The 55,634-nt window shown below is 63.6% G+C and carries 55 protein-coding genes (2 of these 55 only partly in view); 26 read left to right on the top strand and 29 right to left on the bottom strand.

Annotated elements, in window-relative coordinates; genetic code table 11:
* The 4 genes in view from ACE3PH_RS01455 to ACE3PH_RS01440 are tightly spaced (at most 55 nt apart) and all read right to left on the bottom strand, a layout consistent with a single transcriptional unit that may run on beyond the window.
* Nucleotides 1-523, bottom strand: the 5' portion of a protein-coding gene (locus ACE3PH_RS01455) for an N-methyl-D-aspartate receptor NMDAR2C subunit (protein ID WP_374315763.1). The gene continues 110 nt to the left of window position 1, outside the view; only the first 523 of its 633 coding nucleotides appear in the window; its start codon is at nt 521-523; its stop codon lies off the left edge, out of view.
* 42 nt (nt 524-565) lie between these two features.
* Nucleotides 566-910: a multidrug efflux SMR transporter gene (locus ACE3PH_RS01450; RefSeq protein WP_374315761.1), complete on the bottom strand. Its 345-nt coding sequence runs from the start codon at nt 908-910 to the stop codon at nt 566-568.
* Between the two features lie 55 nt (nt 911-965).
* Entirely contained in the window at nt 966-1,436 is a 471-nt protein-coding gene (locus ACE3PH_RS01445) for an N-acetyltransferase family protein (RefSeq protein ID WP_374315759.1), read from the bottom strand.
* Between the two features lie 31 nt (nt 1,437-1,467).
* Nucleotides 1,468-2,589, bottom strand: coding sequence for an NADH:flavin oxidoreductase/NADH oxidase (locus ACE3PH_RS01440; protein WP_374315757.1), 1,122 nt, complete (start codon nt 2,587-2,589; stop codon nt 1,468-1,470).
* Nucleotides 2,590-2,765: 176 nt separating this feature from the next.
* On the opposite strand from ACE3PH_RS01440, the gene ACE3PH_RS01435 reads away from it, so the two are divergent.
* A complete protein-coding gene (locus tag ACE3PH_RS01435) occupies nt 2,766-3,395 on the top strand; it encodes an MBL fold metallo-hydrolase (RefSeq protein ID WP_374315755.1) in 630 nt (209 codons plus the stop codon).
* Nucleotides 3,396-3,419: 24 nt separating this feature from the next.
* Nucleotides 3,420-3,890 (top strand): acyl-CoA thioesterase, encoded by a 471-nt coding sequence (locus ACE3PH_RS01430; RefSeq protein WP_374315751.1) that lies wholly within the window; start codon nt 3,420-3,422, stop codon nt 3,888-3,890.
* Here the strand turns inward: ACE3PH_RS01430 and ACE3PH_RS01425 are convergent.
* Entirely contained in the window at nt 3,839-4,780 is a 942-nt protein-coding gene (locus ACE3PH_RS01425; RefSeq protein ID WP_374315749.1) for a M48 family metallopeptidase, read from the bottom strand. The two genes, ACE3PH_RS01430 and ACE3PH_RS01425, sit on opposite strands and share 52 nt — an antisense overlap.
* 18 nt (nt 4,781-4,798) lie before the next feature.
* Nucleotides 4,799-6,322: an MFS transporter gene (locus tag ACE3PH_RS01420; RefSeq protein ID WP_374315747.1), complete on the bottom strand. Its 1,524-nt coding sequence runs from the start codon at nt 6,320-6,322 to the stop codon at nt 4,799-4,801.
* Between the two features lie 180 nt (nt 6,323-6,502).
* Here ACE3PH_RS01420 and ACE3PH_RS01415 point away from each other — a divergent pair, with 180 nt between their 5' ends.
* The 4 genes from ACE3PH_RS01415 to ACE3PH_RS01400 all read left to right on the top strand — a co-directional run bounded on the left by ACE3PH_RS01415 (nt 6,503) and on the right by ACE3PH_RS01400 (nt 10,753).
* Nucleotides 6,503-8,356, top strand: a complete 1,854-nt coding sequence (locus tag ACE3PH_RS01415; RefSeq protein WP_374315745.1) for a methyl-accepting chemotaxis protein — start codon at nt 6,503-6,505, stop codon at nt 8,354-8,356.
* Between the two features lie 109 nt (nt 8,357-8,465).
* Nucleotides 8,466-9,287 (top strand): 2-oxo-tetronate isomerase, encoded by an 822-nt coding sequence (otnI, locus tag ACE3PH_RS01410; RefSeq protein ID WP_374315743.1) that lies wholly within the window; start codon nt 8,466-8,468, stop codon nt 9,285-9,287.
* A gap of 27 nt (nt 9,288-9,314) precedes the next feature.
* Nucleotides 9,315-10,181: a lysophospholipase gene (locus ACE3PH_RS01405; protein WP_374315741.1), complete on the top strand. Its 867-nt coding sequence runs from the start codon at nt 9,315-9,317 to the stop codon at nt 10,179-10,181.
* A 14-nt stretch (nt 10,182-10,195) separates the two neighbouring features.
* Nucleotides 10,196-10,753, top strand: a complete 558-nt coding sequence (locus ACE3PH_RS01400; RefSeq protein ID WP_374315739.1) for a YaeQ family protein — start codon at nt 10,196-10,198, stop codon at nt 10,751-10,753.
* 22 nt (nt 10,754-10,775) lie between these two features.
* Here ACE3PH_RS01400 and ACE3PH_RS01395 read toward each other — a convergent pair whose 3' ends face one another.
* Entirely contained in the window at nt 10,776-12,449 is a 1,674-nt protein-coding gene (locus tag ACE3PH_RS01395; protein ID WP_374315737.1) for a long-chain-fatty-acid--CoA ligase, read from the bottom strand.
* Nucleotides 12,450-12,647: 198 nt separating this feature from the next.
* Here ACE3PH_RS01395 and ACE3PH_RS01390 point away from each other — a divergent pair, with 198 nt between their 5' ends.
* Nucleotides 12,648-14,198 carry a methyl-accepting chemotaxis protein gene (locus ACE3PH_RS01390; RefSeq protein WP_374315735.1) on the top strand — a complete coding sequence of 517 codons (1,551 nt, stop codon included), beginning with the start codon at nt 12,648-12,650 and terminating at the stop codon, nt 14,196-14,198.
* Nucleotides 14,199-14,202: 4 nt separating this feature from the next.
* Here ACE3PH_RS01390 and ACE3PH_RS01385 read toward each other — a convergent pair whose 3' ends face one another.
* Nucleotides 14,203-15,399, bottom strand: coding sequence for an aromatic amino acid transaminase (locus ACE3PH_RS01385; RefSeq protein ID WP_374315733.1), 1,197 nt, complete (start codon nt 15,397-15,399; stop codon nt 14,203-14,205).
* Between the two features lie 279 nt (nt 15,400-15,678).
* Between ACE3PH_RS01385 and ACE3PH_RS01380 the strand changes: the two genes are divergently transcribed.
* Nucleotides 15,679-17,265, top strand: a complete 1,587-nt coding sequence (locus ACE3PH_RS01380; RefSeq protein ID WP_374315731.1) for a response regulator — start codon at nt 15,679-15,681, stop codon at nt 17,263-17,265.
* Nucleotides 17,266-17,295: 30 nt separating this feature from the next.
* Here the strand turns inward: ACE3PH_RS01380 and ACE3PH_RS01375 are convergent, their stop codons facing one another.
* Nucleotides 17,296-17,844, bottom strand: a complete 549-nt coding sequence (locus ACE3PH_RS01375) for a PadR family transcriptional regulator (protein ID WP_374315729.1) — start codon at nt 17,842-17,844, stop codon at nt 17,296-17,298.
* Nucleotides 17,845-17,990: 146 nt separating this feature from the next.
* Between ACE3PH_RS01375 and ACE3PH_RS01370 the strand changes: the two genes are divergently transcribed.
* The 7 genes from ACE3PH_RS01370 to ACE3PH_RS01340 all read left to right on the top strand — a co-directional run bounded on the left by ACE3PH_RS01370 (nt 17,991) and on the right by ACE3PH_RS01340 (nt 26,406).
* Nucleotides 17,991-20,012, top strand: coding sequence for an FAD-dependent oxidoreductase (locus tag ACE3PH_RS01370; RefSeq protein WP_374315727.1), 2,022 nt, complete (start codon nt 17,991-17,993; stop codon nt 20,010-20,012).
* A 20-nt stretch (nt 20,013-20,032) separates the two neighbouring features.
* A complete protein-coding gene (locus ACE3PH_RS01365; RefSeq protein WP_374315725.1) occupies nt 20,033-20,482 on the top strand; it encodes a nuclear transport factor 2 family protein in 450 nt (149 codons plus the stop codon).
* A 9-nt stretch (nt 20,483-20,491) separates the two neighbouring features.
* Nucleotides 20,492-21,304, top strand: a complete 813-nt coding sequence (locus tag ACE3PH_RS01360) for a crotonase/enoyl-CoA hydratase family protein (RefSeq protein ID WP_374315723.1) — start codon at nt 20,492-20,494, stop codon at nt 21,302-21,304.
* 107 nt (nt 21,305-21,411) lie between these two features.
* Nucleotides 21,412-21,798, top strand: coding sequence for a hypothetical protein (locus tag ACE3PH_RS01355; RefSeq protein ID WP_374315721.1), 387 nt, complete (start codon nt 21,412-21,414; stop codon nt 21,796-21,798).
* The gene (locus ACE3PH_RS01350; RefSeq protein ID WP_374315719.1) at nt 21,795-23,522 is read left to right on the top strand and encodes a S8 family peptidase; all 1,728 of its coding nucleotides are present in this window, start codon (nt 21,795-21,797) and stop codon (nt 23,520-23,522) included. The genes ACE3PH_RS01355 and ACE3PH_RS01350 overlap by 4 nt, the downstream gene beginning before the upstream one ends.
* A gap of 71 nt (nt 23,523-23,593) precedes the next feature.
* Complete coding sequence (gene pncA / locus ACE3PH_RS01345; protein WP_374315717.1) at nt 23,594-24,325, top strand: bifunctional nicotinamidase/pyrazinamidase; 732 nt, start codon at nt 23,594-23,596, stop codon at nt 24,323-24,325.
* Between the two features lie 65 nt (nt 24,326-24,390).
* Nucleotides 24,391-26,406 carry a putative bifunctional diguanylate cyclase/phosphodiesterase gene (locus tag ACE3PH_RS01340; protein ID WP_374315715.1) on the top strand — a complete coding sequence of 672 codons (2,016 nt, stop codon included), beginning with the start codon at nt 24,391-24,393 and terminating at the stop codon, nt 26,404-26,406.
* Here the strand turns inward: ACE3PH_RS01340 and ACE3PH_RS01335 are convergent.
* From ACE3PH_RS01335 to ACE3PH_RS01295, 9 genes are all read right to left on the bottom strand, one after another.
* Nucleotides 26,385-27,335: an ABC transporter permease gene (locus ACE3PH_RS01335; protein ID WP_374315713.1), complete on the bottom strand. Its 951-nt coding sequence runs from the start codon at nt 27,333-27,335 to the stop codon at nt 26,385-26,387. The genes ACE3PH_RS01340 and ACE3PH_RS01335 overlap by 22 nt on opposite strands.
* Complete coding sequence (locus tag ACE3PH_RS01330) at nt 27,332-28,432, bottom strand: ABC transporter permease (RefSeq protein WP_374315711.1); 1,101 nt, start codon at nt 28,430-28,432, stop codon at nt 27,332-27,334. Before ACE3PH_RS01330 ends, ACE3PH_RS01335 begins: the two co-directional genes overlap by 4 nt.
* Nucleotides 28,422-29,996, bottom strand: coding sequence for an ABC transporter ATP-binding protein (locus tag ACE3PH_RS01325; RefSeq protein WP_374315708.1), 1,575 nt, complete (start codon nt 29,994-29,996; stop codon nt 28,422-28,424). Before ACE3PH_RS01325 ends, ACE3PH_RS01330 begins: the two co-directional genes overlap by 11 nt.
* A gap of 32 nt (nt 29,997-30,028) precedes the next feature.
* Nucleotides 30,029-30,970, bottom strand: coding sequence for a BMP family protein (locus tag ACE3PH_RS01320; RefSeq protein WP_374316215.1), 942 nt, complete (start codon nt 30,968-30,970; stop codon nt 30,029-30,031).
* Between the two features lie 119 nt (nt 30,971-31,089).
* Complete coding sequence (locus tag ACE3PH_RS01315) at nt 31,090-32,037, bottom strand: bestrophin family protein (RefSeq protein WP_374315706.1); 948 nt, start codon at nt 32,035-32,037, stop codon at nt 31,090-31,092.
* Between the two features lie 2 nt (nt 32,038-32,039).
* Nucleotides 32,040-32,900, bottom strand: coding sequence for a M14 family murein peptide amidase A (locus ACE3PH_RS01310; protein WP_374315704.1), 861 nt, complete (start codon nt 32,898-32,900; stop codon nt 32,040-32,042).
* On the bottom strand, nt 32,897-33,472 hold the full coding sequence (gene ruvA / locus ACE3PH_RS01305; RefSeq protein WP_374315702.1) for a Holliday junction branch migration protein RuvA: 576 nt from the start codon (nt 33,470-33,472) through the stop codon (nt 32,897-32,899). The genes ACE3PH_RS01310 and ruvA overlap by 4 nt, the downstream gene beginning before the upstream one ends.
* A complete protein-coding gene (locus ACE3PH_RS01300; protein ID WP_374315700.1) occupies nt 33,469-34,131 on the bottom strand; it encodes a response regulator in 663 nt (220 codons plus the stop codon). Before ACE3PH_RS01300 ends, ruvA begins: the two co-directional genes overlap by 4 nt.
* A 77-nt stretch (nt 34,132-34,208) precedes the next feature.
* Nucleotides 34,209-36,266, bottom strand: a complete 2,058-nt coding sequence (locus ACE3PH_RS01295) for an ATP-binding protein (protein WP_374315698.1) — start codon at nt 36,264-36,266, stop codon at nt 34,209-34,211.
* 135 nt (nt 36,267-36,401) lie between these two features.
* On the opposite strand from ACE3PH_RS01295, the gene ACE3PH_RS01290 reads away from it, so the two are divergent.
* Complete coding sequence (locus ACE3PH_RS01290) at nt 36,402-37,442, top strand: PhoH family protein (protein ID WP_374315696.1); 1,041 nt, start codon at nt 36,402-36,404, stop codon at nt 37,440-37,442.
* Nucleotides 37,439-37,876, top strand: coding sequence for an rRNA maturation RNase YbeY (gene ybeY, locus ACE3PH_RS01285; RefSeq protein WP_374315694.1), 438 nt, complete (start codon nt 37,439-37,441; stop codon nt 37,874-37,876). The genes ACE3PH_RS01290 and ybeY overlap by 4 nt, the downstream gene beginning before the upstream one ends.
* Before the next feature lie 23 nt (nt 37,877-37,899).
* On the opposite strand, the gene ACE3PH_RS01280 is transcribed toward ybeY, so the two are convergent.
* From ACE3PH_RS01280 to ACE3PH_RS01270, 3 genes are all read right to left on the bottom strand, one after another.
* The gene (locus tag ACE3PH_RS01280; RefSeq protein ID WP_374315692.1) at nt 37,900-38,997 is read right to left on the bottom strand and encodes a homocysteine S-methyltransferase family protein; all 1,098 of its coding nucleotides are present in this window, start codon (nt 38,995-38,997) and stop codon (nt 37,900-37,902) included.
* A 19-nt stretch (nt 38,998-39,016) separates the two neighbouring features.
* Nucleotides 39,017-39,364: a DUF3567 domain-containing protein gene (locus tag ACE3PH_RS01275; protein WP_374315690.1), complete on the bottom strand. Its 348-nt coding sequence runs from the start codon at nt 39,362-39,364 to the stop codon at nt 39,017-39,019.
* A 211-nt stretch (nt 39,365-39,575) separates the two neighbouring features.
* Nucleotides 39,576-40,169 carry a glutathione peroxidase gene (locus ACE3PH_RS01270; RefSeq protein ID WP_374315689.1) on the bottom strand — a complete coding sequence of 198 codons (594 nt, stop codon included), beginning with the start codon at nt 40,167-40,169 and terminating at the stop codon, nt 39,576-39,578.
* A 186-nt stretch (nt 40,170-40,355) separates the two neighbouring features.
* Here ACE3PH_RS01270 and ACE3PH_RS01265 point away from each other — a divergent pair, with 186 nt between their 5' ends.
* Together ACE3PH_RS01265 and ACE3PH_RS01260 are read left to right on the top strand one after the other, a co-directional pair.
* The gene (locus tag ACE3PH_RS01265) at nt 40,356-41,645 is read left to right on the top strand and encodes a hypothetical protein (RefSeq protein WP_374315687.1); all 1,290 of its coding nucleotides are present in this window, start codon (nt 40,356-40,358) and stop codon (nt 41,643-41,645) included.
* Nucleotides 41,646-41,668: 23 nt separating this feature from the next.
* A complete protein-coding gene (locus tag ACE3PH_RS01260) occupies nt 41,669-42,760 on the top strand; it encodes a hypothetical protein (RefSeq protein ID WP_374315684.1) in 1,092 nt (363 codons plus the stop codon).
* A gap of 32 nt (nt 42,761-42,792) precedes the next feature.
* Here the strand turns inward: ACE3PH_RS01260 and ACE3PH_RS01255 are convergent, their stop codons facing one another.
* The 6 genes from ACE3PH_RS01255 to ACE3PH_RS01230 form a co-directional block, all read right to left on the bottom strand.
* Nucleotides 42,793-43,290, bottom strand: a complete 498-nt coding sequence (locus ACE3PH_RS01255; RefSeq protein ID WP_374315682.1) for a hypothetical protein — start codon at nt 43,288-43,290, stop codon at nt 42,793-42,795.
* 171 nt (nt 43,291-43,461) lie between these two features.
* Nucleotides 43,462-44,904, bottom strand: coding sequence for an NAD(P)(+) transhydrogenase (Re/Si-specific) subunit beta (locus tag ACE3PH_RS01250; RefSeq protein ID WP_374315680.1), 1,443 nt, complete (start codon nt 44,902-44,904; stop codon nt 43,462-43,464).
* The gene (locus tag ACE3PH_RS01245; RefSeq protein ID WP_374315678.1) at nt 44,905-45,213 is read right to left on the bottom strand and encodes an NAD(P) transhydrogenase subunit alpha; all 309 of its coding nucleotides are present in this window, start codon (nt 45,211-45,213) and stop codon (nt 44,905-44,907) included.
* 27 nt (nt 45,214-45,240) lie between these two features.
* A complete protein-coding gene (gene panD, locus ACE3PH_RS01240; protein WP_374315676.1) occupies nt 45,241-45,606 on the bottom strand; it encodes an aspartate 1-decarboxylase in 366 nt (121 codons plus the stop codon).
* 25 nt (nt 45,607-45,631) lie between these two features.
* A complete protein-coding gene (locus ACE3PH_RS01235; protein ID WP_374315674.1) occupies nt 45,632-46,747 on the bottom strand; it encodes a Re/Si-specific NAD(P)(+) transhydrogenase subunit alpha in 1,116 nt (371 codons plus the stop codon).
* A 133-nt stretch (nt 46,748-46,880) separates the two neighbouring features.
* The gene (locus tag ACE3PH_RS01230; RefSeq protein WP_374315672.1) at nt 46,881-48,173 is read right to left on the bottom strand and encodes an EAL domain-containing protein; all 1,293 of its coding nucleotides are present in this window, start codon (nt 48,171-48,173) and stop codon (nt 46,881-46,883) included.
* A gap of 283 nt (nt 48,174-48,456) precedes the next feature.
* Here ACE3PH_RS01230 and ACE3PH_RS01225 point away from each other — a divergent pair, with 283 nt between their 5' ends.
* The 4 genes from ACE3PH_RS01225 to ACE3PH_RS01210 all read left to right on the top strand — a co-directional run bounded on the left by ACE3PH_RS01225 (nt 48,457) and on the right by ACE3PH_RS01210 (nt 51,356).
* Nucleotides 48,457-49,110 carry a TetR/AcrR family transcriptional regulator gene (locus tag ACE3PH_RS01225; RefSeq protein WP_374315670.1) on the top strand — a complete coding sequence of 218 codons (654 nt, stop codon included), beginning with the start codon at nt 48,457-48,459 and terminating at the stop codon, nt 49,108-49,110.
* A gap of 88 nt (nt 49,111-49,198) precedes the next feature.
* The gene (locus tag ACE3PH_RS01220; RefSeq protein WP_374316213.1) at nt 49,199-49,735 is read left to right on the top strand and encodes an NUDIX hydrolase; all 537 of its coding nucleotides are present in this window, start codon (nt 49,199-49,201) and stop codon (nt 49,733-49,735) included.
* Nucleotides 49,736-49,758: 23 nt separating this feature from the next.
* A complete protein-coding gene (mnmA, locus tag ACE3PH_RS01215) occupies nt 49,759-50,892 on the top strand; it encodes a tRNA 2-thiouridine(34) synthase MnmA (protein WP_374315668.1) in 1,134 nt (377 codons plus the stop codon).
* Nucleotides 50,889-51,356: a putative toxin-antitoxin system toxin component, PIN family gene (locus ACE3PH_RS01210; RefSeq protein WP_374315666.1), complete on the top strand. Its 468-nt coding sequence runs from the start codon at nt 50,889-50,891 to the stop codon at nt 51,354-51,356. The genes mnmA and ACE3PH_RS01210 overlap by 4 nt, the downstream gene beginning before the upstream one ends.
* Here ACE3PH_RS01210 and ACE3PH_RS01205 read toward each other — a convergent pair.
* A complete protein-coding gene (locus tag ACE3PH_RS01205; RefSeq protein WP_374315664.1) occupies nt 51,308-51,715 on the bottom strand; it encodes an MAPEG family protein in 408 nt (135 codons plus the stop codon). The genes ACE3PH_RS01210 and ACE3PH_RS01205 overlap by 49 nt on opposite strands.
* Before the next feature lie 141 nt (nt 51,716-51,856).
* On the opposite strand from ACE3PH_RS01205, the gene ACE3PH_RS01200 reads away from it, so the two are divergent.
* A complete protein-coding gene (locus ACE3PH_RS01200) occupies nt 51,857-52,453 on the top strand; it encodes a hypothetical protein (protein WP_374315662.1) in 597 nt (198 codons plus the stop codon).
* A 118-nt stretch (nt 52,454-52,571) separates the two neighbouring features.
* Nucleotides 52,572-53,546 carry a PaaI family thioesterase gene (locus ACE3PH_RS01195; protein ID WP_374315660.1) on the top strand — a complete coding sequence of 325 codons (975 nt, stop codon included), beginning with the start codon at nt 52,572-52,574 and terminating at the stop codon, nt 53,544-53,546.
* A gap of 13 nt (nt 53,547-53,559) precedes the next feature.
* Here the strand turns inward: ACE3PH_RS01195 and glpD are convergent, their stop codons facing one another.
* Nucleotides 53,560-55,149 carry a glycerol-3-phosphate dehydrogenase gene (gene glpD / locus ACE3PH_RS01190; RefSeq protein ID WP_374315658.1) on the bottom strand — a complete coding sequence of 530 codons (1,590 nt, stop codon included), beginning with the start codon at nt 55,147-55,149 and terminating at the stop codon, nt 53,560-53,562.
* A 141-nt stretch (nt 55,150-55,290) separates the two neighbouring features.
* On the opposite strand from glpD, the gene ACE3PH_RS01185 reads away from it, so the two are divergent.
* Nucleotides 55,291-55,634: the 5' end (the start) of a DeoR/GlpR family DNA-binding transcription regulator gene (locus tag ACE3PH_RS01185; RefSeq protein ID WP_374315656.1), read on the top strand. It continues 442 nt past the right edge of the window; the window shows 344 of its 786 coding nt (coding positions 1-344); the start codon lies at nt 55,291-55,293; its stop codon lies beyond the right edge, outside the window.

The following is a 55,634-nucleotide window of genomic DNA, read 5'->3' as shown; positions in this document are numbered from 1 at the left end:
GCTTCATGTTGTACAGCAAGCCCGGCACCCAACTGTACTCGGCACGAACCTGCTGCTCATATTCCGCGAAACGCTGAGGCGAAGCACCCAGAATGGCCAGATCAATGTCTACCAGCAACTGCTGGTCTGCATCGTGTGGCACCGCATCGTGCCTCGTGACCATGATGAGTTGCCTGACACGCTCGCAACTTGCCGCCGGCACCTTGGCACTTGCCAGCGCGGCCACGGCCCAATCGGCACTGCGCTGCTCATTGGCCTTGCCATGCACGTCGTAAATGGCATCGTGAAACCAGAGGGCAATGGCCACCTCGCCGGGGTGGTTCGCGAGATCGTGCACTTCTTCGAAATGCGCCAGGCACTCACGGAGATGCTGCCATGAATGGTAATGGCGCTGTGGCTCTTCATACGCAGCCACAAGCTGCTCAAACAGCCCAGCTGGTGGCACCAGATTCAGATCAGACCACACCCGGGCCCACTGCCGACCCAAGTCTGACTGAACCCCTTCACGCTGGTGAGCAGTCACGCGCGCCCCCTCACTTGAGGTTTCTTTGAAGAGGCTGGCAGCTTATGTCGCACCGTTCAATTGCAGACCGGCCACGCCCGCCACGATGAGCCCGATGCACAGCAAGCGCATGATCGAAGCCGGTTCGCCGAAAAACGCCAGCCCGATCACCACCGTGCCAACGGCACCAATGCCACCCCAAACGGCATACGCCGTTCCAATGGGAATGACCTTCAGCGACAGGCTCATGAGATAGACGCTCAGCGCGCCAAAGACGAGTGCCGACGCCGCCGGAATGAATCGGGTAAAGCCATTCGACAGCTGCACTGACGTGGCAAACACAATTTCGAGTGCGCCGGAAAGAAAGATGAGGGCCCAGGCGACCTTGGGATTGGTGATTTCTTGCATGACACGGCCAATATAAAAGGCTAGCGGACAGTGTGCCAGAGTCAGCCGAGCGGGCTTATTCCCGCTGGGCATCAGGGTCGACACGGCGACTGTAGGCAAGAAACACCTCATCACGAACCCAGCCCATGGACTCATAGAGCCTTTGGGCCTGGTGGTTGGCTCTGGCCGTGGTGAGATCCATGCGCGTTTTGCCATCCGCTCTGGCGCGCTCTTCTGCTGCCTGCAAAAGCAGTTTCCCCACACCACTCCTGCGCGCCATAGGCAGCACGAAAAGGTCGTAGAGCACATAGATGGGTTGAGCCTCCACCGAGCAAAACGTCGGGTAGAGCTGGCAAAAGCCCACAGGGCCCACCTCTTCGCCGGTGGCCAGCAGAATGACAGATTCCTTCCTGTCGATTCGCTCAGCGATGAACGCGGTAGCGCGAAGAAGATCAGCGGGTTGTTCGTAGAACTGCCGGTAGAGGTCGAAGAGTTCGGCGACCGATTGGGTGTCGTCCGCCGTGGCCGCCCTGATGGTGATATTCATGTCGTTTGTGGGGCTGCGTCAACCGCCTGCGTCAGGTCGTGGCAGGCGGCTTGCTGGGGCCGTGATACCGGGCCAGCCAATGCGCATAAGGCGGGGGCAGTACCCAGTCCGGTTGCGCTACGCCCAGAGCATGGGCCAGTTCACGCGGGTAGTGCGGGTTGGCCAGGTGTGCACGGCCAATCATCACAAGGTCCATCTGGCCCTGCGCAATCACACGCTCGGCCAGTTGTGCGCCATCGAGCCCCCAGCTTGACGCCACCGGCAGCGCCGCCTCGCGGCGCACCCGCTCGGCAATCGGGGCCATGAAACCATAGCTGCCCCAGGGCACCTGGGCCTCAGGGATGACGAAGTTGATGCTGACGTTGAGCATGTCCAGCCCCGCGTCACGCATGCGACGGGTCTGTTCAATCGACTCCGACAAGGTGGCCTCGTCATGGCCATCAAACTCGATCACCCCGAAGCGCGCGGTCAGCGGCAGGTTTTCTGGCCAGACCTCACGCACTGCCTTCAATGTGTCGAGCATGAAGCGCCCGCGGCCATCCAGGTCACCGCCATAGTCGTCGGTGCGGTGGTTGCTGTGCGGTGAGAAGAAGCTTTGCGCCAGGTAGCCGTGCGCGAAGTGCAGTTCAAGCCACTCAAAGCCCGCCAGACGCGCACGGCGCGCTGCCGCCACGAAGTCGGCTTGCACGCGCGCAATGTCTGCCGGTGTCATGGCCTTGGGCACGCGGGGCAGGCCCTCGCCATACGCCAGCGCAGAGGGGGCCAGGGGCGTCCAGGCACGTGGGTCGCTTTCGGGGATGTGGTCATCCCCCTCCCAGGGCCGGTTGGCGCTGGCCTTGCGGCCCGCATGGGCAATCTGGATGCCCGGCACCGCACCAGCGGCCTTGATGGCTGCGGCCACCTGGGCCAGGCCTGCCACATGGGCGTCGTCCCACAGGCCCAGACAGGCTGGGGTGATGCGCCCTTCTGGAGACACACCCGTGGCCTCCACAATCACCAGGCCGGCGCCACCACGCGCGAGCGCGGCGTAGTGCACTGCGTGCCAGTCATTGGTGAAGCCATCTTGTGCGCTGTACTGGCACATGGGCGGGATGGCGATGCGATTACGCAGCGTGACGTCTTTGAGCGTGAAGGAGCTGAAGAGTGCGGACATGGTGGGCTGCCTTGGTTTCACGGTTTCGTCGTCAGGATTCCACACCGACGTTTGAACCAACGTTCTACCAGCTAGTCAGCCCCGGTGTCCAGTTCCAGGCAGCCATCAGCCGGGGGTGCTAATCTTGATCCTTGCCACTATGGCTCCTTGCGACCTCGAATCACCCAACCCCCAAGATGTTCCAGCGCCACACCATTCCCGTGACCGCCTTCGAGCAGAACTGCTCGCTCGTCTGGTGCGACGAAACCCAGCAGGCCGCCCTGATCGACCCGGGTGGCGACATCCCCAAGCTGTTGGCAGCGGTCAAGGCGCGCGGTCTGACACTGTCGGCGCTGTGGCTGACCCATGCCCACATTGACCATGCCGGCGCCACAGGCACCCTGGCACGTGAACTGAACCTGCCCATCATCGGCCCACAACGGGGTGACCAGTTCTGGATCGACGGACTGCCCAAGCAGTCACAGATGTTCGGCTTTCCACAGGCTGAAGCATTCACGCCGACGCGCTGGCTGGAAGATGGTGACACGGTGACCGTCGGGCACTGCACGCTGCAGGTGCTGCACTGCCCTGGCCACACGCCCGGACATGTGGTGTTCTTCGAGCCCACCACCCGCCATGCCTTCGTGGGCGATGTGCTGTTTGCCGGCAGCATTGGTCGCACCGACTTTCCTGGTGGCAGCCACCCCACGCTGATTGCCGCCATCAAGGACAAGCTGTTGCCCTTGGGCGACGACGTCACCTTCACCCCCGGTCACGGGCCCGAGAGCACGTTTGGCGAAGAGCGCCAGTTCAACCCCTTCCTGTGACCGGCTCAACCCAGTTCAACACGCATGAGCGAATCAACCATCGAGTGGGAGCACCCGCATCCCTTCATCCTGCCTGTCACGGTGCAGCCCGAGCACATCGACGTCATGCAGCACACCAACAATGTGGTCTACCTGGAGTGGGTCGGGCAAGTGGCCTGGGCACACTCTGGCAGCCTGGGCATTGACGAGGCCGCCTTCCGCGCTGCGGGGCATGGCATGGTGGTGCGCCAGCACGAGCTGACCTACCTGGCGGCCACCAAGCTGGGTGACGAGGTGTTGCTGGGTACTTGGCTGAGCGACATCGACCGCCTGTCGATGCAGCGGCATTACCAGTTCGTGCGCGCCAAAGACGGCGTCACGGTATTTCGGGGCCGCACGCATTTCGTGTGCGTGGACATCGAGCAGGGCCGTGTGCGCCGCATGCCCGAGTCCTTCCTGAAAGCTTACTCGGCTGCCACCGAGCGCGCCGAAGCGGCGTCAGACACAGCCCAATAAGCCAGCGGCTCGAAGTCGCGGTAATACAGCGCGCCCGTCTTCAAGGCCCGATCAAACCGCTGGCTGGGCTTGGGCGCCCGGTCGTACAACGGGATGACCTTGGGCAGATTCGCTTCGATGTCGTCGATGCGGGTGCTGCTTGACGGGTGGGTGGACATGAACTGCGGCGGCGCGCCCTTCGACGCGGCGGCCATCTTCTTCCACAGCGTCACGCCCGAACGCGGGTCATAGCCCGCGCGAGCGGCCAGCTCCATGCCGACCAGGTCCGCCTCGGATTCATCTTCACGGCTGAACTTGAGGGTGAGCAACTGGCTGCCCATGTTGAGCAAGGCATCACCCGTGTTGCCCAGGCCCAGCAGCCCTGACAGCAAGCTGGCGCCAAAACGCGTCGCCGTGGTCTTGCCCATGCGCTCGCGGGCATGCTCACGCAGGGCGTGGGCCATCTCGTGGCCCATCACCATGGCCACTTCGTCGTCAGTCAGCTTGAGCTGGTCCAGGATGGCGGTGTAGAAAGCGATCTTGCCGCCAGGCATGCAAAAGGCATTGATCTGATCTGACTTCAGCACGCTGACCTCCCAGCGCCAGGACGCCGCCCGCTTATTCCACTCATAGGTGAAAGGAATGATGCGCTGGGCAATGGCACGCACGCGCACCACCTGCGGGTGGTTGTCAGGCAGCAAAGCGCCCTTGGTGCGCGCCTCTGACTGCACCTGCGCGTATTGCTGGACTGCTGCCTTTTCAACCTGGTCGGCAGAAACCAGTTTGGAAAACGACGAGCGCTCACCCACATCGACGCCGTCACGGGCCCAGATGGCGGGGGCGGCACAACTCAGCGCCAGCCCCAGCAGGGTGGCGTGTGCGAGGCGGGTCATCACTGCTTTTGTCATCATGGTCGGCTCATTGTGGGCTTAACGCACGCCATTGTCGCTGAGCATACGGCGCACCGCAGGCAGCAGCATATACGCCGGGAATGACAGCCAGAAAGTCAGAAAGAAGAAGCTGGCGTAGCCCATTTGCTCGACCCCCATGCCACCGGCCCACCCGGCCACGGCGCGCGAGAAAGCAAAGATGGACGACAGGATGGCGTACTCGGTGGTCGCACGCGACTTGCTGGTGATGCCCATCAGGAAGGCCAGAAACGCCCCTGTGCCGAGACCACCCGTGAAGCTCTCCAGACCACTGGCTGTGTAGACCGCCAACTGGGTTGCCAGCGGCAAGTCCGTGCCGGGGGCCACGTGCGGCACATACCAGGCTGCCAGCGCGTAGCCCAGGTTGGAGACCGCCTGCGCCAGGCCCAGCACCCACAGGCCTTTGTAGATGCCGGCGCGGTCCACATACCACCCTCCTGCCAGCCCACCGGCAATGGACAGACCCAGGCCGATGTTCACACTGACCAGGCCAATCTGCGCCGGGGTAAAGCCTGCGTCCACCCAGAATGGCTTGACCATGAAGCCCATGGCCGCGTCACCGAGTTTGAAGGTGAGTATGAACAGCAGCACCGGCAGCATGCCGTGGCGACCCAACAGTTCCACCCAGGCACCCACCACCGGGCCATCAGCCAGCTTGCGCGCGGCGGGCGCACGTGCTGCGATCACCATCAGGCTGGCACCAGCAAACATCAGCCCGACCGGCACGGCCCCCTTGAACCACCATGCCCCGCTGATGGCGTTGATGGCCGCCCAGTCAAGCGCCTTGGCAACCGGGCCAAGTACCGGCCACAGCAAGCCGGCCAGCACCAGCCCCAGCGCCAGCAGCCACAAAGGTTGCTGCTTGAGCAAGGTCCATTCCGACACATCGCCCGGCTGGCTGACGCGGGGGACCCGTGGTGGCTGCTGCGGCGCGGCCAGGATCACCAGGCCATTGACCACCATCATCAGCGCGCCCACCAGGTAGGCGGAAGACCAGTTGGGCTGCCCCTCCTGCCCCATCCAGCCTGCGATCACCAGCAAGAAGCCCGCTGTGAGCATGCCGAAGCGGTAAAAGCCGATGCGCAGGCCATTGGCAATGCCGTACTGGCCTTTCGACAGCATCTCGATGGTGTAGCCATCTGTGGCGATGTCATTGGTGGCCGACAGCATCGTGAAGGCCGCCAGCAGCATCCACGGCCACGTGGCGCCCTGCCCCAGCGCTTCCGGGTGCCAGGCCAGGGCGGCCAGCACCGCCGCCATCCCGAAGTTGGCCCCGCTGATCCAGCGTCGATGGTGCCGCCAGGCATCCACCAGCGGGGCCCACAGGAATTTCACCGTCCAGGCCAGCCCGATGAGGCTCAACAGACCGATTTCTGCGGGGCCGACCCCTGCACTGCGCATGTGCACAGGGAACAGGTCATAGAACAAACCCAAGGGTAAACCCTCGGAAAAGTACAGCAAGGCCACCCAAAACATCAAACGGCGAGCCAGGGGGGGCGCTCCCGCTGAGGAAGATTGATTCATGGACGTGATTCTAGGGAGGCTTAGTCGCCTGCGGCCCAGGCTCAGAACTGACTGGATTACCTGACTTCCCTGTGACTTTTCCAACGATCACCCATTCAACTTTGTGGACAAGATGCCGATAGCGTTCCTGTAGTACCGCGAGAAGAACACTTGCCGAGGGCATTCCCTTTGGAGGCACACATGAATTTCCGTACCAAGATTTGGGCGATGCCGATCAGCGCGGCTGTCGTTTTTGTGGTGGGCGTGATCATCAGTCTGGTGATCGGCCAGCGCACTGCTGCCGGACTCAAGCAGATGGAGTCCGTCGACAACCCGTTCCAGGACTACGTGGCAACGGTCGACACCAGCGCGGATCAGATCCGCCTGACATTGCAGACCGCCGCAGCCGAGGGCGACCCTGAGCGGATCAAGGACACCCAGACGATGGTGGCCGCTGCCCACAAGGCCTTGACGGCCATGCAAGGCCTCGAAGGCAAGGCCGATGCTGCCAAGGCCCTGACATCGGCTTTTGATGCCTACCAGCAAGCTGCAACCGGCGCCGTCGGTGCCATGCTCAACAAGACCCCGGTTGGCGACCTCGTCAGCCAGATGCAAAGCACACAAGCCAACCTGACCAAGGTGCTGGGTGAACAAAAGACCCTGGCCAACGACGCCCTGACCGCGGCACAAGCCAGTGCAGCCAAAGGCGTGAAAGCCGGCATCTGGGTGTCGGTGCTGACCGGTGTGATCGTGCTCGTGGTGCTGGGCGCAGCTTCCGTGATCGTGCTGAAGTCCGTCTGGGCCGACCTTGGCGAAGACCCCACCGTGTTGCGTCAACTGGTCAGCCGCATTGCAGAAGGCGACCTTGACCACGATCTGCACCACCGAGGTGGAGACACCAATTCACTGCGCGCCTCGCTGGTGAACATGACCAACAAGCTGCGCGACACCATCGGTCTGATCCGTCAGGCTACCGACTCGATCGCCACCGCATCCAACGAGATTGCCAGCGGCAACACCGACCTGTCGAACCGCACGGAAAACACCGCATCGAACCTGCAACAGACCGCCAGCTCGATGGAGCAGCTGACCGGCACCGTCCGTCAGAGCGCCGACTCGGCCCGCCAGGCCAACCAACTGGCCTCGGGTGCCGCCACAGCGGCACAGCGCGGCGAGCAGATCGTCTCGCAAGTGGTGGCCAACATGTCGGAAATCGACAATGCCAGCCGCAAGATCACCGAGATCATCACCGTGATCGACGGCATTGCCTTCCAGACCAACATCCTGGCGCTGAATGCGGCCGTGGAAGCAGCACGCGCCGGCGAACAAGGCCGCGGCTTTGCCGTAGTGGCGGGCGAAGTGCGCTCGCTGGCACAGCGCTCGGCCAATGCCGCCAAGGAAATCAAGACGCTGATCAACGCCTCGTCTGAAAAGGTCGAGTCGGGTTCGAAGCTGGTGAAGGACGCTGGCTCGTCGATGAACGAGATCATGACCAGCGTGAACCGCGTGACCGACATCATTGGCGAGATCAGCGCTGCCGCCACCGAACAAAGCCAGGGCATTGGCCAGGTCAACCAGTCGGTCACCGAACTGGACCAGATGACCCAGCAGAACGCCGCGCTGGTGGAGGAATCAGCCGCTGCCGCGGAGAGCCTGAAGGACCAGGCCAGCCGTCTGGCTCAGGCCGTGTCCGCCTTCAAGCTCAACCACTCGGGTGCCATCTCGCATGCAGCACCGGTGCACACCAGCCACGCCGCCAGCAAGCCCGTGCACAAGCCGGCTACCAGCAAGCCTGTGGCGGCTTCCAAGCCAGCTGCGCCGGTTGCGCCCCCTGCCGACCCGGTGAAGCACGAAGCCAGCACCGTGATCGCCAAAGCCAAGGAAACCGCGCGCGCCACGCCGGCTCCAGCAGCCAGGAAGCCTGTCGAGCCGGTCATGGCAGCCGCGCCCAAAGCACCGGCACCGCGCCCGGCCCCTGCAGCCGAACCCATGGCACCCGCACCGGTCATTGCCAAGGCCGCCGCCCCGGCGGACGACGACTGGGAAACCTTCTGAGGCCCCGCACACCACACAACCCCGGACGACCCTCCGGGGTTTTTTCTTTTGTCGGGTATAACGCCGGCTCAAGCGGCGCACGCCGCGCCCATTGATGGCCTGCTTCACCATGAACTCGCACCCGCACACCCAGGCACTTCAGTTCGCTGCCAACCTGTCCTGGCTTTACACCGATCTGCCCTTTCTGGACCGTTTTGAAGCCGCTGCGCGCGATGGCTTCAAGGGTGTCGAGTGCCTGTTCCCGCACGAGTTCCCGATGACCGAAGTGCGTGACCGCCTGCGGCACAACGGTCTGCAGTTGGTGCTCTTCAATGCAGCTCCTGGAAACTGGGCGCAGGGCGAGCGCGGCCTGGCTTGTCTGGCCGGTCGAGAAGTCGAATTCCGCCTCAGCGTGGACCGGGCCCTGGCGCTGGCCGCCGAGCTGAACTGCCCACGCGTGCACGTGATGGCCGGGCTCAGCACCCCGGCCACACAGCAGGCCGACTGGGCCCGTTATCAGGCCCAACTGGCCTGGGCAGCCGAGCAAGCCCAACAGGTCGGGCGCCATCTGATGATCGAGCCGATCAACACACGCGATATGCCGGGTTACCTGCTCAACCGCCAGGACAAGGCCCACGACCTGCTCAACGCCATCGGGTCAGATCATCTGCAGGTGCAGATGGACCTGTACCACTGCCAGATCATGGAGGGCGACATCACAGCCAAGCTGCGCCAGCACCTGCCCGGCGGGCGCGTTGGACACCTGCAGATTGCAGCCATCCCTGACCGGGGGGAGCCCGATGCCGGCGAACTGCATTACCCTCATGTGTTTGCCGAACTGGCTGCGCTGACTTGGCAGGGCTGGATCGGCTGCGAATACAAGCCTCGCCAGGCTGGCCCGGGCGGTACGTCTGCCGGCCTGGGCTGGTTGCGCGCCCTCTCAGCCCGTTAAGCCATCTGCACGCCACAAAGGACCCCGATGCCTGCTTCACTGCCCACCGAGATCCAGACGCTCAACTTCATCAAGCTGGCTCTGCGCCACTGGCCACTGCCCGAGGGCGTCACGCCTCGCGGTGTGGCCGTGATCGTCCATGGACTGGGCGAGCACAGCGGCCGCTATGAGCATGTGGCCGCCCACCTCAACGCCTGGGGCTGGGCCGTGGTGTCGTACGACCACCGGGGTCACGGGCGATCAGGTGGCGAGCGCGGCCTGCTCAGCACCGAGCGCGACTACCTGCATGGCCTCAACATGGTGCTGGGTGAAGTGGTGCAGGCCTACCCCGGACACAAGCTGATGCTGATCGGGCACAGCATGGGGGGACTGATTGCAGCGCGCTATGTTTCGGAGGCCCTGGCCCCCGAAAGCGAACCGAGCTGGTCGCGCCCCATCGACGCCCTCGTGCTGTCCTCGCCTGCCCTCGACATCGGCCTGAATGTCTTTCAGCGCGCCCTGTTGGCCACGGTCGGCGCCCTGGCGCCTGACTTCCCGGTACCCAACGGGCTCAAGCCCGAATGGGTCAGCCGCGACCCGGCCGTCGTGAAAGCGTATGTGAACGACCCGCTGGTGCACGACCGCGCCACAGGGCGCCTCGTGCGCTTTTTGCTCGACGGTGGGCGCCATGTGATGGCACAAGCCCCGCGCTGGCAAGTGCCTACGCTGCTGATCTATGCCGGTTCGGACCGCTGCGTGAACCCGGCGGGCAGCGCGCGCTTTGCGCAGCTCGCGCCCCAGGGCAAGGTCAGCGCCAAGGCCTACCCGCACATGTTCCATGAAATCTTCAATGAGCCCGATCAGGATCAGGTCTTTGCCGACCTGAAGCGCTGGCTCGACACTTTGCCGTTTTGAAAGACTGACCAACCATGGCCCTCAAAGCCACCATTTACAAGGCCCAGATCAACCTGGCGGACATGGACCGCCATGTGTATGCCGACACGGCCCTCACGATTGCGCGCCACCCCTCTGAAACCGATGAGCGGATGATGATCCGTGTGCTGGCCCTTGCACTGGGCTGGCCTGCCGACACCTCGGAAGGCACGCTCGAACTGGCCAAGGACATGTGGGAGCCCGACGAACCCGCCCTGTGGCACAAGAACTTCTCGGACGAGATCCTGCACTGGGTGGAAGTGGGCCAGCCCGACGACAAGCGCCTCATGAAGGCTGCAGGCCGGGCGCGCCGCGTCAGCCTGTTTGCCTTTCAGAGCAGCACGCCGATCTGGTGGAGCAACATCGCGACCAAGCTCACGCGTGCCAGCAACCTGCACGTCTGGCAGATTCCGTCCGAGCAAAGCGAAGCGCTGGGCCAGTTGGCGCAGCGCAGCATGCAGTTGCAGGTCACGGTGCAGGATGGCACCGTGTGGGTCAACGACGGCCAGACCACAGTGGAGATCACCCCGGTCCGGCTGATGGGCGAAGACTGAAGCCTGTTGGCTTCAGCCCGCTTCAGGCTGCCTTGCGCAACTCGCGCCGCAGGATCTTGCCCACAGGGGTCTTGGGCAGCTCGGCACGGAACTCAACCACCTTCGGGCGCTTGTAACCGGTGAGGTGCTGAGCGCAATAGTCACGCACCTGCTGCTCGGTCACCTGGGGGTCTTCACGCACGATGACCAGCCGCACCACCTCGCCCGAATGCGGATCGGGATCGCCCACAGCCGCACATTCCAGGATGCCAGGCATCTGGGTGACGACGTCCTCGATTTCGTTGGGGTACACGTTGAAGCCCGACACCAGGATCATGTCCTTCTTGCGGTCAACGATCTTCACGTAGCCGCGCTCGTCGATGGTCGCGATGTCGCCGGTGCGGAAGAAGCCGTCGGCCGTCATCACCTTCGCCGTTTCTTCCGGACGCTGCCAGTACCCGGCCATGACCTGAGGCCCGCGCACGGCCAGCTCACCCGGCGACCCGAGCGGCAGCTCCTGCCCCTCTTCGTCCAGCACCTTCACTTCGGTGGAGGGCAGCGGCAGGCCGATCGTGCCGGTATAGGCGGTGTTGTTGACAGGGTTGCAGGTGACCGACGGGGACGTCTCTGAGAGGCCGTACCCTTCTGCAATCGGGCAACCGGTCTTGTCTCGCCAGATCTTGGCGGTGGCGTGCTGCACCGCCATGCCGCCGCCGACCGACAGACGCAAGCCACTCCAGTCCACCTTGTCGAAATCAGGATGGTGGGCCAGTGCGTTGAACAGCGTGTTGACCGCCGGGAAGCTGTGGAAGCGGTGCTGCGACAGCTCCTTCAGGGTGCCCGGGATGTCTCGCGGATTGGGGATGAGGATGTTGCACGCGCCCACGCGCAAGCCGAACATCATGCTCACGGTGAAACCGAAGATGTGATACAGCGGCAAGGCACAGACCATGGTGGGCTGCTCGTGCTCAGGCACCAGCTTCCACATGGGCTGGTTCCAGGCCTCCGACTGCAGCAGGTTGGCAATGATGTTGCGATGCAGCAGCACAGCCCCCTTGCTCACCCCGGTGGTGCCGCCGGTGTACTGCAGCACGGCGATGTCGTCAGGCCCCGGGTTGGCGGCCTGGAAGGTACGCTTGCGCCCGCGCGCCAGCGCATCGTTGAAACGCACGGCGCTCGGCAGCTGGAATGCCGGCACCAGCTTGCGCACCTTGCGTACCACGTGGTTGACGATGGCCCCCTTCACGAAGCCCAGCATGTCACCCATGCTGGCCAGCACCACATGCTGCACCGGCGTCTTGGCCAGCACGGCCTGCAGGGTGACCGCGAAGTTTTCCATGATGACAATGGCCTTGGCCCCGGCATCCCGCAACTGATGCTCCAGCTCGCGTGGCGTGTACAGCGGGTTGACGTTGACCACCACAAAGCCCGAGCGCAGGATGGCGGTCACCGCCACCGGGTACTGGGGCACATTGGGCATCATGACGGCCACCCGGTCACCGGGCTGCAAGCCCAGGCCTTGCAGGTAAGCCGCAAACACCTTCGAGAGCTCGTCGACCTGGCCGAACGACCAGGTCTTGCCCATGAATTTGTAGGCCGCCTTGTCGCGATGCACGGAGAAACCCTCATCCATCAGCCCCACGAGCGAGCGGTAGGTGGATGGGTCGATGTCGTGCGGCACTTCAGACGGGTACTGCTTCAGCCAGATCTTGTCCATGGGCAAGGTGTTCCTGTCGTGCGATTTGTCGCGAATGGTGGAAAAGCCATTCTTCTACGGTTCTCTTTCCATGCCGATCAGGGGAATCACCCTATACGCTGCACAACACACGCGATGCATCTAGGGGGTTCCTCTATTCAGGTTTTCGGAACCTGGCCGATATCCCCAAACCAAGCGCCGTCGTCTGAGGAGAACAACATGGCATCCTGGTTTCAACATGCCACCATCGCCACGAAATTGCGCGCGATCACCATCGGCACCGTGATCGCCGTGCTGGGTTGCAGCGGCCTGCTCCTGTATGGTCAGTTCAGCCAGGGCTTGAGTGATCGGCGCGCCAGCATGCATGATCAGGTGCACAGTGCCTTGTCGGTTCTCAACTGGCTGCAGCAACAAGCGGCCACCGGCAAGATGCCCGAAGAACAGGCCAAGCGCGCAGCCCTCGACACCCTCGGCCAGATGCGCCAGGGCAAGGATGGCTATCTGTTCGTGCTCAGTGCCGACAACCGCATGCTGATGCATGCCGTCTCACCCAACTTGAACGGCAAAGACATGTCCGGCTCGAAGGATGCGGACGGCTTTTTGCTGTTCAACGAGATGATGAAGGTGGCCAAGGGCCCCGATGGCGGCACCGTGCAGTACCGCTGGATGCAACCCAGCACCAAGCAGGTTGCCACCAAGGAAACCTATGTCGCCGAATTCAAGCCCTGGGGCTGGGTGGTCTGCACCGGTGCCTATGTCGATGAGCTGAAAGCTGCAGCGGCAGAGCGCGCGATGATCTATGTGCCCATCTGCGTGGCCGGTGCCCTGTTCCTGTGGTTTGTCATGCGCAGCATGACGCACTCCATCACGCACCGCTTGCGCCGCATGCGCGACATCGCCGATGCGATTGCCCACGGCGACATCAGCCAGGATGTGCAATGGCGGGTCAATGACGAGATCGGTGAAGTGATGGCCGCGCTCAAGGCCATGTCCGACGGGCTCAATTCGACCGTCAGCCAGGTACGCTTCAGCGTCGACAGCATGGTGACAGCGAGCCGCGAGATTGCGGCTGGCGCCAGCGATCTGAGCCAGCGCACCGAGCAGACGGCCGCGCGCCTGCAGGAAACGGCGGCATCGGTCGGCGTGCTGCACCACTCCGTGCAAGACAACACCGAGGCCTCACGCTCAGCCAATGCGCTGGCCAGCAATGCCCGTCAAACGGCTGAGCAGGGCCACGGCGTGGTCGGCCAGGTGGTGAGCACCATGGACGACATCCAGACCAGCGCGCGCAAGATCGGCGACATCATCGGCGTGATTGACGGCATTGCCTTCCAGACCAACATCCTCGCGCTCAACGCCGCCGTGGAAGCAGCACGGGCCGGCGAACAAGGTCGCGGCTTTGCCGTGGTGGCCAGCGAAGTGCGCGCGCTCGCCAGCCGCAGCGCCGAAGCGGCCCGCGAAATCAAGACCCTGATTGCGGCCTCCAGCGAGCGGGTGGATTCAGGCTCCAAGCTGGTTCAGCATGCGGGCGAAGCCATGCAGGCGATTCTGCACAGCGTGGAAGAGGTCGACCAGACCATCGCGCGCATCGCTGCGGGCGCCTCAGATCAGGCGCAGGGCATTGGCGGCGTGAACCAGGCGGTCAGCCACCTCGACGCCATGACGCAGCAAAACGCTGCGCTGGTAGAGGAATCGGCTGCCGCCGCCGAAAGCCTGCGCGATCAGGCGCAGAAGCTGACGGAAGCGGTGGCCTGGTTCAAGCTGGCCTGAAGCTTCAGCGCGACAGCACGGCCGCCATGGCTTCGGCCACACGGTCGACATTGCCGACATTCAGACCGGCCACGCACATGCGACCGGAGCGCAGCACGTAGACACCATGCTGCTCGCGCAGCACGTCAACCTGCTCGGGGCTCAGGCCGGTGTAGCTGAACATGCCGCGCTGGGTCACGAAGTAGCTGATGTCACGGCCCGGCAACTGCGCAGCCAGCACATCGTGCAGACGCTGGCGCATGGCCTGGATGCGTGTGCGCATCGCGCCCAGCTCGTCGGCCCAGTTGGCACGCAAGGCGGGGGTCTGCAGCACGCGCGCCACGATCTGGCTGCCGTGGGTCGGTGGGCTGGAGTAGTTGCGGCGCACAGCCGACATCAACTGCCCCAGCACCAGGTCGGCTTGCGCCTTGTCCGGGCACACCACGCTCAGGCCACCGACGCGCTCGCCGTACAGCGAGAAGCTCTTTGAGAACGAGTTGGCCACAAAGAAACTCACACCCGCTTCGGTCAGCGCCCGGATGGCGTGGGCATCTTCATCAATGCCGTCGCCAAAGCCCTGGTAGGCGATGTCCAGATAAGGCAGCAACTTGCGCTCGCGCAGGACAGGAATCAGCTCGGCCCATTGCGCCTGGGTGAGGTCCACCCCGGTCGGGTTATGGCAGCAGGCGTGCAGCAGCACAATGCTCTGTGCTGGCAGGCTGCGCACCGTGTCCATCAGGGCACCGAACTTCAAACCGCCGGTCGCCGCGTCGTAATACGGGTAGGTGTGCACCTTGAAGCCCGCACCTTCGAAAATGGCGCGGTGGTTGTCCCAGGTCGGGTCGCTCACCCACACGTCCGAGTTGGGGAAATAGCGCTTGAGGAAGTCAGCCCCCACCTTGAGCCCGCCCGAGCCACCCAGCGTCTGGATGGTGGCGATGCGACCGGCCTTGACGGCCTCGTGCTCAGCCCCGAACAACAGGTGCTGGATGGCTTCACGGTAGTTCGCCGCACCCACCATCGGCAGGTAGGGCTTGGGCCCGATGTGCTGCAGCATGGCCGTTTCAGCCTCGCGCACGGCCTGCATCACCGGCAGGCGGCCGGCATCATCAAAGTAGATGCCGATGCTCAGATTGATCTTGCCTTGACGGGGATCTTTCTGGAAATCTTCGTTGAGGGTGAGAATGGGGTCGCCAGGGTAGGCGTCGACGTGCAGAAACATGGCATTCGCTCCGATACGGCCTCTCGCCGCACCCTGCATTATCCCGAATCAACGACACCCGGCACACACGAACAGAGACACCCACAAGCCGCCCGGGTACTCGCGTCTGCGGTGTGTTCCGTGCCTGTTACCCATCCAACAGCGTGACATGCCGGCATGGCACTTACCCTTGGTTAACTGGACATCGACTTCGGGTTTTGAGACGATCCCCTTTCCGTCGCTGTCCTCCACTCACCGGGGCCGGGTGAGCACGCACCGTGATCAGGTCGAGGTTGCGCCATGGCTCAAGTTCTCTTCGAAGCTGCCTTGCTGCGAGCACAAACCACCAATCAGGATCTGGCCCTGCTGGCTGACCGGGTCAGCGATGCGGTGATGATCTGCGATGCACGCCGCTGCATACGGTGGGTGAATCCCGCCTTCAGTCGGCTGACGGGCTTCTCGCTGGGCGAAAGCCTCGACCAGCAACCCGAGGAACTGCTCAGCGGGCCCCATACCGAGACCAGCCTCATCACCCGCATCAACCAGACCCTGGCGCAGGGTGAGGCCATTGAAGAGCTGGAAATCTGCCAGCACCGCAAGGATGGCGAGCCCATCTGGGTGCGACGCTCCATCCACCCGGTGCTGGAAGCCGACAACGAGCCGGTACGCTATGTCGAGATCCTGCGCGATGTACGGGCCACGCGCCTGGCCGAATCCGAGCACACCCGACGACTGCAAGCCGAACTGGGGCTGGCCGCCAAGGCGGATTTCCTCGCGCGCATGGGCCACGCGATGCGCTCTCCGCTGAACGCCATCCTCGGGTTTTCGCAGTTGCTGGACATGCAGGACACCAGTGCCCTGCCCCCGGCGCTGCAGCAGCAGCTGGGCCACATCCACACGGCCGGCCGCCAGTTGCTCGGGCTGCTTGACCAGGCCCTGGACTACGCCAAGCTCAATGAGCCGGCCGTCAGCCTGCACCCGCAACGCCTGGGCATGGTGCGCGTGCTGCGCGAGGTGTGCGCCACACAAGACGAGCTGGCCCGCGCCCGCCACGTGACCGTGGTGGTTGATTGCGAACCGCACACGGTGTGGGCCGACGCCCAGACCACCCGCAACATCCTGGAGCAGTTGCTGCACAACGCCATCTGCGCGAGTCAGGATGGGGGAACGGTCTGGGTTCGCGGTCGCGAGCTGGCGGAAGACCGCAGTGGTGTCGTCGACATCCAGGATCAGGGCAGCAGCATCGACCCCGCAGATCTACCCAAGCTGTTCCAGCCCTTTTCCCAGATCGAACGGGCTCAACCGCGCTCGGATGGACGCCAGGGTCTGAGCCTGGCCGTCGCCCAGCGCATGGCTGCGCTGATGACCGGCCGCATCGAGGTGCGCAGCACCCTGGGCGAAGGCTGCACTTTTTCGCTGAAGCTGCCACTGGCCGAAGAGGCCACCCATGTCGGACAGCCCCCGGCCAAGGCTGCAGAGCCCATGGTCATGTTGCCGCCATTGCGCATCGTCCACATCGAAGACAACCCGCTCAACCGCAGTCTGGTCGAAGCCCTGTTTGCCACTTACCCCCATGTGCGGCTGCAGTCGGCAGAAACGGCCAGCGACGGGCTGGCTGCCATCGAAGCCATGCAGCCCGATGTGGCGCTGGTGGACATCAACCTGCCAGATGGCAGTGGACTGGACCTGTGCCGCAAGCTGCGCAGCATGCCGGCGTTCAAGAAGCTGCCACTGATCGCACTCAGCGGCGATGCCCTGCCCGACCACATCGCCCGCGCCCTGCAGGCAGGCTTCAACCAGTATCTGGTCAAGCCCCTGCAGATCAACCGCTTGCTGACCATCCTGGCGACACTGCCGACAGCTCAGGCGTCGCCGCCACGGCGTTGACGTCGGTGCCTGGCGCGTCGTGCGTTCAACTCAGTCTGGTGTAGCGGTGCGACGCAACACCTCGATGGCATCACGGCACCAGCGCGCCCAGCCCGCCTCGACCATGATCCCGGTCTTGAGGATGAGGTGCTGGATTTCGGCCTCGCGTGTGAGCAGCTTCTGCGTCGGGAAATCACGCTGCTCGATGGCGCGATAGGCCTGCAGCTTCAGTTCGTGCAGGGCCAGACGGCGCTCGATTTCCTTGTCCAGGCCCAGAGGGCCGATGACCGCATCGGCACGCAGGCGCACCATGAGCTCGTCGCGCATGACGGACGGGTCACACGGCGTGGTCACCCATTCACGCAGGGCCACTTGGCCCGCATCACAGACTTCGTAGATGCGCTTGCGGGTCTTGCCCCCGTCCGGTGCTTCGCTGGAGCTGATCCAGCCATCTTTCTCCATGCGAGCCAGCTCGCGGTAGATCTGCTGGTGGGTGGCGTGCCAGAAAAACCCGATGGACTTGTCGAAACGCCGAGCCAGCTCGTAGCCAGACGAGGATTTTTCGAGCAGCGAAGTCAGCAGGGCGTGGGAAAGTGACATGTGCGCGAGTCTACGTGGCGCCACCTAGGTATGCAACCAGTTGCATAAACGAATCGACTCGACTACATTCCTGCAACTGGTTGCATAGTGCCTGGCAACAGGCCTGCCCCGCTGATTTCTCCACGCCCGATATACAGGACGCCCCCATGACCGCATACCCCCACCTGCTTCAACCGCTTGACCTTGGTTTCACCACCCTGCGCAACCGTGTCCTGATGGGCTCGATGCACGTCGGCCTCGAAGAGGCCAAGGACGGCTTCGAACGCATGGCCGCCTTCTACGCCGAACGCGCCCGCGGTGGCGTGGGCCTCATCGTGACCGGCGGCATTGCCCCGAACGACGATGGCCGCCCCTACCCCGGTGGCGCCCGCATGGCCAGCGAAGAAGAAGCCGCCAAGCACAAGGTGGTGACCGATGCCGTGCACGAAGCCGGCGGCAAGATCGCCATGCAGATCCTGCACTTTGGCCGCTACGCCTACCATCCCGGCCTGGTCGCTCCCAGCGCCATCCGCGCGCCGATCTCGCCGGCCACCCCGCGCGAGCTGAGCACCGAAGAAGTCTGGCAAACCGTCGAAGACTATGCACACTGCGCTGCCATGGCCCAGAAGGCCGGCTACGACGGCGTCGAGATCATGGGCTCCGAGGGCTACCTGATCAACGAATTCATCGCGGCCCGCACCAACCACCGCACCGACGAGTGGGGCGGCTCTTACGACAACCGCATGCGCTTCCCGGTGGAGATCGTCAAGCGCGTGCGTGAACGCGTCGGCACGAACTTCATCATCATCTACCGCCTGTCCATGCTGGACCTGGTGGACGGCGGCTCCGACTTCGCTGAAGTGGTGCAACTGGCCAAGGCCATTGAAGCTGCTGGCGCCACCATCATCAACACCGGCATCGGCTGGCACGAAGCCCGCATCCCGACGATTGCCACCAGCGTGCCGCGCGGTGCTTTCGCCTGGGTGACCAAGAAGATGAAGGGCCAGGTCCAGATCCCGCTGATCACGACCAACCGCATCAACACCCCGGAAGTGGGCGAACAGATCCTGGCCGATGGCTGCGCCGACATGGTCTCCATGGCCCGCCCCATGCTGGCCGACCCCGAGTTCGTGAACAAGGCCGCCGCCGGCCAGGCCGATCGCATCAACACCTGCATCGGCTGCAACCAGGCCTGCCTGGACCACACCTTCAGCGGCAAGATCACGTCCTGCCTGGTCAACCCCCGCGCCTGCCACGAGACCATCCTGACCATCGCGCCTGCCACGTCGACCAAGCGTGTGGCCGTCGTCGGTGCCGGCCCGGCCGGTCTGGCAGCCGCCACCACAGCGGCCCGCCGCGGTCTGGATGTGACCCTGTTCGAAGCCGGCCCCGATGTCGGCGGTCAGTTCAACATCGCCAAGCAGATCCCCGGCAAGGAAGAGTTCTACGAAACGCTGCGCTACTTCCGCAACGAGCTCCAGGCCGCCGGCGTGAAGACCCAGTTCAACACCCGCGTGTCGGCTGACGACCTGGTCAAGGGTGGCTTTGACGAGATCCTCCTCGCCACCGGCGTGACCCCGCGCACCCCGGCCATCGACGGCGTGGACCACCCGAAGGTGCTGAGCTACCTCGACGTGCTGCGCGACAAGAAGCCCGTGGGCCAGCGCGTGGCCGTGATCGGTGCGGGTGGCATCGGCTTCGACGTGTCGGAATACCTGACGCACGAAGGCGAAAGCCCCTCGCTGAACCTCGACAAGTTCAACGAAGAGTGGGGCATTGATTCGGCCTACGCCGAGCGCGGTGGCGTGAAGGCCCCGCATCTGCCCAAGCCCCCGCGCCAGATCTACCTGCTGCAGCGCAAGGCCAGCAAGGTGGGTGACGGCCTGGGCAAGACCACCGGCTGGATCCACCGCACCTCGCTGAAGAACCGCAACGTCGAGATGATCGCAGGCGCGTCGTACAACAAGATCGACGATGCCGGTCTGCACATCACCGTCGGTGGCAAGGACATCACCCTGCCCGTCGACAATGTGGTGATCTGTGCGGGCCAGGAGCCCTTCCGTGAACTGCAGGCCGGCCTCGAAGCCGCTGGCCAGAAGGTCACGCTGATCGGTGGTGCCGACGTGGCCGCCGAACTCGACGCCAAGCGCGCCATCAAGCAAGGCACCGAAGTCGCTGCCGCCCTCTGATCCAGCCAACGGAGACCACCATGACACACCCGCTCGATACCCGACTGCATGCCGCTGCGGCGGCCTCGCTGGACCAGTGGCATGACATGGTGGCCCGCAAGGACATGAGCGGCCTGCGCGCCATCCTGGCGGACGAAGCCGTGTTCCGCTCGCCCATGGCCTACAAGCCGTATGTGAGCGCCGAGGCCGTCCAGCTGATCCTGACCACCGTCATGCAGGTGTTCACCCACTTCGAATACCACCGCCAGCTGGCCTCGCCAGATGGCCTGAGCGTGGTGCTGGAGTTCAGCGCCGATGTGGGCGACAAGTCGCTCAAGGGCATCGACATGATCCAGTTCGACGAAGCCGGTCGCATCGTCGATTTCGAAGTCATGGTGCGCCCCATGAGCGGCCTGCAGGCTCTCGGTGCCGAGATGGCCACCCGCCTGGCTGCTTTCCTGCCTGCCTACAAGGGCAACAAGCCCGCCTGAGGAATCACGATGAACCTCGAAACCATCCAGATCTCGCTCGACCAACACATCGCCACCATCCGTCTGAATCGTCCGGACAAGGCCAACGCCATGAACCTGGCGATGTGGCACGACATCCGCCGCGCCATGCAGTGGGTGGATGAAACCCCGGAGGCGCGCGTCGCCATCCTTGAAGGCGAAGGCAAGCACTTCACCTCGGGCATCGACCTGCAGATGATGATGGGCCTGCAAGGCCAGATCAAGAACGACTGCGATGGCCGCATGCGTGAAAGCCTGCGCCGCGTCATCCTCGACCTGCAGGACACCCTCACCAGCATCGAACGCTGCCGCAAGCCGGTGCTCGCTGCCATCCATGGCGCCTGCGTGGGCGGCGGCATCGACCTGATCTGCTGCACCGACATGCGCTACTGCTCGGCTGACGCCTACTTCTCCATCAAGGAGATCGACATCGGCATGACCGCCGATGTGGGCACACTGCAGCGCCTGCCCAAGCTGATCGCCGAAGGCGTGGTGCGCGAACTGGCCTACACGGGCCGCCGCGTCGAGGCCGCCGAAGCCAAGGAACTGGGCATCGTCAACCGCGTGTACGACAGCCGTGAAGCGCTGCAAGCCGGTGTGCGCGAGATCGCGGCCACCATCGCCGCCAAGTCGCCCCTGTCCATCCGCGGCACCAAGGAAATGATCACCTATGCCCGCGATCACTCTGTGGCCGACAGCCTGAACTACATCGCCACCTGGAATGCAGCGATGCTGATGTCCAGCGACCTGATGACGGCCATGATGGCCAGCATGAGCAAGCAGACACCAGAGTTCAAGGACTGAACCACACCGGTACCGAGATGTAAAAGGCCACCACAGTGTGGCCTTTTTCGCACCTGCAGCAACAAACCGGCAACAGTGGGTACCAACAATGGACAATGTCTGCATCCATGTTGCGTCTCTTGTTCTCAACTCGCCTGCAATCCCTGATCGGACGATACGTGGCTGGCTCCTGTCTGGTGCTGGCTGTGGGAGCGTGTGCGAATGCCTCTGAGCCTGCCAGCAGTGCTGGCAACCCAGATGTCTGCCGCTGGCTCGTTCGTACACAGCGCAGTGACTGGCAGGCCAACGCCTTGTCCGACTACCTGAAAACCCAGGGCTTGAGCCTGGCCCAGGCACCGGTCGCTGCAGGCCCCCAATGGTGGCGCCTCACCCTGCAGGCCACGACACACAGCAGCTGCCAACAGCAAGCCGGCAAGCTGCTGAGCACACCCGGACTGACAGACGCCAACCCCGATCAACGCGCCTCGCGCCCTCGCCCTGTCCGCCAGCCATGATTGACCTGAACCGCTCCTGGCGTGCTGCACGCCTGGCCCCGCTTCTACTGGTAGCCATGCTGACCCAGCAAGCCGCGCAGGCCGACACCACCACGACGGCACGCGTCATCGTCAAGCTGAAGTCCAGCTCGACCCTGCTGCAAGACAGCAGCAGCAATGCCACGGTAGCCAGCACGAGCAGCACCACCAGCACGGCCCACCGCATGCAGGCACTGGGCAAGCGTCAGGGGCTGACCGTGAAAGATGGCCGTCAGATCGGCCCCCGCCTGCAGGTCGCCACCGCCACGGGCATGAGCTCGGCGACGCTGGCCAGCAAGCTGGCTGCCGATGCCGATGTCGAATATGCGGTCGTTGACCAGCGTCAGCGCATCAGCACCACCTCCACACCCGATGACACCCTGTACGGCACGGGCCAGGTCTCGCCTTACCCCACGGCTGGGCAGTGGTATGCCCATGCATCGGACAGCACCCTGGTATCGGCCATCAACGCCCCCACAGCCTGGGCGCTGACCAACGGCAGCAGTGACGTGGTCGTGGCAGTGGTGGACACCGGCGTGCGCTTCGATCATGCGGACCTCAGTGGCAAGCTGCTGTCGGGCTACAACATGATCTCCAGCGCGGCGATGGCCGGCAACTCGGTGGGCCGCAGCAGCGATGCATCCGACCTGGGCGACTACCTGACACAGGCCGAGATCGATGCTGATCCAGCCGACTTCACGGTGGATGGCAAGCCGTGTGCTGTCGCCGCGTCGAGCAGCTGGCATGGCACGCAGGTGTCGGGCATCATCGGCGCGGCCACCAACAACAGCCTGGGCATAGCCGGTATCGGCTGGAATGTGAAGATCCTGCCGGTGCGCGCCCTGGGCAAATGCGGTGGCTATGACTCCGACATCATCGCCGCCATGCTCTGGGCAGCCGGCATCAGCGTCAGTGGGGTGCCCACCAACACCACGCCCGCCAAGGTCATCAACCTCAGTCTGGGCAGCACCGGCAGTTGTACCTCCGCGTACAAGGATGCCATCACCCAGATCACCTCGGCTGGCGCCGTGATCGTGGCCGCAGCAGGCAACTCTGGCACCAGTTCGCTGGCCACGCCGGCCAACTGCAGTGGGGTGATCGCCGTGACCGCGCTGCGTCACGTCGGCACCAAGGCAGCGTATTCCAACTATGGTTCAAGCGCCACAATCAGCGCACCCGGCGGCAATTGTGTCAACTCGGTGGGCAGTTGTGACTACACGATCATGTCGACCACTAACAGCGGCACCACCGACCCGGTCAGCGACAGCAGCGGCGGCTCGACTTATACAAACGCGACCGACTATGCGGTCGGTACCAGCTTCTCGGCACCGATGGTGAGCGCCACGGCCGCGCTGATGTTCTCGGTGAACAGCGCGCTGACCCCAGCACAGATCAAGTCGCTGCTGGGCAGCAGCGCACGCAGTTATCCGACATCGGGCGGCACAGCGGGGATCAGCACCTGTTCGTCATTGAGTTCGTCCAATGAGGTCGAATGCTATTGCACGACCGGCACCTGTGGCGCCGGCATGCTGGATACGGGGGCAGCGGTCACGGCAGCGAGCACATACAGCTCCTCGTCGGGTTCGTCATCGTCTGGCTCCAGCTCCTCCTCCTCCGGTGGTGGTGGCGGCGGCTCGCTGGATGCCGGCATGCTCGCCCTGCTGACACTGGCTATGGCCGGTGCGGCCCGGCGACGCCGGCACTGAAAAGGGGCAGGTGGGCCGGCGCGATCCTTGCATAACCGGACAAACTCTGTCTGTAGTTCTGGAGTTTGTACATGTCCCAAGCTGATCGTCGCCACTTCCTGAAATCCCTGTCTGGTGCGGCCCTGCTCGGCGCTGTCGGTGTGCCGCTGAGTGCCCGGGCTGCCAGCCTGATCAAGCCCGATGCCCAATCTGCACTCATCGTCGTCGATGTGCAGAACTGCTTCGTCACAGGCGGCACCCTGCCCGTTCCCAAAGGCGAGGAAGTGGTGCCCGTGATCAACAAGATCGCGGCAGCCTTTGACAACGTCGTGATCACGCAAGACTGGCACACGCCCGGCCATGCCTCCTTTGCCAGCTCCTACCCTGGCAAGAAGCCCTTCGAGACCACCAAACTGTCCTATGGCACCCAGGTGCTGTGGCCTGACCACTGCGTGCAGGGCACCGAAGACGCCCAGCTCGTGAAGGACCTGAGCATCCCGAAGGCACAGGTCATCATCCGCAAGGGCTTCCACGAGCACGTGGACAGCTACTCTGCGTTTGAAGAAGCCGACCGCAAGACGCTCACTGGTCTGGGCGGCTACCTGAAAGAGCGCGGCATCAAGAAGGTGTTCGTCACCGGCTTGGCCACCGACTTCTGCGTGGCCTGGACTGCGCTCGATGCCCGCAAGGCCGGCTTCGAGGTCTACGTGATCGAAGACGCCGCTCGCGGTATCGACCTCAACGGCTCGCTGGCCGCTGCCTGGAAGACCATGGCCGCCAAGGGCGTCAAGCGCATCCAGTCGTCAGACATCGCCTTGAGCTGACATCGGTCACGGATCGGTCGCCCTTTGCAACTCAAGGACACGTAACGCCCTCCGATAATGTCGGGGTGACCGACCTCGCCGATCTATCTTCCCGCCTTGCCGAGCTCAACCGGCTGAGAACCCCTGCGTGGGTGTTCGACATCGACCACCGTCGGGTGATCTGGGCCAACCCGGCTGCACTCGATGTGTGGCAAGCCCGTTCGCTTGACGATCTGTGCGGTCGGGACATGGGTGCCGACATGTCGCCCGCGGTCGCCCACCGGCTGGAGCAGTACCGCCAGGACTTCATCCGGCACAACGCCCAGTTTCTGGAAACCTGGACGCTCTACCCCAAGGGGCAGCCGCGCTCGCTCAATGTTGTCTTCAGCGGACTGCGGCTGGCAGATGGACGCATGGCCATGTTCTGCGAGGCACTGAGCGACCACCATGGCGACCCGGAAACCCTGCGCAGCCTGGAAGCACTGGTTCACACCTCGGTGATGATCACACTGTACAACCGGGCAGGCCGCGCGCTCTACCGCAATGCCGCCGCACGCGATGCCGTGGACGATGTGGACGCCGGCATCCGCCACAGCTTTGTCAAACTGGCCGACTACCGCAGCATCCTGCGCACCCTGGTGCGACACGGCCAGGCCCGGCTGATTGCCCTGATTCAAACCGCCCGTGGCGAACGCTGGCATGAAGTGACAGCACGGCTGTGCCGCGATCCCGTCTCGGGTGCATCGGCTTGTCTTGTCACCGAGGTGGACGTCACCGAACTCAAGCGCACGGAAGCCCGGGCACACTATCTGGCGCACCACGACACGCTCACCGGCCTGGCCAACCGCCACTTCGTGCACCAGGGCTTCGCACAAAAGCTGGACGAAGCCCGCCGGGACGGTCAGCAGGCAGCCCTGATCTTCATTGATCTGGACCGTTTCAAGCACATCAACGATTCGCTGGGCCACGCGGCCGGCGATCAGCTGCTGGTGACCATGGCCCAGCGCCTTCATGCCGTTGTGCGGGTCACCGACATGGTTGCCCGACTGGGCGGAGACGAATTCCTGGTGCTCGCCGTGGCCCCTGACATCAGCCACTACGTCGATGCCCTGGGCCAGCGCATCCTGACCACCATGGGGCGCCCCTTGGTGCTGGGCACCACCGAGGTTCGCGTCAGCCCTTCACTGGGCGTTTGCCTCTTTCCAGACGATGGCGATACCCTGGACGACCTGATGCGACACGCCGACATGGCGATGTACCGCGCCAAAGAACAGGGCCGCAACCGCATGGCCTATTTCACGGCCGACCTGCAGACGCGTGCCCAGGGTCGACTGGCCCTGGAGCAGGAGTTGCGCGATGCCTTGGCGAATGGCCAGTTTGAGCTCTATTACCAACCCAGGCTGAATGTCGACACCGAGGTGATCATTGGCGCGGAAGCCCTGGTCCGTTGGCACCACCCCCGACGCGGGCTGATCATGCCGGGTGAGTTCATCGGTCTGTGCGAAGAAGCAGGGCTGATCCACGCCCTCGGCGCCCTGGTGCTGGAGCAAGCGGCCCGTCAGCAAGTACGCTGGGCACACCGGGGCTACCCGCTGCGGGTGTCGGTGAACCTGTCACCCAAGCAGTTTGGTGACCCGGATCTGCTGCGCAGTATCGACGCCACCGTGCGCAAGACGGGCTGCAACCCACAGCTCATCGAGCTGGAGATCACCGAGTCGGTTCTGCTGGGCCACGATGAGGGCACCATCAACACCCTGCATGCGCTGTGCGAGATGGGCTTTCGACTGGCCATTGACGACTTCGGCACAGGCTACTCCAACCTGGCCTATCTGCAGTTGTATCCCATCAACTGTCTGAAGATCGACCGCAGCTTCATCCAGGCGCTCGACACGGCCATGCCCATTGCCGACCTGATCATCACCATGTGCCGGATGCTGCAGATGGACGTGGTCGCAGAAGGCGTCGAAACAGAGGATCAGCTGCGCTGGCTGCAGGACCGCCGCTGCCAGGAATACCAGGGCTTCCTGTTCAGCAAGGCCGTCCCCGCTGCCGAGTTCGACGCCTTGCTGACACGCCAGACTCAGCGTTCGCCTGGGCGATAAGGTTGCATCAGGGCCTGCGGGTACGCCGCCTTGCGGGCCATCACGACCAGCGCCATGATCGACAGCAGATAAGGCAGCATCAGATAGACCTGATAGGGCAGCGCCACGCCGGCGATGCCGACACCGCCTTGCTGCAGCCGTAACTGCAGGGCATCAAAGGCAGCAAACAACAGGGCGCCGAGCAGCGCCTTGCCCGGCCGCCAGCTGGCAAACACCACCAGGGCCACACAGATCCAGCCACGGCCGTTGACCATGTTGAAGAAGAAAGCGTTGAAGGCCGACAGCGTGAGGAATGCCCCAGCCAGGCCCATGAGGGCCGAGCCCGCCATCACCGCGCCGGTTCGCACCGCCATGACGCTGACGCCCTGACCTTCGACGGCCTTGGGGCTCTCGCCGACCATGCGCACGGCCAAGCCCAGTGGGGTGCGGTACAGCACATAGATCAGCACCGGCACCAGCACCAGCGCCAAGGCGGTCAACGCCGTCTGCTCGCCCAGCACCGGGCCAACCACGGGCACACCAGCCAGAAAGGACATGGGCGCAAAAGGCTCGATGGTCGGCGGGCTGCTGACCTTGGGGAAGCTCACCCGATAGCCGTAGTAGGACAGGCTGGTCGCCAGCATCGTCAGGCCCAGGCCCGATACGTGCTGAGACAAACCCAGCCAGACCGTCAGCACCGCGTGTACCAGGCCGCACAAAGCGCCTACCAGCAAGGCCACCAGCACGCCCGTCCACAGGCCGCCGCCGTGGTAGACCGTGAGCCAGCCCGTGAAAGCGCCGGCCACCATGATGCCCTCGATGCCGAGGTTCAAGACCCCCGCACGCTCGCACAGCAGCACACCCAGCGTGCCCAGAATGAGGGGCGTCGCCACCCGCAGCACCGCAATCCAGAACGGTGCCGAACTCAAGAGATCCAGCCACTCGTTCATGCGGCCCCCACGCGTTGATGATGCTGGCGCCAGACGATGCGGTAGCGCGCAAACAGGGCCGTCACCAGGATGCTCAGCAGCGCCAGCGCCACCACCACATCGGCCAGCACATTGGGCACACCCAGCGTGCGGCTCATGCTGTCTGCCCCCACCAGCACGGCAGCGACGAACACCGCTGCCGCCACCACCCCCAGCGGGTGCAAGCCGGCCAGCATGGCAATCACGATGCCGGCATAGCCATAGCCCGGAGACATGTCGAGCGTGACGTAGCTGGTGCGCCCGGCCACTTCACCCACCCCGGCCAGACCGGCCAGAGCCCCCGAGATCAAGGCCACGATGATGACCGTGCGCTGCACCGGCAGGCCCGCAAAAGCAGCGGCCTCCTTGTTGGCCCCCACCGCACGCATGGCCAGGCCCAGCGTGGTGTAGCGGTCCACCACCCACAGCAGCACCGCCAAGCCGATGGCCCAGAGCAGGCCATTGTGCAGGCGAGTGCGCTCCAGCAAGCGGCCGTATTCCAGCTCGGGTTGCAAGGCCACGCTTTGTGGCCAACCCATGGCCATCGGGTCTTTCATGACGCCATCCAGCAGCATGGACACCAGCAGCAGCGCCACAAAATTGAGCAGCAAGGTGGTGACCACTTCGTCCACCCCCAGCCGCGACTTGAGCAAGGCCGGCAACAGCAGCCACACGGCACCGGCCAGCGCCGCAGCGCCCACCATGACGGCCTGCAGGACCGGCAACGGCAACTGGGCCAGCGGCGCCCACAGCCCTTCGGGGTGCTGCCCGCCCACCGCCACGGCGGCCAAGGCGCCCAGATACAACTGCCCCTCAGCCCCGATGTTGAAGAGACGCGCCCGGAAAGCCACCGCCGCAGCAAGGCCGGTGAGGATCAGAGGGGTGGCACGGGTCAGGGTTTCGCTCAAGGCGAAGCGGGTACCAAAGGCCCCCTGCACGAGCAGGCTGAAGGCCTCTCCGACGGGGGCACCAGCCCACTTCAACAACAAGGCGGTCAACAACAGGGTCACGGCCACCGCCACAAAGGGTGCCGAGACCAACCACCCCCGTGACACCTGGGGACGGGCTTCAAGCCGCATGGGCATTCTCCTGATGGCGGCTGCCGGCCATCGCCAGACCAATGTCGGCCAGCGTCCAGTCTGCAGTCGCCCGCGCTTCACCCAGATGGCCGTGGTGCATCACGGCGATCCGGTCAGACAGCGCAAACAATTCATCCAGGTCTTCCGAAATCAGCAAGACCGCACTGCCCTGCTCGCACGCTTCAAGCAGGCAGCGGTGCACATAGGCCACCGCTCCGATGTCCAGGCCCCAGGTGGGCTGGGCCGCCACGATCAGCACCGGTGGCGTCTGGTCGTCTTCACGACCGGGTGTCTGCCGCACCGACAAGGCTCGCCCCACAATGAGCTTTTGCATGTTGCCGCCGGACAAGGAGCGGGCTGCGGCATCGATGCCACTCAGGCGCACATCAAAGCGCTTGACCAGCGACTGGGCCTGCTTCTTGGCCGCACCGCGCTTGATCCAACCCCACCGCGACAGGCTGCTGGAGCGGATGTGCTCGGTCACCGCGTTTTCCCACACTGGCAGATCACCGACGACCCCCAGCGCATGGCGGTCTTCGGGGATGCGGGCCACCCCAGCATCCACCCACTGGCGAGGCGCATCCTTCATGCGCGCCCCCGCCACCTCGATCACGCCCGCATCGGCGGGCTGCAGCCCGGACAGCACGTGGGCCAGGGGCACCTGCCCGTTGCCCGACACCCCGGCGATGCCAAGGATTTCGCCGGCGCGGATGGTCAGGCCCACCCCATCGAGCAGCGGCTTGCCGCCTGATGCGGCATCCACCCGCAGGCCTTGCACCGACAGCACCACAGCACCGGCAGGCCGGCTTTCACGCTGGGGCATCGCCACACTGCGGCCCACCATCAGCTCGGCCAGTTCGGCCTTGCTCGTGCCTTCGGCCGGGCGCGTGGCCACCAACTTGCCGGCACGCAGCACCGCAATCTGGTGCGACACCCGCAGCACCTCGTCGAGCTTGTGGCTGATGAAAATGATGGACAGGCCCTGGGCCACCAGCTCACGCAAGGTGGCAAACAACGACTCGCTTTCCTGCGGTGTCAGCACCGCCGTGGGCTCATCGAGGATCAGGATGCGCGCACCCCGCACCAGGGCCTTGAGGATCTCGACGCGCTGACGCTCCCCCACCGACAGGTCGGCCACACGGGCCTCGGTGTCCACCATCAGGCCGAAGCGCTGGGCTGTTTCCCGCACCTTGTCCCGCGCCGCACGCTGGCGGGAGAAAGGCTGAAACAGCGGCTCGGTCCCCATCATGAGGTTGTCGAGCACGCTCAGGTTGTCGGCCAGCGTGAAGTGCTGGTGGACCATGCCGATGCCGGCGGCCAAGGCCGCCTTGGGCTGACCAGGCGGCAAGGGCTCACCGAACACCTCGATCTCGCCCTCATCGGCCACATAGTGTCCGAAGAGGATCGAGACCAGCGTGCTCTTGCCCGCCCCGTTTTCGCCCAGCAAGGCCAGCACCTCGCCGCGCCCCAGGCTCAGCGAGATGTCGTCGTTGGCCACCAGCGACCCGAATCGCTTGGTGATGTGGGCCAGCCGCAAGACGGGCTGGCTGGAAACGTCTGTCATGGCGTCGTGGTCTGCTTGAACAGACAGGTCGGTCAGTTCGACTTGGGTTCGGACTCGATCACCTGCACCGTGAACTTGCCGGCACGGATGGCTTCATCCTTGGCCTTGACCTTGGCCATCAGGGCAGCCGGCACCTTCTTCTCGAAAGAACCCAGCGGCGCCAGTTCGGAGCCCTTGAACTTCATCAGCGAATACTGACCATAGTCCTCGGCCTTGAACTTGCCAGCCTTCACGGCCTTGATGGCGGTGTCGACGGTCGGCTCCATGTTCCACAACGCCGAAGCCACCACCGTCTCGGGGTACTTGTCCTGGGTGTTGATCACGTTGCCGATGGCCAGCTTGCCCTTTTCCTTGGCGGCATCGCTCACACCGAAGCGCTCGGCATAGAGGATGTCGGCGCCCTTGTCGATCATGGCAAAGGCGGCTTCCTTGGCCTTCGGTGGGTCAAACCACGAACCGATGAAGGTGATGCTGAACTTCACCTTCGGGTTGACTTCCTTGGCGCCCGCCATGAAAGCGTGCATCAGGCGGTTCACTTCGGGGATGGGGTAGCCACCGACCATGCCGATCAGGTTCGACTTGGTCATGCCGCCGGCAATCATGCCGGTCAGGTAGGACGGCTCCTGGATGTAGTTGTCGAACACCGAGAAGTTGGGCGCCTGCGGCTTGCCCGACGAACCCATCAGGTAGGCGACTTTCGGGTAATCCTTGGCGACCTTGCGGGCAGCGGCTTCGACAGCGAAGGCTTCACCGACCACCAGGTTGTTGCCTTGCTCGGAGTACTGGCGCATCACGCGCTCGTAGTCGGCGTTGGCCACGTTTTCAGAGAACACGTAATCGATTTCACCGCGGGCCTTGGCGGCCATCAGGGCCTTGTGAATGCGGGAAACCCACTGCTGCTCGACGGGCACGGTGTAGATACCGGCCACCTTGATCTTGGCATCAGCCCAGACCGGCGACGACACACCCATCATCACGGCGGACAGGGACAGGGCACCCAGAATGGTGCGGCGCTTCATCATCGACATGAACAACTCCAGTGCGATTGGTAAGGGCAAAAGTGTATGCAAAAACCAAGCCCACGGTCGCATGTCTACATCAAGCAGTAGTCAATCGGCTGCATGGTCTGCGGCAGGCCCGATGCCGGCTCGCCCAATGCCTGCCGCAGATTGACCTCGATGGTCTGGCAGATGGCATCGAGTGCCAGGTCGTTGTCCTGAAGCCCGAAAGGCTCTTCGATCTCATCGCCCAGGGCATCGAGCCCGAAGAAGGTGTAGGCCACGATCCCGACGACAAAGGGCGTCAGGTAGCCGATGGTGTCCACCAGCCCAAAGGGCAAGAGGAAACAGTACAAGTACGCTGTCCGGTGCAGCAGCAAGGTGTAGGAAAAAGGCAGCGGCGTGTTCTTGATGCGCTCACAGGCCGTCGCCACGCCCATCAGGGCGGACAAGGTGTCGTCGATGCGGGCGGTGAGGATGGGGTCCACTGCACCAGCTTCGCGCGCACCCTGCAGATCACGGCCCATGTTCAGCATCAAGGCTGCATGCCGGCAACGCTGCCCGTCCAGGCCCGAGAACTCCTCGGGCTCGACCCAGCGTCGCACGTCGTCGGCATCGGGCGTGCCGCGCAACTGGTGCTTGAGTGCGTAGGCATAGGCGATGCAACGCCGCACCATGCGCACGCGCACGTCCGCCTGCCCGGCACCATGCGGCACCGGCTGCGGGCCAGCGATCAGGGTCAGGCACTGCCGCGCCAGATTGCGGCTGAGCAGCAGGATTTCGCCCCAGCGCTTGCGCGCCTCCCAATAGCGGTCGTACGAGGCCGTGTTGCGAAAGCCCAGGAAGATGGCCAGCGGCAGGCCAATCAACGTGAAGGGGGTGGTCGTCAGCGTGACCTTGTGTTCGAACACATCGCCATGCAGGCAGGTCACGGCCGTGGCCACCAGGATGTTGGCCAGCAAGACCCAGCGGATCTGCTTGAGGATGGACCCGCGCAGGATCAGAAACAAACGCCAGCCCGAGGGCCGATCACGCACGATCATGCTCAGTCCGCACCCAGTCGTTCAGCGGTCCAGCGCAGCAGGTCAAGCCACATCTGGCGAATCTCTGCGTCCTGCGGTGTGCGCAACGAACTGGGCAGCTCGATCGTCACCACCGGCACCTTCTTGTGCACCCCGCCATAGTTGCCCAGGCTGCCCGGGAAGATGCCCACCTGGTCCAGATACAGCCGCCCCAGGCGCTTGGGCGGCACAGTCGGACCATCGAAGTCCAGCACGCCATAAGGGGCATGTACCGACACGATCAGGTCCGGCTTCCAGCTTTCCATCTCATCGCGCACCCAGCGCGACTCCGGTTCGGACAGGGGCTTGGTGCCCGGAAAACGGCGCGGGTCCTTGCCGGTGCGCTTGTTCCAGTAAATGGCCGCTTCCTTGTCCCAATCGGGTGTCGGGAAGTTGCGATTCAGGTCCACCCCGTGGGCATTGGTGCGCGTCGGCTTGGCCTGCAACATGCCATCGGGGTTGACCAGCGGCACAAAGCGCCAGTGGATGTTCGATGGGGTTTCCATGGCCGACTGCACCCAGTGCATCACCAGGGAAGTCGACGACGGTTCGTCTCCGTGGATGCCGCCAATGACCAGCACCTTCAGGCGCGCATGCGGCGAAATCACATCACGCTGGAACAAGGGCATGCCCTTGACCGAGCGCCCCCCATTGGTCTGCAGCCCGGTGCCGGCACACAGGGCGGGCGAGACATTGGGCAGGCGCCGGGAAACGGCCTGACAGAAGCGGCCCGTATCGGCTGGAGCAGGCAAGGTCGCCACGGCCGCAGCAGCAGCCCACCCTGAGCAGCACGCCAGCGCAACGACCAGCGCACCACGCCAGCACACGGACACCCTCGTCATCATCGGGCTAGGCTCTTGAGCGCCTGCTTGATGCCATCGCTGACACCGATGTCAGACGGCAGTTGCTTGAGTGCCAGTTGTGCCTCCTTGTCGGAGTAGCCCAGCGCCAGCAAGGCCTGCAGGATGTCGGACTGGGCATCGGTGGCCACCGACAGCCCCGCCGTGGTCAGGGCCGGCGCCAGCTTGCCCTTGAGCTCCAGCAGCAGGCGCTCGGCCGTCTTCTTGCCAATGCCCGGCACCTTGACCAGACGCGAAGCGTCCTGGGCTGCCACAGCCTGAGCCAGCTCTGGCGTGCTCAAGCCAGAGAGCAGCGACAGCGCGGTGCGCGCGCCAATGCCACTGATCTTGACCAGCTCGCGGAAGGAGGCCCGCTCTTCGGCCGTCAGGAAACCAAACAGCTGCTGGGCATCTTCGCGCACGATGAACTGCGTCAGCAGCGTCACCTTGGCGCCCAGGTCGGGCAGGTTGTAGAAGGTGCTCATCGGCACCTGGACTTCATAACCGACACCGTTGACGTCGATCAGCACATGCGGGGGCGCCTTTTCTGCCAGCACCCCGACCAGACGGGCAATCATCGGCGGAACAACCCCAGACGTTGTGCCTCGAGCGCCGCCTCGGCACGCGACGACACATTGAGCTTGCGGTAGATCTGCTTGACGTAGTCGGCAATGGTGTGGCGCGACAGGTTCAGCTGCACGCCGATCTCCGGCAGCGTGAAGCCCTTGGCCACACGCAGCAACACCTCGTTTTCACGCTCGGTCAACTGCACATGCGGCGTCACGTTGTCGACGGGCTGCTGCGGCTGCTGGCGCGCCTGGGCAGCGAAATACTGGATCACGCGGCGGGCGATGGAAGGCGACAAGGGCGGCTCGCCCTGGCTGATGCGATGCAATTGCTCGGCCAGTTGCTCGCGCGACTGCTCCTTGAGCAGGTAACCGAAGGCACCGGCCTGCAAGGCGGGGAAGAGGTGGTCGTCGTCGTCGTGGATGGTCACCACGACCGACTGGGCATCGGGCTGCTTCTCACGCAGGGCCTGCACCACCTCGACACCCGAGCCGTCCGGCAGCCCCAGATCACACAAGGCGACGTCGAAGCGGACCGCATTCACCAGCTCCAGCGCATCGTGCACCCTCGACGCCTCACTGATGTGGGCACCAGGGAACACCTGCAAAGCCAGGGTCTTCAACCACGTCCGGATCTCCGGAAGATCTTCAAGCAACAAAATCTGCTTCATAACCTCTACCTTGTTCATCTGTCTTCTCTAGGCCCCCCTACCGAGGAGCCTTTGCGCGCGCTGACATGCTAGCAGTGTCAACGCCCTCTGGGAAAGGCACCACCAGCCTGCGCCAGATCTGGCTGGTTGTCCAGCGGCAAGGTCAGGCGGATCACGGTACCGAAACCGGGCCCCGACTCCACCAGACATTGCCCGCTGAGTTGCTTGGCACGGTGCTTCATGCTGGTCATGCCGTGGCCCCGGTCCAGCCGGCCATCGAGCTCCATGGGGATGCCTTTGCCGTTGTCCTGGATCACAACGATGAAGTGTCGCGACTCCAGGTGCACCTCGGTGTGGATGACCACGTGCGATGCGCCACTGTGCTTGATGATGTTGCTGACCGCCTCGCGCAGGATGCGTGTGGTCTGCACGAAGGTGCGGGCTGACAGCGGCTCTTCGGTCTCTTCCATGGCATTGCGCCACTCGATCTCGATGCCAGCCTGCCCGAGACGAGAGACCACCTCGGCTCGCCAGTCCGCCAGGGCATTGGCCAGCACCATGGGGCGTCCGGTCAGACCTCGCACCGACAGGCGCATTTCATCCAGGGCCTCGCGCGCCAGCGCAGAAATGCGGTCGTTGTCGCTGGTGTGCACGATGGTGAGCAGCTTGGCCCCCAGGTCATCGTGCAGGTCCGCCGCAATCCGCTTGCGCTCCTTCTCGGCCACCTGCTCGATGCGCAGTTCGGACAGCTGGTTGAAGTTGCGCTCGATTTCAGCACTGATTTCCTGAACACGCTGCTCCAGCTGGACACGCGCTGTTTCGGCTGAATTCAACGCCCGGGCATACACCTGGCTCAAGCGAAAGGCCACCGCCGCATACAACAAGGGCATCACGAAATAGGTGACATGCACGCCCCAGACCTGCAGCCAGCCGATCTGAAACGAAAACTCGATGCCCAGGATCGCCACGACCACGCCCAGTGCACTGCTCATCAACCAGAACTCTGGTCGACGTGCACGACCCGCATGCCACAGGAAGTAGGCAATGGCGGCACACACTTCAAGCGCCAGCAAGCCATACCAGTACCAGGCCACATGGAACAACCGACCTGGCCCCACCAGCCACAGGCTCAAGGGCATCAGCAGACACTGCGCCCACAAGATTTTTTGCGCATGCAATTCGAAGGTACGGAACCGCGCCTCGCGCATGCCTGCCCCGGAGTAATCCAGCAGGAAGCTCACCGCACACGCCGCCAAGGGCGCAAACAGCGCGGCTTGAATGCCCTCGGTCAGTGCGTTGGACCAGGGCATGTCATGCAGCCAGAGACGGCCTGTCAGCAACGCCCACCCCACATTGAGCAGGCCAAAGTACATCAGGTAGCCCAGGCGACGCACCCAGGCCAGCAACAAGGTGAAGCCCCCCAGCACCAGCAGCACGGCCGCGATCATCTGCGCCATGGTGATCGACCAGAACCGCTGCTCTTCCTGCAAGGCCACCATGGCCGGAGCCGAACCGATACGCACTTCCGCCAGCCCGCCGGCGCGTTGACGCGCGGTCACATGGGCCAGTGCATGGCCAGCGACCTTGATGTCCAGCTGGTTGTCGCCTGACTTCAGAAGGAAGTCAGGCAGGGTCACCACATGGCCTTGCTGGCATTGCCGGGCAACTGGCGCGGTCATCCGGCCGCTGCGGTACAGCAACTCCCCATTGAGGTACACCTCCAGCGCAGAGCAGGCTCGCCCGATGTAGGCCGCCAGCAGGCCGCTGCCCGCGCTGCGCAGGGTGGTATCGACATGGAAGCGGTACCACACCGCGCCTTCATATGCCGGTTGGGTTCTGGCCCAGTCATCAGGCAGTGTCACCACCTTGCCGGCAGCCCGCTCAGGCAACAAAGGTGCGTCGCTGGCCACAGCCCAGGCATCACGGAACAGAATCGAGGTACCGCCGGCATCTTCGGCTCCCGGCTTGCTGAGACGCACCGCCTCGCGGTTGAGCATCACCATGCCCCAGCCTACCAGCCAGGCCAGGACCAGCCCCAGGCACAACAGCACCCACTGACCCGCGCGGCCGCTGGGCACCACCGGGCCATGTTCGCCCGACCCGCGCACAGCCCATCGCAGGCGCCCGATCAGCTCACGCCACCCTCTTTCACTCATCGCGCCACCGACTGCATTTCGTTGTATCCCGTGCCGCGCCTCCAGCGCGATTTCGAAACATTCTCCGGGATAGCAAGCCCATCATGGCCAAGGGAGGCGACAATTTAGGCGCTTTTTGAACCCGAAAGGTCCTGGATGACCCTGCGCCATCGCTTTAGCCCCCCGGATAACACCCGACTTGCCCATCTGTGTGGCCCGCTGGACGAGCATCTGCGCACCATCGAGGCTGCTCTGGGCGTGACCATCGCTCGTCGGGGTGAGCAATTCCGTATCGAAGGGGCCAAAGGGGCGCCAGAGCAAGCCGTCGGCCTGCTGGACAGCCTGTACGCCCTCGCAGCACGGCCCATTCCGCCCGAGCAGGTGCAACTGGCCCTGGCCTCCTTGCAAGCACACCAGGCCTCCCTGGCCCAGGCAGCCCGCCACCACGGTCAGCGAGCAAGCAACCCAGGCGCCACGACAGGAGACCAGGACGACAGCCACGGCCCGGTGCTCAGCACCCGGCGCGCCGACCTGCAGGGGCGCACCCCCAACCAGGTCGGCTACCTGCGCCACATCCTCGGCCACGACCTCACCTTTGGCATCGGCCCGGCCGGTACCGGCAAGACCTTCCTGGCGGTGGCCTGTGCGGTGGACGCCCTGGAGCGCAGTGCTGTCCAGCGCATCGTGCTGACCCGACCCGCCGTCGAAGCGGGCGAGCGCCTGGGTTTCCTGCCAGGCGACCTGGCCCAGAAGGTCGACCCCTATCTGCGCCCCCTCTACGATGCGCTGTACGACCTGATGGGCTTTGACCGCGTTACCAAGGCCTTCGAAAAAGGCCTCATCGAGATCGCACCGCTGGCCTTCATGCGTGGCCGCACACTCAACCATGCCTTCGTCATCCTGGACGAAGCCCAGAACACCACCCCCGAACAGATGAAAATGTTCCTGACCCGCATCGGGTTCGGTACCCGGGCGGTGGTCACCGGCGACGTCAGCCAGATCGACCTGCCGCGCGGCGCCCGAAGTGGCCTGGTCGAGGCGCAACGCATCCTCAAACGCGTACCCGGAGTCGCCTTCACCCGCTTCACCGCCGCCGACATCGTGCGTCACCCCCTGGTGGCGCGCATCGTCGAAGCCTATGACCGCGCCGCCAGCCAGAACACCGCGACCGAACCAACTGAACCCGCCTCCGAATGAAACCCGCCCTGACCCTGAGCCTGCAGTTTGCCGACAAGCGCCACCGCGACCTGTTGCCCCGCCACAAGGTGGCACGCTGGATCCGTGCGGCACTGGACACCGACGGCGAAATCACCGTGCGCATCGTCGACGCCGAAGAGGGTCAGACCCTCAACCGTGAATTCCGTGAGAAGGACTACGCCACCAATGTGCTGACCTTCGACTACACGCAAGAGCCGGTGGTGATGGCCGACCTGGTGCTGTGTGCGCCGGTCATCGAAAAGGAAGCCCAGGAACAAGGCAAGCCGCTGGATGCCTACTACGCCCACATGCTGGTGCATGGCACCCTGCACGCCCAAGGCTGGGACCACCTCAACGAGGCCGATGCGGAAGAGATGGAAGCCCAGGAGCGTGCCGTGATGGCCGAACTGGGCTTTGCCGACCCCTACGCCTGAGCGCCCCGGGGCCGACCGGCGGATCAGGCCGCTGCCAGCGAAGACAGGAAGCCGGTGGTGTTGCCGTGCAGGCAACGCGGACGGTAGTGGCTCACGCGTTCGGCAATCGCCGCAATGTGGTCCGGGGTGGTGCCGCAGCAACCGCCGGCGATATTGAGGAACCCAGCGCGGGCGAAATCCTCCACCAGACCACCCGTGATGTCCGGCGTCTCGTCAAAGCCGGTCTCACTCATCGGGTTGGGCAGGCCGGCGTTGGGATAGCAGCTGACAAAGGTGTCGCCGGCAATCTTTGACAACTCTTCGATGTACGGCCGCATCAGCGCCGCACCCAGCGCACAGTTCAAGCCGATGGCCAGCGGATGGGCATGGCGCACCGAGTGCCAGAAGGCGCTCACGGTTTGCCCGGAGAGGATCCGGCCCGATGCATCGGTCACGGTCCCCGAGATGATGATGGGCAGGCGTTCGCCCGTATCCTCAAACAGCTGGTCAATCGCGAAGATGGCTGCCTTGGCATTGAGCGTGTCGAAGATGGTCTCGACCAGAAACACATCGCAGCCCCCCTCCATCAAGGCCCTGGCCTGCTCGTAATAGGCCTGGCGCAGGGTGTCGAAATCCACATTGCGTGCACCCGGGTCGTTCACGTCCGGGCTGATGCTGGCGGTCTTCGGGGTCGGACCGATGGCCCCCGCTGCAAATCGTGGCTTGTCGGGCGTGCTGAACTTGTCGCAGGCCTCGCGGGCCATGCGCGCAGCCACCAGGTTCATTTCGATGGCCAGTTCGGGCAGCTCGTAGTCATCCTGGGCCACGGTGGTGGCACCAAAGGTGTTGGTCTCGATGATGTCGGCGCCGGCCGCCAGATACTGCTCGTGGATCTCGCGGATGACCTCGGGCTTGGTGAGCTGCAGCAGCTCGTTGTTGCCCTTCAGGTCTTTCGGATGATCGGCAAAACGTGCGCCCCGGTAATCGGCCTCGGTGAGCTTGTAGCGCTGGATCATGGTCCCCATGGCACCGTCAAGGATGACGATGCGCTGGCGCATGATCTCGGGCAATTGGGCCGCCCGCGTATAGGGACGACGTTCCACCGGCACGGCGGTCAAGGAGGGGGATGCAGAAGAGCTCATCCCGCTATTGTAGAAAAGCTCAGTGCATCACCACCGGTTGCGTGGCCATACCCGCATAACGCTCGAGATAGGCATCGAACTCTTCCACGCTGGGCGAATTCTCGATCAGGGCCTCCACACCTTCCTTGAAGGTCTCGGCCAAGGCCCCCTCGATGAACATTTCCTTGCGGGCAAATTTGTCCACGATCTCGTAGCCGCCACGCGTCAACGCCACGGCTTCCTGAGGCAGCACTGGTGCATCTTCCGGATGCAGATCGATCTGCACGACGGCATAGTTGTCAGAGTTGTAAAGCATCTGCATGAACTGCACTCCAAATTCGTCGAACTGAAACTCAGATAGGGGCACGATGTTCGAACTCAAGTCCATGATGATCGGTCCTTCGTCCGATGCCGCCCCCGACTTGAGGGTCAACCCGCATGCAAAACCCCTTTCCGTGTCGCACTGCACGGCTTGTCCCCTCTCCGGAGGGATACGACAGCATGACGAGTACGGTTACATTTCAGGCCACACGCGCTGTCATTGCGACATCAGTGGAGGACGCAAAGCAAAAATGGAAACCCCGCCCCGGCGGGGTTTTTCATGGCTTGTCTGCCAAGGCCTTCTCAATGGCCTCCACCAAATCACCGTCATCCGGGGCAGTCAGGCTGCTGAAGGCGGTCACCGTGCGTGCATCGCGGGTGATGAGGTATTTGTAGAAATTCCACTTCGGCGTGGTGCCACTGAGCTTGATGAGATCCGCATAGAACGGATTCACCCCATTGCCACGCACCTCGGTCTTGGCAAACATCGGAAACTTCACGCCATAGGTGTTGGCACAGAAATCGGCAATCTGCTTGGCCGAACCGGGCTCTTGAGAGCCAAACTGGTTGGACGGGAAACCCAACACCACCAGCCCGCGGTCACGGTATTTGGCATACAAGGCCTCCAGGCCCTTGTACTGTGGGGTAAAGCCACAGTAGCTCGCCGTGTTCACCACCAGCACCACCTGGCCCTGGTACTGACACAACGATTGTGGCGACTCATCCTGCAGGCGCGGAAATGTCCTGTTCAGCAAGGCCGGACACTGTGCCTGCTCTGCAGCCCCGGCAGCCTGGATCAGGCTCAACAGTCCCAGCAGGACACCCGCTGTCAGGCGGCGTCGCCCATGGCTCATGTGCATCGTGGTCTCCATGTGGTCTCGTACCGTGGCCATTGTCCACGCCCGGGTGAACCCTGTGCATACGGGCCCCACATGCCCCCCGATGAAGGGGGGACAGTGCCCCAGCCCCCTCCATCCGGGGAGCATGGCCGGTCGACATCCACGCGCTGGCGCAGGACAATGAGCCCCTCAACGCGCCCCGTTAGAGGAGACCCATACATGCACGACAAGAACAAGAAGTCTTCCCCCGTCCTGTTGGCCCTGGCCACCATCTGCCTGTCATGCCTGCCCGCCATCAGCCGCGCTCAAAGTGACACCACAGCAGACGACACGCTCTACCGTCAAGGGCTCTATCAACGCGAAACAGGCCAGCCCTATACCGCCATCGAGACCCTGGAAACCCTGCTCTCCGGCAACCCCACCCTGAACCGCGCCCGGCTTGAACTGGCCGTCGCCTACTACCGCACCCTCAACTTCACCGAAGCACGAGCCCAGGCGCAACGCGTGCTGGACGACCCGCAAACGCCAGAGGCCGTTCGCCTGTCCGTACTGTCCTTCATCAAGAAACTCGAGCTGGAAGAAGCCCAGGCTTTCGGGCAGCCACACCGGATCGACATGAACCTTTCCGTTGGTCTGATCCACGACAGCAACGTCAACGCGGGGCCTGACAGTGCCGTGCTCCCCGGCGGCTTTGTGCTGGCACCTGGAGCGACAGCGCATTCAGACTGGGGCTACACCGCCCAGGCTGCACTGACCCATACCTGGCAATATGGTGCCCCGGTTCGGCTGGGCGAGACCACCGGCCGCCTGGGCTGGAGCAGCCAGGCCGCCCTGTTCTACCGCGGCTACAGCAGCGAAACCGACTACAACCTCGGCGTGCTCACCCTGGCCACAGGGCCGACGCTCATCCTGGGCAGCAGCACCCGCGCCAACCTCAATGGCCAACTTGATGCCCTCACATTGGGCGGGCATGATCTGGCGCTGTACAGCTCCTTGAGCCCATCCATCAGCTGGCGCCTGGGGCAAAGTGCCGAGCTCGCGCTCGACACCCAATGGGTCTACCGAGACTTCCACCGCAGCGAAGACGCCGGCCGCTCCAGCCGCTACCGTGCACTGGGTCTGGGTTTTGGCGATCTCTACAACCAGAACCGCCTGGCCGTGCAATTCGGCATCCGGCTGTTTGACGAAAACGCCCATGACAGCCGCTACACCAACGATGGCATGGAAGCCTTCCTGAGCCTGCGTCAGAAGGTATGGGCCGGCATCGACCTGTTTGGACGAGCCGCCTGGCGCCACAGCGACTATGACGGGGTCGAGCCGCTCTACGGCGTGGCGCGCAAGGAAATCGAGCGCCGCGTCGAACTCGGTGCCAGCTACCAGTTTCAGGAGGGTTGGCTCGACAAATGGGCGCTGTCAGGCACCTATGCCCATGTCCACAACGATGCCAACCTGAGCATCTACCGCTACGACCGCGACCTGGTACAGGTCACGATCGGACGCAGCTATTGAGCCCACGCCACAGAGGTCCACCCATGCCCTGCCAACGACTTGTCGCCCTCACCTTCACCACAGCAGCCGCCCTGGTAACCTGCTGCGAACTGGCTCATGCTGCCCCACCCACCCAAGACGAGCTGCAGAAGATTCGGCTGTATGGCAACGTCACCATTGCGGATGACTCAGTTCGCAGTTGGGGTCCCTGGACCGAATTTGAAGACACGGCAGCCGGCCCCCAGGCCGCGCCTCAGGCTGCAGCAGGCACGCGCAACGAATCCTATCGACCAGTGCCTCAGGTCACCACGCCTGGCGTCATGGGTTTCGGGGTGTTCCTGACCGAAAGCGGTGTTCAAACTTCGCCTGACCTCACCCCCTACGAGCTCAGCGGCACGATCACATCGGCGGCCAACCCCAACTCCGAACTGCCCGCCTGGCCTCAAGCCATTCTGGCCCGCACCACGGCACTCAACACTGGCGAGGGCACCTGGCTGGCTGCGGGTGCGGCCATGAACCTGGGCCCCGGCGACTTCTGGTTCAACTACGCATCACCGTCCGAATCGTCCACACCTTATGTGTCGCTGGACCTGTACCCGGGCGGCTGGTTTTATGACCCGCAGGAAGTGCAGGCCACCTTCTACAGCGGCAAGTCCTACAGCGGCGAGACTGTGCAAGGCACGTGGGGCGTGATGGGCACGCCGACCTCGGTGTCTGACCTCAGCAGCTTGCGCTCGCAAGGCATGGTGGCCACCTACAGCGGCTACGCCCTCGACAACAAAGGCGACAACCCCCGCATCACCATGTCGGTGAATTTCGGCAACAGCACCTTCACGATGACATCCAACGGTGGGGTCGATGGCACCGTGCGAACTGAAACAGCCACCAGTGGCGCCACCATGCTCAAAGGCCAAGTAGGTTACACCGCCACCGGTACGGTCAACGGTGTGAACTTCAGCTCGAACACCATCACCTCAGGCGATCAGGCCACCATTTCCGGCAAGGTCAAAGGCGCCTTCTTCGGCCCGTCCGCAGCTGCGGCGGGTGGGGTGACCGACCTCACCAAGAACGGTGCACGCTACACCGCCCCCTTCCTGGCTGTTCAGCCCCAATATCTGGGTGGTGGTACGCGCTGAGCCAGCCACACCGGATGCCTGATGCCGGCGCTTCAGTCAGCCAACTGAAACACCCGGCGTAATTTCCGGCCGGCATCGCTGCCTTTGGACTCCGTCACCTCCGCCACCAGACGCTCGGCCAGCGCCTGGAGCTCATCCATGTTTGACGCGCGCTCAATGTCCAGGGCATACCGATAGCCCTTGACCAGACCCAATTGCGCCTTCACCTGCGCCGTCAATTGGCTGTACAGGGATTCGAAGTCCAATACCGCTGCGACGGCTTCTTCCGGGCTCCGGGCCGACTTGCCAGCGAGCTCGCCTTGGCCTGGCGTCGGCGCCGCAGCGGGCGAGAGCACCTCTTCAATCAAGCCGGCAGCCAGCAGCACTTCAAAATCGGCCTCGCTCGCACCCTGGACCATCTCCCGCCATTCCGGGGCGCTGCGATGGGCATCCAGAATCAGCAACAGATTACGGGCCGTGCGCCCCAAAGCGTGGCGACGCTCCCTGATTTCCTGGCGACCTTGTGCGGTCTTGGTAAAACGTTTTGGCATGGGGTACTCCGCGAACGACGCGAACCAGTATCAGCACACCATTGCGGACATGGAATCAGGGAAATCCGGTCAACCCGCTGATTGACATGGTTCGATGTCACATTTTTCCCGCCGCACCAAGAAAAAAGGTCGGGGATAACCCGACCTTTTCATGCGAAGCGACGCTCCGATTTATTCGACGGCCTTGACCATCTCTTCGACCACCTTCTTGGCATCGCCAAACACCATCATGGTCTTGTCCATGTAGAACAGTTCGTTGTCCAGACCAGCGTAGCCAGCGGCCATCGAGCGCTTGTTCACGATCACGGTCTTGGCCTTGTAGGCCTCCAGGATCGGCATGCCGTAGATCGGGCTGCCCTTTTGCAGCGCAGCCGGGTTCACCACGTCATTGGCGCCCAGGATGATGGCGACATCAGCCTGACCGAACTCGCCATTGATGTCTTCCATTTCGAAGACCTGGTCGTAGGGCACCTCGGCTTCGGCCAGCAGCACATTCATGTGACCCGGCATGCGGCCCGCCACCGGGTGGATGGCGTACTTCACACTGATGCCCTTTTCGATCAGCTTTTCTGCCAGTTCGTTGACTGCGTGCTGTGCACGGGCCACGGCCAGACCATAGCCCGGCACGATGATGACCGAGTCGGCGTTGGCCAGCAGGAAGGCTGCATCGTCAGCCGAGCCGCTTTTGACGCTGCGCTGCGGCTGATCGCCACCACCCGTGGCTGCGCTGGCATCACCGCCAAAGCCGCCCAGGATCACGTTGAAGAACGAGCGGTTCATCGCCTTGCACATGATGTAGCTCAGGATCGCGCCCGACGAGCCCACCAGCGAACCGGCAATGATCAGCATGGAGTTGTTCAGCGAGAAGCCGATGCCGGCCGCCGCCCAGCCCGAATAGCTGTTGAGCATCGACACCACCACGGGCATGTCAGCGCCACCGATGGGGATGATGATCAGCACACCCAGGATGAAGCTCAGCGCCAGCAAGGCCAGGAAAGCTTCGAAGCTCTGCGTGGCCATGAACACGCCGATCAGGGCGATGGCTGCCAGACCCAGCACCAGGTTGAGCATGTGCTGCCCCGGGAACACCACCGGCGCGCCCTGGAACAAGCGGAACTTGTACTTGCCAGAGAGCTTGCCAAAGGCGATCACCGACCCCGAGAAGGTGATGGCGCCGATGGCGGCACCCAACGCCACTTCCAGACGGTTGCCCGTCGGGATGGGCTGGCCTTGCTGCACTTCCTGCAGCAGGGCCCAGGGCTCGGCCACCACGGCCACGGCGATGAACACCGCGGCCAGACCGATCATGCTGTGCATGAAGGCCACCAGCTCGGGCATCTTGGTCATCTCGACACGCTTGGCCATGATGGCGCCGGCGCTGCCGCCCACCACCAAAGCACCCAGCACATAGCCGATGCCTTCACCAAAGCTGACATGCAGGTGTTCGGCCTGCCCCTGGATCAGACCCACTGTGGTCAGCACGGCAATGGTCATGCCGACCATGCCGAACAGGTTGCCACGGATCGAGGTCGTCGGATGGCTCAAGCCCTTGAGGGCCTGGATGAAGCACACCGAAGCGACGAGGTACAGCAGTGCAATCAGATTCAGGCTCATTTACTTCGCCCCCGCCTTCTTGTCTTTCTTCTTGAACATCTCGAGCATGCGGCGCGTCACCAGAAAGCCGCCAAACACGTTGACGGCGGCCAGCGCCACGGCCAGCAGGCCCATGGTCTTGCCAAGCGGGGTCACCGTCAGGGCGGCGGCCAGCATGGCCCCGACAATGACGATGGCCGAGACCGCGTTCGTCACGGCCATCAGCGGGGTATGCAGGGCGGGTGTCACCGTCCAGACCACGTGATAGCCCACATAAATGGCCAGCACGAAGATGGTCAGGTTGATGACGACGTGGGAAATGGCTTCCATCGCGTTGTCTCCTCGCTTGATGGATGGTCAGTCGAACTTGCGGATTTCCTTGACCTTGTTGTCACCGTCGAGCAGCACCACCTTGGGCTTGTAGCTGCCGACTTCGGCCTCGGTCATGGGAGCGTAGGTACAGATGATCAGCAGATCGCCCACATGGGCACGGCGGGCCGCCGCGCCATTGAGGGAGATGGTGCCTGAGCCGCGCGGGGCCTTGATGATGTAAGTTGCAAAACGTTCGCCGTTGTTGACGTTGTAGAGCTCGATGTACTCGAACTCCTTCATGTCGGCGGCGTCCATCAGGTCTTCGTCGATGCCGCAGGAGCCTTCGTAATCCAGGATGGCTTCAGTGACGGTGGCGCGGTGCAGTTTGGACCGCAGCATGACGCGTTGCATTCTTGTTTTCTCCTCGGTAGCGTGCTCACGCACGCAGCAATTGACCGTCGCGGCACATGAGACAGGCCTTGACGATGTCGTCTTCCATATCGATGTGGAACTGGCCTTCCTTGTTGAACACCAGCTTCAGGAAATCCAGCACATTGCGGGCATACAGCGCGGAGGCGTCTGCCGCCACCAGGGCCGGCACATTGGTTTCGCCCACCAGGGTGACACCGTGCTTGACCACCGTCTGGCCGGGCTCGGTCAGGGGGCAGTTGCCGCCTTGCGCCGCTGCCAGGTCAACGATCACCGATCCCGGCTTCATTGACTGGACCATCTCTTCGGTCACCAGCACGGGGGCAGCTCGGCCCGGAATCAATGCCGTGGTGATCACGATGTCGGCCTGGGCGACGCGCTTGGCCACTTCGGCCTTCTGGCGGTCCAGCCACGACTGTGGCATGGGGCGGGCATAGCCACCCACGCCTTCAGCTGCCTCTTTTTCTTCGGCGGTCTCGTAGGGCACGTCGATGAATTTGGCACCCAGCGATTCGACCTGCTCCTTGACGGAAGGCCGCACGTCAGACGCTTCGATCACCGCGCCCATGCGCTTGGCCGTGGCAATGGCCTGCAAGCCGGCCACACCGACCCCCAGGATCACGACACGGGCAGCCTTCACGGTGCCCGCGGCGGTCATCAGCATGGGAAACAGGCGCTGGTACTTGTCGGCAGCCATCATGACGGCCTTGTAGCCCGCCAGGTTGGCCTGCGAGGACAACACGTCCATGCTCTGGGCACGCGTGGTGCGCGGGGCCGCCTCCAGGGCGAAGCCCGTGAGCTTCGCGTCGGTCATGGCCTGCAGGCCATCCTTGTCGAAGGGGTTGAGCATGCCGATCAGCACGGCCCCCGGCTTCATCAGCGCACGTTCGTCGGCGCTCGGCGCACGCACCTTGAGCACCATGTCGGCGCCCAGGGCGCCTGCTGCATCGGTGATCTCGGCGCCTGCGGCCACGTAGGCCTCATCCGTCACGCTGGCGGCCACACCGGCGCCTGACTGCACGCGCAATGTGTGACCTTGAGCTTTCAATTTCTTGACAGTCTCCGGGGTCACGGCCACGCGGGTCTCGCCAGTAAGGGTTTCCTTGGGTATGCCCATCAGCATACGGGTCTCCTGGTGGTGTTGCTGCCGGGATATCCGGACAAGCGTTCTGAATATGATTAACCTACCAGCATACACAACAAATAAGTCATTTTGACAATCGTTGCTTGCAGATAGCACCCCTTGAGAATGGGGTTCAGTAACCGACGTGCGTCAGGTCGTCGTCGGTCAGGAAATCGCCGCAAATCACCTGCGTCTGGCTGGTTCCGTTCGCGCAGGTATTGAAGCACGAAGAGACGGTCACGCACATGCGGTGACCCTGGGTAGCCCGGTAAGGCTGGCTGATGTGCACCCGCCCTGGTGAGGCCAGTGCGTCACGGAAATACTTGCGGCGAGACCAGGATGCGCCATCGGCGTCGCGCAATGGTGCATAAGCCGGCGCATCGATGCCGGACGCCCGCTGCGAACGGACCACCTCGCCGAACTGACGGCCATCGGCATCCAGCAGATAGCACATGTCGGCGCATGGCAGGTCCAAAAAGGACTGGCAGGCTTCGTTCATGCCGCGGCCTGCAGACAGGAGTGACGCAGCGTAGCCCAAGCCATTGAGATAGGGCGCCACACTCTCACGGTATGCACGGCTCTTGTCACGGTGGAAGGCCTGGAAGTCACCATACAGGCGCTTGAGCGCATCGGGGGCATGACCATGCGGAACCGGCTGTGCAGCAGGGCGGCCAAAGTAATAGCCCTGGACCAGGTCGACGTCGCTGTCGAATGCCACCAGCGCCTCTTCTTCAGTCTCGACCCCCTCCATCAGCACGAGCGCACCGCACTCATGCAGCAGGGACACCATTTGCGCAATCATGCGCTGGTTGCGAGGGCTTTGCGTCGACCGTGTTGTCAGTGTGCGGTCGAGCTTGACGATGTCGGGATTGAGGCGCCAGACGCGCTCGAAATTGGAGTGCCCCGCACCAAAGTCGTCAATGGCCACCAGGAAACCAGCCTGCTTGATGCGGCGCACGGCCTCATCCAGGCGGTCATCACTGTGGATGGCGCCTTCCAGAATTTCCAGAACGACCTGCTCAGGTCGCGTCCAGCCATAGGCAGAGTATGCCGCCAGGGTGTCGGCGAAATCGCCGGAAACGCTGTCGCTCAGCACGGTGGAATGCACATTGAGAAACAGCCAGTGATCGCGCAAGCGGCCGGGGTCGATGTTGTGCACGTGCACCAGACGGCTGAGCCGGTCACAGGCTCCCAGTGCCTGGCGATCCGCGCAATGGGCAAAGACCTCAGGCGGAGACAGGGGCGTACCGTCTTCATGCCTGGCGCGCATCAGCGCCTCATGCCCCACCACACGGCCATGAGACAGGCTGAATATCGGCTGGAAATGGCTGCTCAGGGTAATGTCACCCCAACTGGCCGTCGTGACGCCGTCGACGGTGCGCAAAGCCGCATGGGCTTGTGCCAACAAATCATCAAACGGCGACATCGAGATATGAGGACTGCACCCGCGAGGGCTGCGTTACTGCCAGGCAATCGAAGTCGGCAATTATCCTCCGAAACTGGTAGGCCATTGCACCAAAACCTGACCGGTCGGTCAGTTTGTGACGATCAGATGACGTTTGATGATTTTGATATGCCTGCTATCGAAGTGGGTATACACGTAAAGGCAAGCGAACTTGTAACAAGAATGCCTAAACTTCCAACAAGTGTTGTCTGATGGCACCCGCTTTTCGGCTCGGCGTGAGAGTCGACATGACCCCTCCCCGACCATGCCGCCCCCCAACGACAAGGCCGTTCGAAGAGCCAACCCCGAAGCTCACGACAAATTCAAAGCCCAGCTGGTCGACATCGCCCGCCAGATTTTCCTGACCGAGGGTCCTGTCGGTGTCACCATCCGCCGCATCACGGCAGCTGCGGGCGTCACGCCCATGGCGTTCTACTGGTATTTCGACAGCAAGGATGCCCTGCTCAGCGTGATCTGGGCCGAGTTGCTCAGCGAAGCGGGGCGGTTTTGTGCAGGGCGGGTGGCCTGCCTGCCTCCTGCAGCCACAGCAGATGACAAATTGCTGGCTTTTTTCGAAGCCTTCGTGCGGCACTGGCTGGAAAACCGCGACCATTTCCGCTTCATCTTCATGTGCGACGCGCACAAGGCTGATTTTGTCGAGTTGCGCAAGCACCTGTTTGAAGAAGAGGGGTGCCACGGCTACTTTGCGCCCTTCTACCACCTGAGCCGTTCGTGTTTCGCCGACACGGCAGAGGGCCATGCACACGCCCACCGGCTGCGCACCCTGGCGCTGTACCGCGCCATTGGCTATTTGCACTGCGCCATCACGCTCTACAACATCGACGTGGACAAGGCGACCGTCCAGATTCAGGACCTCGTCACCGACCTGCGCCAGACCCTCCTGATGCTCAAGTCATGAGGAGTCACCCACCGGCAACGTGGGCCGTCATGCGCTGGCCATCACATTCGCGGATAATGTTCGGCTCATGAAGACCGCCGACATCATCATGACCTCCGAGGCCGTGGCCCCCGTGGCCCATCCCCCCAAGCAGCGCTGGAAACCCAACGTGACGGTCGCCGCCATCATTGAGCGCGACGGTCGCTTTCTGCTGGTCGAAGAAGAAACGTCGGACGGTCTGCTGCTGAACAACCCGGCTGGCCACCTTGATCCGGGTGAGGACCCCTTGCAGGGCACGATTCGGGAAACCCTTGAAGAAACGGCGTGCCAGTTCACGCCAGAGGCTTTCCTGGGCATGTTCATGTCGCGGTTTCGCCGCACACGCACGGGTGAAGACATCACCTACCTGCGTCTGGCATTCGTCGGTCAGGCCTCCGAGCCCGATTTGAATCAGCCGCTGGACGAGGGGATCGTGCGCCGCGTGTGGATGACCGCTGACGAGATCCGGGCCTGTCCTGAGCGCCACCGCAGCCCCTTGCTGCTCGAGTGCATCGAGGCCTATCTGGCCGGACAGCGCTATCCTCTCGACATCCTCAAGGTACACGACAGCCTGTTCTCGGTGCCCGATTACTCCCGCGCATCCTGAACCTTCTCTGACTGATTCCTCTTATGCAAACAAGGCAACGCGTCGTCGTTGGCCTCAGTGGCGGCGTTGACTCTGCCGTCAGCGCCTGGTTGCTCAAGCAACAAGGCCACGAGGTCATCGGCATCTTCATGAAAAACTGGGAAGACGATGACGACAGCGAATACTGCTCGTCGCGCCAGGATTTTCTGGATGCCGCGTCTGTCGCCGACGTGATCGGCATCGAGATCGAGCACGTCAATTTCGCGGCCAACTACAAAGACCGTGTCTTTGCCGAGTTCCTGCGCGAGTACCAGGCCGGCCGCACCCCCAACCCGGATGTGCTGTGCAATGCCGAAATCAAGTTCAAGGCCTTTCTGGACCACGCCATGCGCCTGGGAGCCGAAAAGATCGCCACGGGCCACTATGCCCGGGTACGAGGGGTGGCTGATGCCTCGTATGAAGGCGGTCAGCGCTTCGAGCTGCTCAAGGGCCTGGATCCGCTGAAGGACCAGAGTTACTTCCTGCACCGGTTGAACCAGGCGCAACTGAGCAAGACCATGTTCCCCGTCGGCGAATTGCCCAAGACGGAAGTGCGCCGCATCGCAGCCGAGATCAAACTGCCGAACGCCCGGAAGAAGGATTCGACCGGCATCTGCTTCATTGGCGAGCGGCCGTTTCGGGAGTTCCTCAACCGCTACCTGGCCAACCAGCCCGGCCCCATCAAGGACGACCGCGGCCGCCGGCTCGGCGAGCATGTCGGCCTGAGTTTCTACACACTCGGTCAACGCAAGGGCATCGGCATTGGTGGTGTCAAAGAAAAGGGCGCACCGCGTGGCGGTGGCGAGCACGACCCCTGGTTTGTTGCCCGCAAGGACATGGCCACCAACACGCTGTATGTCGTGCAAGGCCACGACCACCCCTGGCTGCAGCAGCACACCCTGGTGGCCGATGACCTGAGCTGGGTGGATGGCCGAGGTCCGCAGGTCGGTCAGACACCCGTCGGCGCCAAGACCCGCTACCGTCAGGCCGATGCGCCCTGCGAAGTCACGGCCGTGGATGCGGCCAGCATCAGCCTGCGTTTCCCCGACGCGCAGTGGGCGGTGACGCCAGGACAGTCTGCGGTGCTTTATCAGGGTGAGGTGTGCCTGGGCGGCGGCGTGATCGCCAGCGCCCAATGACGACCGCGACCCCGATCATCATCCTGGACACCAACGCCCTGCTGGATTGGCGGGTGTTCAAGGATCCGTCAGCCCAGCCCCTGGCCCAAGCCATCGAGGCCGGCCGCCTGCGCTGGCTGGCCAGCCCGGCCATGCAGACCGAATGGGGTCACGTGTGGCCACGCAGCGTGTTCACCCGCTGGCAGCCCGACCCGGCGTGGACCACCACGGTGTACGACCATGCAGAGATGGTGGACGAGCCCCCACGTGGCCCTTACCGCTGCAAGGACCCGGACGACCAGGTGTTCATTGACCTGGCCGTGCACGTGAAGGCACGCTGGTTGTTGAGCAAGGATGCCGCCCTGCTGAAGATAGCCCGGCGTGCGCGCCGTGACATGGGCCTGGAGATCATGACCCTGCAGCAGTGGGCCGCTTCTCAGATCTGCCAGAACAACAGCACCGAGAGCCAGATCCCGACCACATAGGTACCCAGCGCCCCGACAAAACGCAGGGGTGCGGGACGCGACAGAGACCCGGCCGTCACCAGGCCCAAGGCAAACACGGCGCGCGCGGCCGTGCCAATGACCATCAGCGACAGGATCAGCAACGATGGGTTCAGCGCTCCATGCACCAGGAACAGGATCGCCAGGAAGGGCGCATATTCCGTGGTGTTGCCGTGGGCCCGGACCAGGCGGTTGAGCATGGCATTCGGGTCGCCCGTCACACCGATCAGCACCTTGGCCTTGCCCCGCGCCACAGACACAGCCAGTCCCAGCCCAAAAATGAGCAGGCTCAGGATGGCCACGCAAGCCAACGCAACAGGGTGAAGGGTCAGTACAAGCATCGGGCGTCCTCACAACGGGCGAATCAAAGATGCCGAAGCTTAGCTGGAAGATCGGCCACTTGCCGGCTCAACGGAACCATGTCCTGGCATTCAGACTCTCAGCAACTATCCTGGGCCTGTCCCCTTCTTTCCTTGTTCGCCATGCCACCTAGCCAAGCTCGCCCCGCCGTCCGCCTCGCGCAGACTCGGCGCGCCCTGTGCGCCACTGCTGTGACCCTCGCCACCGGCACCCTGCTCGGCTGTGCCGGGTTGATGGGCCCGCGCGATGTCGACATCTCCCGATACGAATTGCTGACCAAGCTGGCCAAGTCGTTCCCGATGCACCAGCAAATGGGCGGTCTGTTCGACGTGGATGCCCGTGCGCCCAGGCTGACCATGCAGCCCACCGACAACCGGGTCGCAGCCTCCATCGACTTCACTGCACGCGACCGCGTCCTGGGCAGCACCTACCAGGGCACGGTCGATCTCAGTTTCGGCCTGCGCTACGAGCCCAGCGACCTCACCATCCGACTCACCGCGCCGCGCGTAGAGGCCGTGCGCATGCCCGGACTGCCCTCATCTGCCAACAAGGCCCTCTCGCGTGTGGGCGCCTGGCTGACTGAAAGCAAGATGAACGACTACCCCGTTCACCGCTTCAAGCCCGAAGACCTGCGCAAGGCCGACCGCATGGGCTACCGCGTTGACGACATCCGGGTGGTGGACAGTGGCTTGCGCATCCACCTGGAGCCGCGCAACTGATTTCACGGGCAGGGTTTCCGACCTGGGTTGCAGGACAACTGTGCGCACAGGTGTACGCAGGCGCCTCAAGTTGGGCACAATGCGTGCCTTACGCGTTTCTACTGAGTCCTGTTACACCATGAGCATCTTTACCGGTGAAGACCGCAAGGCCTGGGTCGAGGCCTTCATCTCAGGGATTCCGTACGCCCAGGCGTCCGGCATGAGCATCATTGAAATGGGGCATGGCTTTGCCAGCCTGATGTTGCCCGCGCGGGCCACCTGGACGGGCGACACCACACGTGGGCTGATCCACCCCGGATGCCTCAGTGTGCTCGCCGACACCGCCTGTGGGCTGGCTGTGGGCTGCGCCCTGGAACAGATTGAACCCTTTGCCACCCTCGACCTGCGCATGGACTACCTGCGCCCCGCCGTGGCCGACACCGATCTGATCTGCCGGGCCGAGTGCTACCGCCTGTCGCGCAGCGTGGCCTTCGTGCGTGGCGAGGTCCGCCAACCGGGTCAGGACGAGCCCGTGGCCGTCGTCAATGCCACCTTCATGCGTGCGACCGCCAACAGCCGCCGCAAGGATGGCAGCCACAAGACGGCCGCCAAGCCCACGCCCGCCGAGGCGGCCTCCAGCCTGCTCTCCCCTGCCAGCGTGGAGCCCTCTCATGTGTTTGTCAGCCGCGCGGCCGACGTGCCTGAAGTGGCAGCGCTGCCGCTGGGCCGATCACCTTACGTGGAGTTCCTGAACATCCAGTTGCAGGCGCAGGTCGATGCGGGCCCGGTGTTCCGCATGCCCTTCAAGCAGGAGTTGATCGGCAACCCGATCCTGCCGGCGATTCACGGTGGCGTGCTCGCAGGGTTTGGTGAAACCGCCATGATCCTGCACCTCATGGCCACCAACCCCGACCTGGGCGAGGCAGCCCCGCGCAGCATCGACTGCGCCATCGCCTACATGCGCTCGGCCAAGCCGATCGACACCTTTGCCCAGTGCACCACCGTGCGACAAGGCAACCGTGTGGCACTGGCCATGGTCTCCATCTGGCAGGATGACCCGCAACGCCCGGTTGCCCAGGCACGGGGCCACTTCCTGATGCCACGAGAAGACTGATGGCCACCCCGTATCAGGGGTGCAGCAAAGCCATCCAGTCCGCCACGGCCTGCCGCTGCTCGGCGTTATAGTGCAGGCCCAGCTTGCTACGACGCCAGAGCACGTCATCAGAAGTAAGCGCCCACTCTGATTTGATCATGTAGCGCAACTCGGCCTCGAACAGATCGGGGGCGACCTCCCGGCCCAGATCCCCCATCCCATTGATGACGCCCAGCCAGTCCAACAGGTTGGTGCCATAGGCTCTGACCCAGCGCAGCATCAGATGCTGGGGCACCCAGGGGAAGCGGTGCCGCATGTCGGCCCGAAACAGCATCAAGGCCTCTTGCGGGTTGCTGTCGTCGTCGTCCAGACCAGGCAAATCGCCACCTTGCAGCGGCGCATCGCTGGTCCAGGGGGCGCGCACCTCTCCCAGCAATTCACCCAACTGGTTGCCAGCCTGCTCGGCCAGCACACGGAAGGTGGTGATCTTGCCACCCCAGACGGTCAACCAGGGTGCCGGGTCCTGCCTGGGTTCCAGCCGGTAATCACGCGTCACGGCTGACGCCGCGCCATGCGCATCGTCCAGCAAGGGTCGCACCCCGGAATACGTCCAGACCACCTGCTCAGGCAACAAGGGCTCGCGCAGATAGCGGCTCAGTTGCCGGCACAGATAGGCCACTTCATTGGCATCGGCAGATACGCTCGCCGGGTCATCCTTGAACTCCACGTCCGTCGTGCCGATCAGTGTGAAGTGGTCTTCATAGGGAATGGCAAAGATGATTCGCCCGTCCGTACCCTGGAAGATGTAGGCATGGTCATGCTGGAACAAGCGTGGCACCACGATGTGGCTGCCCTTGACCAGGCGCAGACTGGCATCGGCCGGTGAGGGGGCCACCCCCATGGTCTGCCGCAACACCTGCTCCGCCCAAGGCCCGGCCGCATTCACCATGGCACGCGCGCGCACCCTCAGTGTCCGCTCGACATGCCCTGACATCGGTGCGCGCTCGGACAACGTGGCACACCATTGCCCCTGGTGCGACTCGACACGGTCGCAGCGCGTGCGCGTCCAGATCCGCGCGCCGTTTTCCTGGGCATCTTGCGCACACGCCAGCACCAGACGGGCGTCATCGACCCAGCCGTCGGAATACACAAAACCGCGCGCCCACTGCGGCTGCAAGGGCTGCCCCAGGACGTGACCCGCCAGTTGCACGCCATGGCTGCCGGGCAGAAAGGCGCGCCAGGCCAGGTGGTCGTACAGCCACAGGCCAAGACGGATCAACCAAGCCGGACGCGTCGCTGGGTCATGCGGCAGCACGAAGCGCATCGGCCACATGATGTGGGGTGCCTGGCGCAACAGGCGCTCGCGCTCCCGCAACGCCTTGCGCACCAGGCCGAATTCACGGTATTCCAGATAGCGCAGCCCACCGTGAATCAGCTTGGTCGACGCCGACGAGGTGTGCGAGGCCAGGTCATCCTGCTCGCACAAGACCACGCTCCAGCCCCGCCCGGCCAGATCACGGGCAATGCCCGCGCCATTGATGCCACCGCCGACGATCAGCACATCGCAGTGGTAATCAACGTCGGTACCGGACACGGGAGGCGAAGACAAAAGCAGGTCTCTCACGGGATGAAAACAATGCTGTTTTGTATGCGATTAACCGAGACCACACAAGCGCGTTTGTCTTCACTTTTGTTGCTTTTTTTTCGTTTAACCTCCGAACAGGTGGTTCAATCCCCATAAAACAAAAGAAGGAGCGTTCCCCACATGTCCCCCGCCAAACCTGACTGGAGCCCTAATCCGCGTCAACTGTCCTTGCTGGAAGAGGTCCGTACACGCGGTGCCGTATCCGTTGAACGGCTGGCATCCCGCCTGAACGTGACGATGCAGACCGTGCGCCGCGACGTCCAGCGTCTGGCCGAGGCCGGCTTGCTGCAACGCTTCCACGGTGGCGTCAGCTTGCCGCCCACACCCCCATCGGCCAGCGCCTGGAAAGAGCGCCAGGCGGTCAAAGCCGAAGCCAAGGCGCGCATCGCCCGGTCCGTCGTGGCGGCCATTCCGGCAGGCAGCACCTTGATGCTGGGCAATGGCACCACCCTGGTCGCCGTTGC

It is taken from the genome of Aquabacterium sp. (assembly GCF_041909175.1).
In the GTDB taxonomy this organism is placed as follows: domain Bacteria; phylum Pseudomonadota; class Gammaproteobacteria; order Burkholderiales; family Burkholderiaceae_C; genus Aquabacterium.
This window is presented reverse-complemented; position numbering and strand designations above follow the sequence as displayed.

Excerpts from the sequence above, each read along its gene's own strand:
- ACE3PH_RS01440 (WP_374315757.1), bottom strand. The coding sequence starts at position 2,589 with ATGTCCGCACTCTTCAGCTCCTTCACGCTCAAAGACGTCACGCTGCGT.
- ACE3PH_RS01375 (WP_374315729.1), bottom strand. The coding sequence starts at position 17,844 with ATGTCACTTTCCCACGCCCTGCTGACTTCGCTGCTCGAAAAATCCTCG.
- ACE3PH_RS01445 (WP_374315759.1), bottom strand. The coding sequence starts at position 1,436 with ATGAATATCACCATCAGGGCGGCCACGGCGGACGACACCCAATCGGTC.
- otnI (WP_374315743.1), top strand. The coding sequence starts at position 8,466 with ATGAACTCGCACCCGCACACCCAGGCACTTCAGTTCGCTGCCAACCTG.
- ACE3PH_RS01245 (WP_374315678.1), bottom strand. The coding sequence starts at position 45,213 with ATGGAAGCCATTTCCCACGTCGTCATCAACCTGACCATCTTCGTGCTG.
- ACE3PH_RS01350 (WP_374315719.1), top strand. The coding sequence starts at position 21,795 with ATGATTGACCTGAACCGCTCCTGGCGTGCTGCACGCCTGGCCCCGCTT.
- panD (WP_374315676.1), bottom strand. The coding sequence starts at position 45,606 with ATGCAACGCGTCATGCTGCGGTCCAAACTGCACCGCGCCACCGTCACT.
- ACE3PH_RS01250 (WP_374315680.1), bottom strand. The coding sequence starts at position 44,904 with ATGAGCCTGAATCTGATTGCACTGCTGTACCTCGTCGCTTCGGTGTGC.
- ACE3PH_RS01325 (WP_374315708.1), bottom strand. The coding sequence starts at position 29,996 with ATGACAGACGTTTCCAGCCAGCCCGTCTTGCGGCTGGCCCACATCACC.
- ACE3PH_RS01330 (WP_374315711.1), bottom strand. The coding sequence starts at position 28,432 with ATGCGGCTTGAAGCCCGTCCCCAGGTGTCACGGGGGTGGTTGGTCTCG.
- ACE3PH_RS01220 (WP_374316213.1), top strand. The coding sequence starts at position 49,199 with ATGACCTCCGAGGCCGTGGCCCCCGTGGCCCATCCCCCCAAGCAGCGC.
- ACE3PH_RS01395 (WP_374315737.1), bottom strand. The coding sequence starts at position 12,449 with ATGGACAAGATCTGGCTGAAGCAGTACCCGTCTGAAGTGCCGCACGAC.
- ACE3PH_RS01270 (WP_374315689.1), bottom strand. The coding sequence starts at position 40,169 with ATGGAGACCACGATGCACATGAGCCATGGGCGACGCCGCCTGACAGCG.
- ACE3PH_RS01400 (WP_374315739.1), top strand. The coding sequence starts at position 10,196 with ATGGCCCTCAAAGCCACCATTTACAAGGCCCAGATCAACCTGGCGGAC.
- ACE3PH_RS01265 (WP_374315687.1), top strand. The coding sequence starts at position 40,356 with ATGCACGACAAGAACAAGAAGTCTTCCCCCGTCCTGTTGGCCCTGGCC.
- ACE3PH_RS01365 (WP_374315725.1), top strand. The coding sequence starts at position 20,033 with ATGACACACCCGCTCGATACCCGACTGCATGCCGCTGCGGCGGCCTCG.
- ybeY (WP_374315694.1), top strand. The coding sequence starts at position 37,439 with ATGAAACCCGCCCTGACCCTGAGCCTGCAGTTTGCCGACAAGCGCCAC.
- ACE3PH_RS01425 (WP_374315749.1), bottom strand. The coding sequence starts at position 4,780 with ATGATGACAAAAGCAGTGATGACCCGCCTCGCACACGCCACCCTGCTG.
- ACE3PH_RS01320 (WP_374316215.1), bottom strand. The coding sequence starts at position 30,970 with ATGATGGGTGTGTCGTCGCCGGTCTGGGCTGATGCCAAGATCAAGGTG.
- ACE3PH_RS01415 (WP_374315745.1), top strand. The coding sequence starts at position 6,503 with ATGAATTTCCGTACCAAGATTTGGGCGATGCCGATCAGCGCGGCTGTC.
- ACE3PH_RS01260 (WP_374315684.1), top strand. The coding sequence starts at position 41,669 with ATGCCCTGCCAACGACTTGTCGCCCTCACCTTCACCACAGCAGCCGCC.
- ACE3PH_RS01405 (WP_374315741.1), top strand. The coding sequence starts at position 9,315 with ATGCCTGCTTCACTGCCCACCGAGATCCAGACGCTCAACTTCATCAAG.
- ruvA (WP_374315702.1), bottom strand. The coding sequence starts at position 33,472 with ATGATTGCCCGTCTGGTCGGGGTGCTGGCAGAAAAGGCGCCCCCGCAT.
- ACE3PH_RS01195 (WP_374315660.1), top strand. The coding sequence starts at position 52,572 with ATGAGCATCTTTACCGGTGAAGACCGCAAGGCCTGGGTCGAGGCCTTC.
- ACE3PH_RS01210 (WP_374315666.1), top strand. The coding sequence starts at position 50,889 with ATGACGACCGCGACCCCGATCATCATCCTGGACACCAACGCCCTGCTG.
- ACE3PH_RS01280 (WP_374315692.1), bottom strand. The coding sequence starts at position 38,997 with ATGAGCTCTTCTGCATCCCCCTCCTTGACCGCCGTGCCGGTGGAACGT.
- ACE3PH_RS01335 (WP_374315713.1), bottom strand. The coding sequence starts at position 27,335 with ATGAACGAGTGGCTGGATCTCTTGAGTTCGGCACCGTTCTGGATTGCG.
- ACE3PH_RS01435 (WP_374315755.1), top strand. The coding sequence starts at position 2,766 with ATGTTCCAGCGCCACACCATTCCCGTGACCGCCTTCGAGCAGAACTGC.
- mnmA (WP_374315668.1), top strand. The coding sequence starts at position 49,759 with ATGCAAACAAGGCAACGCGTCGTCGTTGGCCTCAGTGGCGGCGTTGAC.
- ACE3PH_RS01290 (WP_374315696.1), top strand. The coding sequence starts at position 36,402 with ATGACCCTGCGCCATCGCTTTAGCCCCCCGGATAACACCCGACTTGCC.
- ACE3PH_RS01255 (WP_374315682.1), bottom strand. The coding sequence starts at position 43,290 with ATGCCAAAACGTTTTACCAAGACCGCACAAGGTCGCCAGGAAATCAGG.
- ACE3PH_RS01420 (WP_374315747.1), bottom strand. The coding sequence starts at position 6,322 with ATGAATCAATCTTCCTCAGCGGGAGCGCCCCCCCTGGCTCGCCGTTTG.
- ACE3PH_RS01230 (WP_374315672.1), bottom strand. The coding sequence starts at position 48,173 with ATGTCGCCGTTTGATGATTTGTTGGCACAAGCCCATGCGGCTTTGCGC.
- ACE3PH_RS01385 (WP_374315733.1), bottom strand. The coding sequence starts at position 15,399 with ATGTTTCTGCACGTCGACGCCTACCCTGGCGACCCCATTCTCACCCTC.
- ACE3PH_RS01295 (WP_374315698.1), bottom strand. The coding sequence starts at position 36,266 with ATGAGTGAAAGAGGGTGGCGTGAGCTGATCGGGCGCCTGCGATGGGCT.
- ACE3PH_RS01355 (WP_374315721.1), top strand. The coding sequence starts at position 21,412 with ATGTTGCGTCTCTTGTTCTCAACTCGCCTGCAATCCCTGATCGGACGA.
- ACE3PH_RS01200 (WP_374315662.1), top strand. The coding sequence starts at position 51,857 with ATGCCACCTAGCCAAGCTCGCCCCGCCGTCCGCCTCGCGCAGACTCGG.
- ACE3PH_RS01450 (WP_374315761.1), bottom strand. The coding sequence starts at position 910 with ATGCAAGAAATCACCAATCCCAAGGTCGCCTGGGCCCTCATCTTTCTT.
- ACE3PH_RS01430 (WP_374315751.1), top strand. The coding sequence starts at position 3,420 with ATGAGCGAATCAACCATCGAGTGGGAGCACCCGCATCCCTTCATCCTG.
- ACE3PH_RS01390 (WP_374315735.1), top strand. The coding sequence starts at position 12,648 with ATGGCATCCTGGTTTCAACATGCCACCATCGCCACGAAATTGCGCGCG.
- pncA (WP_374315717.1), top strand. The coding sequence starts at position 23,594 with ATGTCCCAAGCTGATCGTCGCCACTTCCTGAAATCCCTGTCTGGTGCG.
- ACE3PH_RS01310 (WP_374315704.1), bottom strand. The coding sequence starts at position 32,900 with ATGATGACGAGGGTGTCCGTGTGCTGGCGTGGTGCGCTGGTCGTTGCG.
- ACE3PH_RS01225 (WP_374315670.1), top strand. The coding sequence starts at position 48,457 with ATGCCGCCCCCCAACGACAAGGCCGTTCGAAGAGCCAACCCCGAAGCT.
- ACE3PH_RS01235 (WP_374315674.1), bottom strand. The coding sequence starts at position 46,747 with ATGCTGATGGGCATACCCAAGGAAACCCTTACTGGCGAGACCCGCGTG.
- ACE3PH_RS01205 (WP_374315664.1), bottom strand. The coding sequence starts at position 51,715 with ATGCTTGTACTGACCCTTCACCCTGTTGCGTTGGCTTGCGTGGCCATC.
- ACE3PH_RS01360 (WP_374315723.1), top strand. The coding sequence starts at position 20,492 with ATGAACCTCGAAACCATCCAGATCTCGCTCGACCAACACATCGCCACC.
- ACE3PH_RS01300 (WP_374315700.1), bottom strand. The coding sequence starts at position 34,131 with ATGAAGCAGATTTTGTTGCTTGAAGATCTTCCGGAGATCCGGACGTGG.
- ACE3PH_RS01370 (WP_374315727.1), top strand. The coding sequence starts at position 17,991 with ATGACCGCATACCCCCACCTGCTTCAACCGCTTGACCTTGGTTTCACC.
- ACE3PH_RS01380 (WP_374315731.1), top strand. The coding sequence starts at position 15,679 with ATGGCTCAAGTTCTCTTCGAAGCTGCCTTGCTGCGAGCACAAACCACC.
- ACE3PH_RS01275 (WP_374315690.1), bottom strand. The coding sequence starts at position 39,364 with ATGGACTTGAGTTCGAACATCGTGCCCCTATCTGAGTTTCAGTTCGAC.
- ACE3PH_RS01315 (WP_374315706.1), bottom strand. The coding sequence starts at position 32,037 with ATGATCGTGCGTGATCGGCCCTCGGGCTGGCGTTTGTTTCTGATCCTG.